A 56919-nucleotide genomic window follows, 5' to 3' on the forward strand; every position below is an offset into this window, starting at 1 on the left:
TTGATCGGAGAATCCGTAGGCATCAGATTCGCATTTGAGGGCTGGCAGCCGCCTTCCCTCATTTCCACTTTTTTAGATTTTCGTACCATATGATAAGGGCGATGGTGTCCACGTATTTTTTAAGTGGAGAACATCGCCCTTATTGCAGGGGTCGGGTAGGTGACTTCGCCGGACGGTTACGCCTGTTCTACCTAAATACCTTGAAAGGGCTGCATCTAACTCGCAGCCAAAAGCTAGGACAAATCAGCGACAGGGCTGACGCTACTGTCTCGTTCTGCGGTGCTCAACACCGCCGGTAGCTGCTGCTCGACAGGTAACTCGGCGGTCTTATCAAGAAGTTCAGCCAAGTCGAAAACGGCCATTTCGACATAGCGTTTTATGCACATCCGCTCATAGGAAACGCTGCGAATACCGTCCAGTACCAGCCAGTTCAAGAACAGTGCGCCCATACCCAGCACCACGATCACCGAGCCCTTGCCCCATGTGAACAAAGGCGTGGCTTTAATAATTTCCGTGCACAACGCGATCATCAGCGCGATCAGAGAGGCGAAACTCAGGTTCTGGGATAAAGCAGGCCTGGCGGGTTTTCCGGTCAGGCCAGCATAAGCTGACAACTCGCGTAGTTTCTCAACCGTGTAGCCCTCCTTGCGCAATCCCTCCAGAAAGAAGGCATAACAAAGGGTGTTTTCCCTTTCTAGGCTCGGCTGGTGGTCAATCGCGTGATCTGCAAACTGCTGCGGGTAAACCATGCGCAATGCTTTAAGGCGCGTGACATAGAGCAGAAGAGCCCAAGGAGCCAGTGCCATGTAGGTGTAAGGAATCAGCGTAAGGTTCTTGATGCCGAACATTGCGAACACAAAAAGCAATGCGGTTGACCCTATCGCTGACCACATTGGCCATAACTTGCGAGCATTGTTGAGTTTAAATATGTGTTTATTGGGTTGTTTACGACTGATTTTATAAAGGGCCTCGAGTTGAGCCCATTCCTTGAGTTTCATTATCCATCCTTATTTTCAAAGTCGTGATAACCGAGCGATACAACGTTGCCCGCAATTGCCACTGCTGACAACCCACAGCCAAAAAAGACGATCGAAAGGCGACAGATTTATTTTTCTATCACTATCCGATTTTGGCCGATATCCGCCCTTCGCGAACGGCCGCAATGGGTCGTAAGCGGCCTTCCAAAGGCCGCATACGACCAGAATCTCTAGCTGCCGCAACAGGCAGCAACGTATTGGTCAGCCTCAAGCACCGGCCACCCTGCACGCCTTAAGCCTTTGAATTCAAAAGCAAGCAAGATCGTCAAAGTGAATGCAATCAGCACTCAGACGGTAACCCTTCATCCTGCCCTCAGCCAGAAACTTGAATCCCCACCCCAACCCCGTTAACCTTGCGCAGTCGCTGTAAATCCAGTGACCGGGTTTAGCAGCCTGTCAAAAAATCAAGGTGCACAAAGCGCCCGTTCCTCGTTCAACTGGCGCTTTTTTATCGCCCGTTGTCTCGTGTTATGGCGGTTGTGCGTGGGGCGCACTCGTGCGCGCCGGGTTCCTTGATCCCTGGTCTGCTAACCCGCGTACAGCTGCCACCCTTTCGTTTAGCAGCGATGAGTGACAGCTCCACCGATCAAGGAGCAGGATGACTTCTACTGGCTGCCCACCAATCCGCCCTTCTCGGTCAAGCGGCCGCCCAATGAGCGCGTGTGCATGATCGAGCAAGCACTCGGTGACGACGACTGGGTGCTGACCGGTTCGTGCAATGGCTGGGGGGAAGCGTTGATTGCCAAGGCCGACCTGATCGTGTTTGTTGAAACGCCAACTACCGTGCGCCTTGAACGGCTGGCCGCCCGTGAGCAGGCACGCTTTGGCGATCGGATCGCCCCCGGTGGCGACATGCATGACATACATGTCGCTTTTCGCGCGTGGGCCTCGGAGTATGACAATCCGGCGTTTTCCGGGCGCAACAGAGCACGACACGAAGTGTGGATATCAGAACAGACCCTGCCGCTGAGAATAATTGACGGAACGCGCAGCATTGAAGAAATGGCCGCGGGTGTCATGCATGCCGTAGTGAAACAGCTAGATTGGTGACCACCTTGACCCCATGATGACGCCCTGCGGCTTGTGGGCCATTGCCGGGGAATCGCCGCTGAGGCTTCATGCCAATCCCTGGGTGCTGGCTTCGCTTGGTCGATCATCAGCAGTTCGCGCCATGCGCGGCCAGGTTGCAATACCGCCCTTTGAAATACAGCAATGGCTGCGCGGTGTCCGCTGCCTGCAGGCTTAACGCTTTCACTTCACCAATCACGATCAGGTGATCGCCTGCGGCGTGTTCTGCGTGAATTTCGCAATCGAGCCAGTGCAGGCTGCCGGCAATGAGCGGATTACCCAGCGGCGAACGCTGCCATTCGACGCCGTGCCACTTGTCTGTGCCTCGCCGGGCGAACTGGTTGGAAATCCCGACCTGCGCACCCGACAGGATGTTGACTGCGAATCGGCCTGCCTGGCGAATTCCGGGATAGCTGGCCGAGTTGCACATCACGCTGAAAGACACCAGCGGCGGGCTCATCGACACGCTATGGAATGACTGGCACGTGAAGCCAATCGGCTCGTCATCACTGAGTGATGTAATGACCGTAATACCGGAGGCGTAGTGCCCGAGCGCCTCGCGAAAGCGCAAAGGCTCGATGGCAGTACCTGGAAGTGACATGGCAAATCCTGACTAATGAGGGCGGCCCGAACGTGTTGGGAACTGTTCAATCTGCTGCGTCCATCGTTCCCATATGCCACTTGCGGGTGGGGCTCGGCACTACTGCTGAAGTTCTCTTCGAACGATGTCTGCGCCTGCACTCAGCGCCTGCAACTTGCCGCTTGCCACACGACGCGGCAAGGGCGCCATGCCACAGTTGGTGCAAGGGTAGAGCTTTTCGGCATCGACGAACTGAAGGGCTTTGCGCAAGGTATTGGCCACTTCCTCTGGCGTTTCGATGCTGTGGCTTGCCACGTCAATGGCCCCTACCATCACTTTCTTGCCGCGAATGAGTTCGAGGAGCTCCATGGGCACGTGAGAGTTGTGACACTCCAGCGAAATGATGTCGATACTGGATTTTTGCAGCGAGGGGAAAGCCTCTTCATACTGCCGCCACTGCGACCCCAGCGTCTTCTTCCAATCGGTATTGGCCTTGATGCCGTAGCCGTAGCAAATATGCACAGCCGTTTCACATTTAAGCCCTTCGACTGCTCTTTCCAGGGCGGCAACGCCCCACTCATTTACCTCATCGAAGAATACGTTGAAGGCCGGCTCATCGAACTGAATGATATCGACACCTGCAGCTTCTAGCTCCCTGGCTTCCTGATTGAGAATCCTGGCGAATTCCCACGCCAGTTTCTCGCGGCTTTTATAGTGTTTGTCAGACAGCGTATCGATCATCGTCATGGGGCCAGGCAGCGCCCATTTGATGGGTTGGCTGGTTTGCTGACGCAGGAACCTGGCGTCTTCAACAAACACCGGTTTCTGGCGCGCCACAGCCCCTACCACCGTCGGTACGCTCGCTTCATAGCGATCACGAATCCTGACGACTTCACGCTTCTCGAAATCAACCCCGCTGAGGTGTTCGATAAACGTGGTGACGAAGTGTTGGCGCGTTTGCTCACCGTCGCTGACAATGTCGATGCCTGCCTGCTGTTGTTCTTGCAACGACAAACGCAATGCATCGTGTTTGCCCTCGATCAACTCATCGCCTTCTAATTTCCATGGCGACCAGAGCGTCTCGGGTTGTGCAAGCCAGGCGGGTTTAGGCAAGCTGCCGGCCGTTGAGGTGGGTAGCAATTTTTTCATGAGGGTTGGCCTTGTGTCGTCGAGTGGTCAAAACGCGTGATTGGCGGACCACTGCTCAAGCATGGCGTGGTAGGGCTTGATGAAGTGCTCTTCGGCAAACTTCCCTTGGTCGATAGCCAGCCGACTACGTTCTTCTCGGTCATAAACAATTCGAGTCAATGAATAGTCCTGATGCTTCAGGCTTGGCTGATAGGACCTTCCTGCGGCAGAGTTCGCGTTGTAGATCTCCGGCCGGTAAATCTTCTGGAAGGTATCCATCGTGCTGATGGTGCTGATGAGTTCAAGGGGGGTGTAGTCACCCAGCAAGTCACCGGCAAAATAGAACGCCAACGGTGCCACACTGTTTGAAGGCATGAAATAACGAACCTTCAACCCCATTTTCCTGAAGTATTCATCGGTGAGCGAATACTCATCCTGCTGGTACTCGACGCCCAATACGGGATGCTGGTTTTCAGTCCGTGTGTACGTCCTGCTGCTCGACACGCTCAGGCAAATCACCGGCGGCTTGTTGAAGTGCTGCTTGTAGGCACTTGAGTTCACGAAGCATTTGAAGAGCTTGCCGTGCAGCTCCCCGAAACCATCGGGCGTGCTGAAGCAGGGCTGGTTCTTGTTGTGCCCGAGCAACAGCACGCTGAAGTCATAATCTCGGACATAAGAAGAGAAATTGTTCCCGACGATACCATCGATGCGCTCGTTGGTTTTGCGGTCAATCACCGTCGTTTTCAATACTTCAATCAAGGGCAGCGCAGTGTCATCGCTGTTGGCATCAATCGCCATCTCGACCGTAATGATTTCAAGCTGTACAGCGTAGCGATCGCCCTTGGGGTTGTCCCAATGCGCCAACGCGTTGAAGCGGTTGTCGATCATGCTCAACGTATTGCGCAAGTTCTCCTGGCGGCGGCTGCCTCTGGCCAGGTTGGCAAAGTTGGTGGTGATGCGCGTAGTGTCCGATGGGCGATAGTGTTCATCGAAACAGATGCGTTTAATCGCAAATGTAAATTCGTTGCTCATTGTGATCTTGCACCCTGATCCTTGAAGTGGACACGCTTCCTGATTTTCTGTTGTAGCGTTTGACTCGTCAGGTTCTTGCACGGTCAGTCAGCAAAGGAAGCGTCAATGAGGGTGATTGTCGGGGTCAGGCGATCATGCGGCAAACTCATTTTTCTTGCGCACAACTGTAATTTTTTTCATGTTGAATGCCGTGGTACGGGCAAAGGCTTCGCCACCATTGCACTGCAGGTCAGACGTGAACGGCTTCCCACTGCGCCTAGGCACTCATCAACTCACGCACCCGCGCCGCCAGCGTATCGACCGCAAAGGGCTTGATCAGCACATGCATACCGGGCTCCAGATGCCCGTCACCGAGTGCTGCGCTTTCGGCATACCCCGTGATGAAGAACGTCTTGAGCCCCGGCCGTAGCTGGCGCGCCGCATCCGCCATCTGCCGGCCATTCATGCCGCCCGGCAAGCCGACGTCGGTAATCAGCAGGTCTATGCGCACATCGGAGCGCAGCACGTTCAGCCCGGCCACGCTGTCGGCCGCCTCGATCACGGCATAGCCCAGGTCGGTCAGCACGTCGCTGAGCAACAGGCGAACCGTAGGCTCGTCATCCACCACCAGAATCGTCTCGCCACCTACGGTACAGGCAGCAGCAAGCTCGTTGCCCTGATCCTCACGCGCAACCGCCTCCCCGTGGTAACGCGGCAGATAGATGCACATCGTCGTGCCACTGCCCTCCTCTGACGCGATGCGCACCTGCCCGCCCGACTGCTTGGCAAACCCGTAGATCATCGACAGGCCCAAACCCGTGCCCTGGCCAATCGGCTTGGTGGTGAAGAACGGATCGAACGCCTTGGCCACCACATCGGCCGGCATGCCGGTGCCGGTGTCCGTCACGCACAGGGTCAGGTACTCGCCCTGCGGCAGGTCAAGGGCACGGGCATCCTGCGCGTTCATGCAGTGGTTGGCGGTCTCGATGGTGATTCGCCCGCCGTCCTGCATGGCATCGCGGGAGTTGATGCACAGGTTCAACAGCGCATTCTCGAGCTGGCTGGTGTCTACCCGCGCCGGCCACAGGTCGGCTGAGGTCACCGTCTGCACGTCGATGCTGGGGCCCACCGTGCGCTGGATCAGCTCGATCATGCCCTCCACCAGCGTGCTGATGTTGGTAGGACGGGGATCGAGTGTCTGGCGTCGGGAAAAGGCCAGCAGGCGGTGCGTCAGAGCCGCCGCACGCTTGGCCGCACCCTGCGCGGTCACCAGGTAGCGGTCGACATCGGCCAGACGGCCCTGGGCAATGCGCGTGGCCATCAACTCGAGCGCGCCCGAGATACCCGCCAGCAGGTTGTTGAAGTCGTGGGCCAGGCCACCGGTGAGTTGGCCGACCGCTTCCATTTTCTGGGATTGGCGCAACTTCTCCTCAGCCTGCATCAGCTCGGCGGTGCGCTCGGCCACGCGCTGCTCCAGGGTCTCGTTGAGCGAGCGCAAGGCGGCGGTGGCACGGTCACGCTGCGCCTCGACCGAGCGCCGTTCCTCCACGTCGATCAACACACCCGGGAAGCTCAACGGGGTGCCGTCTTCGGCGTGGTCGACGCGGCCATTGGCCTCGATCCAGTAGTACTTGCCGTCGGCACGCCGCACCCGGTACTGGTAGGCATAGGCGCCGCCCCGGGCGATCACCTCGTCGATGGCTTGCCTGAGCCCTGCGCGGTCCTCCGGGTGCACGGTGGCGATGATCTGTTCCAGGCTGATGCCTTCATGGCCCAGGGCCGGGTCCAGGCCGAAGGCGCGGGCAAACGCCTCATCGACGGTGAAACTGTCGTTGGGCAGGTCCCAGTGCCAGGTGCCAAAGATCGCGCCGGCAGCAAGCGCCAACTGAACGCGCTCGACGTTTTCGCGGGCAATGGTTTCGCTTTCGCGAAGACGCTCCTCGGCGTTGCGGCGCCCCGTCACGTCGCTGAACAGAATGGCGATCTGGCGCGCGGCAGGGTCGCCTACTCGCAACGCCCGTACGTCAAACCAGCGCTGAAAGCTTTTGGCATAGCTTTCAAAGTTGGCGGGGATGCCGGTCTTGGCCACGCCACCATAGGTCTCGAACCAGAACGGCTCCAGGTCTGGCGCGAACGAGGTGACCCACTTGCCGCGCAGGTCCACGCCGGCCTGGCGTTCGAAGGCGGCGTTGGCCTCGACGAAGCAATAGTCGATGGGCTTGTCATCGGCATCGAATTTCACCTGCACGATGGCGAAGGCCGCCTCCACAGTCTCCAGAATGGTCCTGAAGCGTTCCTCGCTCTGGCGCAATGCGGCTTCAGTGCTGCGCATGCGGGTGAGGTCGAGCATGGCACCGATCATGCGGGTGGCCAGGCCAGTGGCATCACGGATCACATGCCCGCGGTCGAGCACCTCGGCGTAGCTCCCGTCTGCGCGGCGAAACCGGTACTCCTCGGTCCAGGCACTGCCGCTGCCATCGATCACGGCGTGGATCGAGGCGTCGACGCGCGCGCGATCGTCGGGGTGGATCTGCGCCATCCACCAGTCGCCGGTCATTTCTATCGAGGCCAGTGGGTAGCCGTACGCCTCTTCCAGCGCATCGTTCCATTGCACCTGGTTGGCGATCAGGTCCCAGTCCCAGATGGCGTCATTGGTGGCTTTGACCGCCAGCCGGTAGCGCGCCTGGCTGCTGGCCAGTGCCGAGCGGTTGGCGTCCCGTTCCAGGGCTGCACGCAAGTGCATGACCTCGGCTTCAAGCTGTTCGCGGGTGAGATTTTTGAACGTTTCGGCCACTTGCGCACCATCGTGTCGCTTGAGGGAGTCTGCACTCGATCAGGTGAGCTTACGCGTCAAATCGGTGCGGTGAAATACGCCTGCGCAAGCGCCCTCACTCAACAATTCGGGCAATGCGCTCGCGTTTGAGGAGGCCTGCGCCTGCCAAGTTCCGAAGTGTTTGCTGCAACGCTGCGCGCTCGCCCCTGGGCGTCACGGGATCGACAATCCGATACTGGCGATCGCACCACTGCTCGACCTGGCCAAGCCAGAACGCCTGCATCACAGGCTCCGCATCCAGCCGCCCCAGCAGGTACGCCAACTGCTGCCAACCCGGTAGCAGATGCAGTATTGCCTGACGGCGCGCGAGCGACAGTGCATGCCAGTGCTGATCCAGCGTGGCGCGCAACCCAGCGTTGAGCGCTGCCCACGGCTGCGGGTGCAGCCGATCGATCACGGCCGCGAACACGCGCTCCGACGGGTCCTCCAGCGCCTCGAAGAGTGCGGGCAGCCGGTGATCCCCCAGCAGCCGTACGGCGCCATGGCGCACGCTGGGCCAGGACGAGTGCAGCGCTTCGGTCAGCCACTGCTCGGCGAGGCCGACGTTCAGCTCTGCGGCCAGGCCGAGCGTACCGAGCCAATCCTGACGTGTGCCGGGCAGGCCCTGATCCAGCCGCTCGGCCAGCACAGCACGCGCATCGACCTCGTGGCGCGGCGCTGCCCAGCGCGCCAGGCTACGGATCGAAGGCGACGCATCGAGCAAGGCGGTGCGCAACACCGGCCTGGCATCGTCGAGCAACGGCAGCAGCGCGCGCAGCACCGCCACACGCACGTTGGCACCGGGTCGGGACATGGCCTGCATCAGCAGTGGCACCGCCTGCGCAACCGGCAAGGCCTGGCAGGCCGACACGGCGGCCAGGCGAACGGTCAGCTCGCGATGGGCCAGGGCGTCACGCAACAGCGCAGGCTCGCCGACGTGGTTTTCCAGCAACAGCGCAAACAGATAGCGCGCCGCTTTACCCTGGCGTGCAAGAAAATGTGCGTAGACCTGGTCGTGTACTTCGCGAGCCTGCAGTACCCCACGTACGGCCAGCAGCGTAGGGCCATGATCGGCCCGCTGGCGCGCAGCCAGTGCGATGAGCCCGTCCAGCGCAAACAGCAACGCGGGGGCCTGAGCCGGTGTCAGATACTGATCAAGGCCCGCTGCGGCCAGCTCGCGCACCTGCGCCACCCAGTCATTCAAGCGTTCGATCAATGCCACCAGGGCTTCGCAAGATCGCTCGCTGCACAGGGCTCGCACTGCGACCTCTCGAACGAAGCCATTTTCGTGGCGGCTGAGTTCGGCCCAGGCTATGTCCTCCCCTGCCCCTGACAGCAGTGCCAGCGCCTTGTTACGCCGATACTCTGCCAATGTGGGCGCAGGCCCGTGGCTCCTGAGCCTGTCCAGCCAGTCTTGCATTGCGTTCACGCTTCAATCCTTCTGTGCGTGGAAGGGTTCACTGTCCAAACATGAGAACACGAAGTGCGCCCGTGCGCCTTTCTCCGACCGCGAAAAACCCGCACAATTGCCGGCTTTTTCCCGACAGGAAGTCCTCCATGCAGCGGATCGTGATTCTGGGCAACGCCGGCAGCGGCAAATCCACGCTCGCCCGCGCGCTGGGCAAGCGCCTGGGTTTGCCCGTGGTGCGCCTGGCCAAGGGGCCGCAGGTGCCGGTGCTGCATCTGCGCGGCAGACGGCAGGTCGATGCGTTTCTTTCGCAGCCCCAACTGCCCCCTGTAGACGTGGTGACCTGCGACGTTAGCCGGTAGCATGGCCACTCAAGAAACGCACAACGGTACCCTTATGCTAACCGTGCAGGACCTGATCGATATCGAGCTGCTCAAGCTGCAGGCAGTGGCAGGCCTGGCCGGTACCAGCCGGCAAATCACCTGGGCGCATACCGTCGATTTGCCCGACCCGTGGCGCTGGGTATCGCCCGGCGACCTGGTGATGACCACAGGGCTGGGCATCCCGCGTGCTGCAAAGGCGCAGACCACCTGGCTCGAACAACTGGTGCAGAGCAATGCCAGCGCCCTGGTGGTTGCCCCCAGGCCAGACGCGCCGCCCCTTTCGCGCAACTTCCTGGAGGCGGCTGATCGCCTGATGTTCCCGGTGCTGCAAGCCAGCTTCGAGCTGGAGTTCGTGAAGCTTTCCCACTACGTGATCGAAAGCGTTCTGCAGGCCCAGCGCGAACGCTTCAATGCCAGCGAGCGCCTGTTCCAGACCTACGCCGAAGCACTGCGCAAAGCCCCCGAAATGGCCGGGCGACTGTCGATCCTGGCGAGCACGCTGAAGCTGAACCTGGCCATCGAGGATGCGGTCAGTGGTGCCTGCATCGTCGACACTGCCCTGACCGATGACAAGGCGCACGAAGGCGTCGAACGCATACCGATTGGTGGCCGTACGCGGGCCAACCTGGTGATGGTGCGCACCGGCAAGCGCACGCAGGATGACGCGATTCTGGTGCGCTCGCTGGTTGGGCTGCTGGGGGTGGAACTGGAACGGCTGCTGATTCACCGCGATCAGCAGCGTGAAGAAGGCGCCGCACTGCTGCGCAGCCTGCTCGACAGTGAGACCGAGCTCACCCTCGCCCGCCCCCTGCTGGAGCGTCGGGGCCTGGTCGGCCCACTGGTGAGCCTGGCGATCCTGCCCGGTTGCAACGGGCCTTGGCCTGCCCAGGAGATACACCAGTCACCCGCCCTGCATCGCGCCAGCCCGCTGTTGCTCAACGACACGCCCCTGCTGTTGGCACTCAGCCAGGATGACAGCGAAACCTTCGCTGCCCTGCGGGGCAATCTGGGGGCTGGCACCGTGATCGGCATCAGCGGCCCCATTGCGGCGGCCACCGGGTTTCGTGAAAGCGTCAGGCAAGCGCGCCTGGCGCTGACCCAGGCCCGGGAAACCGGCGCGCCGCTACTGCGCTACGCAGAAGCCGAGACCGGGCTGATCATGGCCCCCAAATCCCTGGAGGAGGCCCGCGCACTGGTGGGGCGTTACCTGGGCCCGTTGATCGAGCACGACCGCAGCCAGGGCGCCGCCTTGCTGCAGACCCTGATGACGTTCCTCGACAATGACGGCAACTGGAAAGCCGCCGCCTCGGACCTGGGCATACACCGCCAGACGCTGGTCTACCGCCTCAAGCTGGTGGAGCAACTGACCGGGATCAAGCCCACCACCACCCAGGGCATCGCGCGCTTCTGGATTGCGCTGCAGGCCGGCAAGAACACCGAACTGCTGGAGGGCAAACGCTGAATGCACAACGGCCCCGCTGCGTGGGCGGGGCCGTTGTGCGTTCAACTGACCGACGGCGTCAGTTGCTGGTCGGCATGGCGAACTCCGCGCCCTTGGCAATCGACTGCGGCCAGCGCTGCATGATGCTCTTCTGCTTGGTGTAGAAGCGTACGCCCTCTTCGCCATAAGCGTGCATGTCGCCGAACAGGCTCTTCTTCCAGCCGCCAAAACCATGCCAGGCCATCGGCACCGGAATCGGCACGTTGATGCCCACCATGCCGACCTGGATACGACGGCCGAACTCGCGCGCGATGTGACCGTCGCGCGTATAGCAGCTCACGCCGTTGCCGAACTCGTGGTCATTGATCAGTTGCACGGCTTCGGCGAAATCCTTGACGCGGATGCAGGCCAGCACCGGGCCGAAGATTTCCTCCTTGTAGATGCGCATGTCGGGGGTGACGTCGTCGAACAGCGTGCCGCCCATCCAGAAGCCGTCGCCGCAGCCTTCACCGGCCGCCTCACCATTGAACCCACGGCCGTCGACCAACAGCGTCGCCCCTTCCTTGACGCCCTGCTCGATGTAGCCGGTGATGCGCTCATGGGCTGCACGGGTCACGATCGGCCCCATCTCGGCATCGAGGTTGGTGCCATTGAGCACCTTCAGTGCCCGCGTGCGCTCGATCAGTTTCGGCATGACCTTTTCGGCGGTTTCATCCCCCACGAAGACCGCCACGCTGATGGCCATGCAACGCTCGCCTGCCGAGCCGTAGGCTGCACCGATCAACGCATCGACGACCTGGTCGATATCGGCATCGGGCATCACCACCAGATGGTTCTTGGCGCCACCCAGGGCCTGGACGCGCTTGCCGTGGCGCGCGCCGGTTTCGTAGATGTGGTTGGCGATGGGCGTGGAGCCGACAAACGAAATCGCCTGCACATCGGGGTGTTCGAGCAGCGCGCTGACCGCCTCCTTGTCACCCTGCACGACGTTGAACACGCCGTCCGGCAGGCCCGCCTGCTTGAGCAGCTCGGCAATGTACAGGCTCGGGCTGGGGTCCAGGGGGCTGGGCTTGAGCACGAAGGTGTTACCGGTGGCCAATGCCACCGGGAACATCCACATCGGCACCATCACCGGGAAGTTGAACGGCGTCACGCCCGCCACCACGCCCAGCGGCTGACGCAAGGTCCAGTTGTCTATATTGGTGCTGACCTGATCGGTGAAATCGGTCTTGAGCAGTTGCGGCGCGCCACAGGCGAACTCGACCACCTCGATGCCACGCATCACCTCGCCCTGCGCATCGGTGAACACCTTGCCATGCTCGGCGGTGATCAGCCGGGCCAGGTCGTCACGGTGCTCGTTGAGCAGCGCCAGGAAACGGTTGAGCACGCGCGAACGGCGCAGCGGCGACAGGTTGCTCCAGGCCGGGAACGCGGCCTTGGCAGACGCCACGGCGGCGTCCACGTCTGCATGGCTGGCCAGTTGCACCTGGCCGGTGACCACACCGGTGGCCGGGTTGTACACCGGCAGTTGCTGGCCGCTGGTAGCCTGCGTCGCAGCGCCAGAGATCCAGTTTACGATGGTAGTTGTCATTGGAATCTTCTCGTTCATGGGTAGCTTGATGATGAGTCGTACGGTGGCTGCCAGGCGTGGCTCAGTAGATCGCGTAGACCTTCCTGACCTTCTCCAGCACATCCCAGCGCCCGGTCCAGCCGGGTGGCAGGATGATCAGGTCACCCCCTGTGACGTCCACCGCTTCACCGGTCGCGTCATCGGTCAGCACAGCGCGGCCACTGATGATGTAGGTGAACTCGGTGTCGGGCCGGTTGACCACCGGCCAGCCGCCGGGCTCGCACTCCCAGACCCCCAGGTTGCCCGTCGCACCCGGTGCCAGTGTCTGGATCGCGATCTGTGGATCGCCTTTGTCAGCGCCGGCACGTTGGCCGGCAGGGTTCAACGGCAGCGACGCGATGGCGGCGGCCTTGATAATCGTGAATGTTGTCACGGCATACTCCTGTTAATGCGCACCGGTCAGTTTCTCGAGCAGCATCGCGGTGCGAGAGGGACGATGGGTGATGCGCTCTTCGATATCACTCAGCGAAGCGGCTGCAAGGCCACTGTTCACGCCGAGCCAGCGCAGCGGCTCCGGCTCCCACGGCGGGGAGCGATGATTGACGAAGGGCAGCGCGTTGATGTCTTCGTCCTGTTCAAGGATCAGGTTGCGCAGCAGGCGGCCCGCCAGGTTGCTGGTGGCGACACCGTCACCGACATAGTTGCCGGCCCAGGCGATACGGTTCTTGCGATCGATGCTCACGGTCGGGCACCAGTCACGCGAAACCCCCAGTGCGCCACCCCAGCGGTGGGTGATACGTGCGTCGGCCAGGGCGGGGAAAAACTCCACCATCGCTGCGTGAATCTTGTGGTGCACGTTGTCCACCAGGTCGGCTTGCTCGGATATGCGCGAGCCCCACTGATAGGGTGCACCGCGGCCGCCGAACACCAGCCGGCCTTCTGCAGTGACCTGCCCGTACACGCGCAGGTGGCGCATGTCGTTGAACGCCAGGCGATGATCGAGTTTGAGCCGGGTGAGCAGCTCGCGCGGTAGCGGCTCGGTGGCCAGCACCAGCGAATACAGCGGGATGACGAAGCGCGAATAACCGGGCTGCTGCGAGGTGAAGGCCTCGGTGGCGCGCACCGTGAACTCGGCGCGCACCGAACCGTGCGCCGTTTGCACGTGCCCCGGTACATGCTCGGTCACTGCCGACTGCTCGTAGATTCTGGCGCCCATCTGCTCGACCAGCCGGGCCAGACCACGCACCAGCTTGCCGGGGTGAATCAGCGCGCAATGCTCGGTGTACAGCCCGCCCACTGCACCCTGTGCGCCCACCCTGGCGCTGGCCTGGGCTGCATCCAGGGCCTGCCACTGCTGCGGCAGCCCAAAACGCGCCGACGCCTCCACTGTGGCCCGAACCCGCGCCAGTTGCGGTGCGCTGCGGGCCAGCGAAAGAAAGCCCTGCTTGGCGTAGTCCGCCTCGACGCCCTCCAGCGCGAGCACCCGACCGATTTCATCGACCGTGTCGTTCATCGCAGCCTGCAGGTGCAAGGCGGCGTTGTGCGAGTACATCTGCGCCACCCTGGGCAGGGAAATCGGGAAGATGGCCGACGCCCAGCCACCATTGCGCCCCGAGGCGCCGAAGCCGACCTGATGCTTCTCGAGCAATACCACGCGCAGTGACGGGTCTTGCTTGAGCAGGTAGTACGCGGTCCACAGGCCCGTGTACCCCGCGCCGATGATCACCACATCGGCCTGCACGCTCGCCTGCAGGCGCTCGCGCGGTGGGCCGGGTTCGAACCACAGCGGCCTGTTGGGTAACTGAGTCAATTCACGTTTTGCTGACATGCTGATGGCTTCCCATTGACGACCCTGAACAGGGGTTGTGTCTGATACGGCGCGGCGGGCTAGGTGCTGCTCGCAGGCCCGGTCTTGACCTCGGTGCGGCGACCCGCGCGGGATACGCGCAGCAGCACGTAGGAGGCGGCGATCACGGCAATGGCGAGCAGGCATTGCACAAGGCTGACCTGCATGGTGGGGTCGAAGGCCATGCTGACGAGTACCGCCAGGATCGAGGCCGTGACCAGCAGCGGCAGCCACGGGTGGCCCCACATGGCGAACTTCAGCGACCCCTCCTGCACCCACTTGCGGCGCAATTTGATTTGCGACAGGCAGATCACCAGATAGACGAACAGGAACACCGTGCCGGATGAATTGATCAGGAACTGGAACACCGTATCGGGCCATACCGCGGCAATGACCACGCAGCCGTAGCCCACCAGCGTCGAGGCAATCACCCCACGCACCGGCACGCCCCTGCTGCTGACCGCGGCGATCCAGCGTGGCGCCTCATCGTTGGAGGCCAGCACGTAGAGCAGTCGCGACGAGGTGTACAGCCCTGCGTTCAATACCGACAGCACCGCCACCAGGATCACCAGGGTGAGCATGTCGCCCGCACCGGGGATGCCCATATGTTCCAGCGTGGTCACGAAAGGCGACTTGCCGGGGGTGATCTCGGTCCAGGGCTGGGCGATCACGATGAAAAAGGTCGCCAGCACGAAGAACACCAGGATGCGCACCATCACGGTGTTGACGGCCTTGCGGATGTTGCGCGAAGGGTCCTCGGACTCGGCCGCCGCCAGGGTGGCCACCTCCACGCCGGTCATGGAGAAGATCACCACCACCACACCGGTGAACAGCGACGACACGCCATGGGGCAGGAAGCCGCCATGCGCGGTCAGGTTGCTGAAGCTTGCGTTCGAGCCGGGCCAGAGGTTGAAGACATAGGCGCCGGTCACCAGCAGAAACACCACGATGGCGACGACCTTGATGCCGGCAAACCAGTACTCGGCCTCGCCGAAGGAGTGCACCGACATCAGGTTGAGCAAGGTCATGCCCACCATCAGCCCCAGGGCGATGACCCACACCGGCAGGTCCGGGAACCAGCCATTGATGATCTGGCCGCCCACCACCGCTTCGAAGCCGACCACGATGACCCAGAAGTACCAGTACAGCCAACCGGTCATGTAGCCTGCCGGGCGACCGAACGCCATGCGCGCGTAATCGACGAACGAGCCCTTGGCCGGGTGCGCGGCGGCCATCTCGCCGAGCATGCGCATCACCAGCGCGACGATCAGGCCGGTGATGGCGTAGGTAATGAAAGCGCCGGGGCCGGTAGAGGCGATCACGGCACTGGAGCCGACGAACAGCCCCGCACCGATGACACCGCCCAGGGCCAGCATACTGATGTGTCGCGTCTTGAGTGCACGCTTCAAGCGCGGATCGTGCTCCGTCTGAACAGGCATGGCTGTCTCCTCTTGTTTTAGTAATCAACACCGCCTTTCAGAAGGTTATGCACGTGAGGTGCGGGAGAACATCGTCAAAAAACACGCTGCGGGCGCATGGGTTGTACAAATGTATGAAGGCCGCGCATTAAAGTTTGCGCCGCGTGCGCCGTTAAGTGCCTCAATGGAATGCACGTGGCAGCGCAACGCGCACGCGCTGTTTTCGCCCGATCGAAACGGAGAAAATCATGGATGGTGTCAACGGCGCAGGTACGCCCTACAGAACAACCTTGCGAGCGCCACAAGGCGTCGCACAAACGGCGCAGAGCAACGCTGGCAACGGCCCGATTCCCGCTATCGAAGGCCAGGCCACGGTCGGCATCTCGTCACTGGCACACATGCTCAGCGACGCAGCCGCACGCGCGGCGCAGCGGGACGCCAGCACGAGCCGAAATGAGCGGGTAGCCATTGGCGACCGGGCCACCCAAGCGATTCAGAGCCCTGTGTATGAGCAATCCAAGGAAATGCGCGATGCGCAGGTGCCTGACTCGGACGACCCTCAACGGCTGAAGCAGGCTAGCCAGGCAACCGCCTCGCTCAACGGCAAAGGCGAAAATCCGTTCAAGGGCCTGTCCCTGGAGCAACTGGCGTTGATCGAATACGACGAAAGCGGTGCCTTCACCCTCAACGAACGACGCGCCGCCCGAGTGGCCTCACACCAGGCGCAGTCTGACTGGTCCAGGGACGTGTCCAACCAGCTGATGCAGGAATACAACCGCGACGGGCACTTCTCGCCCAAGACCCTGCAGGGCATTCTGGACTACTACAAGAACCTGCCACCGATTCTCGAAGCCCGCCTGGGCGACGACTACGAAGCCAACCTGAACATGCACATCAAGAGCGCGCAATTCGAGGCGTATCAGCACCGCGACCCGTCGCAGTCGGCCGAGGGCAAGGGGCAATTGCCGACGCTGCTCGATCTGTTGTTCGCGCAACTGCGGCGCGACATGCAAGCAGCGGCTCAGACCGAGGCCAAGGCTACGGTGCAACAGTGACCTCAGCCTGACCACTCTGGGCCAGCGCCGCATGAATGAAGCCCTCGGCTTTCTTGCGTTCGACAAACGCGCGTACGTACTGCGCCCCCGCGTCACGCCCGCGTGGCACCGCCATCGCCTGGCGGATCGAGGTGAAGGCATCCTCCAGCACCCGATACCGCAGGTCGGCAGCGGCCACCTGCTGCAACGGTTGGCGTACGCCGGCCGCGGCATCCAGATGGCGCAGCAGAAACAGCTCGACGGCCCCAGCCGAGGTCTCGGCGCGTTCCAGCTGAGCGTGGCGCAAGGTCCGGGACAGGAACAGGTCGTACGCGGCACCCTTGCCCACCGCCAGTTTCAAGCCGGGCTGATCGAGGTCGGCCACCACCCGATAAGGGGCATCACGCTCCACCATGTAGGTGCCCTCGATGATCACATAGGGTTCACTGAAGGCGATCTGTGCTTCGCGCACCGGCTCGATGGCCAGGAACGCGATGTTCCAGGCGCCTTCGTCCAGCGCAGCAAAGACCTTGCCGGCCGCATCGTAAGCACGCATCTGCAACGGTACTCCCAGCTCCTGAGCCAAGGCGTTGGCCAGGGCAACCGATACGCCCTGCAAGCGGCCATCGGCCCCCTGCTGCGCAAGCACCGGGTTGCCAAGATTGATTGCAGCATGCAATACGCCCGCTGGCGCAAGGTCGGCGAGTACCGCCGGCAAGAGACTCGTCATCAGTAACTCCACTTCACGGTTGGGCCTGCTTGATCGGCAGGGTACAGGAAACGCTCGACAACCTTCGTCACTGTCACAGCGTCAGCATCAGCTCCTTGCCGAAATACTCCACCGAAACACGATGCCCTGTGCCCACCAGGTCGAAGGGCTCGCACATGGCACCGGTGGTCACGATATCCCCTGCATGCAGTACCTCGCCGCGCTCGGCGGCGTGGGCGTACAACGCGGCCAGTGACGCCAGCGGGTCCGTTGCGCCATCGCCACTCAGGCCACGGGCGCGCGGCACACCGTCCACGCCTACCACCGCGGTGGCGGCCAGCCTTTCCAGCAACGGCGCATCGATGCCGGCGCACACGTGCTCGCCGATCACCAGCGCTTCAAAGCCGACGTTGTCGGCCACAAAGCTCGGCCAGCCGACACTTTTGCGATCGACAAAGCGCGAGCGCACCACCTCGAAGGTTACGCAGGTAGCGCGAATGTCCTCAGGCCTTGGGCTGCGCCCCGGTTCAGGCTGCACGTCATGCGCGAGCACGAAGGCAACTTCACACTCCAGGGTCACCGGCGTCGGCGCCGGCAGCTGTATGTGCACCCCGCTGCCATGGCAACGTGCGGCGTCCAACTGCCCCACCAGCGCTCGCGACAGCCTGCCGGCGCGCAAGGCAGCCGGGCTGCCGACGCCGAGCTTCCAGCCAACGCGCCGGCCACCGGCCGCCGCGAACAACTGGTCCTGGGCGTCATAGCCCTGGCTCAGGGTTTCGGGTTTGAGGGCCGCAGGCAACGCCTGCAGACGCTCGCCGCTGTGCCAGTGTTGCAGCAGCAAGGCGGCAGTGGATTGAGCGGTGAACAGTGGAAGGGTCATCTGAACCTCAGGTCAAAGGGTGGCTGCAAGCGGGTCCGTCGGCAGCAGGCGTGCTGCGAAACTGTACACCCAGCAGCGCTTCGAACACCTTGATCATGGCGCCCTTGTCCTGGCTGCCATGGCCCTGCAAGAGCGCCGTCTGGTAGGTGGCAGTGGCGGCGGCCAGCACGGGCAGCGGCACGCCCAGCTCGGCACTCAGGTGTGCCGCGTGGCGCATGTCCTTGTAGGCAGCGTGCAAGGGATAGCTGCTGTCGAAGCGGCCGGCCAGGATCTGGGGCAAGAAGTACGTCGAGGCATGGCTGCACCCGGTGCCACTGTTGACCACCGTGGCGATGGCTTGCGCCTCCAGGCCGAGCTTGCACGCCAGGGGCATGATCTCGGCGAGCGCGGCGATGTTGATGTTGTAGAGCATCTGGTTGATCAGCTTGGCCAACTGGCCGGTGCCGACGGGGCCCATGTGAACGATGTTCGACGCCATGGCCTGCAGGTAAGGTCGCATGTCGTCGATCACCTGCTGCGCCCCGCCGCACATGACCGTCAGCGTACCGTCGACGGCGCGCTGCACCATGCCCGAGACAGGTGCATCCATGAAGCGCACGCCCAGCGCAGCCAGCCGGCGCTCGATCGCCAGCGTCTGGGTGTAACCGAGCGTGCTGGTGTCGACCACCGTGCTGCCGGGGCGCATCCACTGGGCCAGGCCTTGCGCGCAAAACAGCACCTGCTCGACCACCTGGTCGTCGGGCAGGCACAGGAACACCGTGTCGCACGCGGCCAACGCCTTGCGGTCGTCGGTGGGGCGAGCCCCCAGGCCCTCGAGCGCCGCATAGGCCCGACCGCTGGCAGAACTCACCTGCAATCCCGGGTACGCAGTGAGCAAGCGGGTGGCCATGGGCAAGCCCATCCGGCCCAGGCCGATAAAGGCAATCGTCATGTGGCGTTCCTTGGCAAATAGGTGTGCGACCTATCCTAGGCACGCCGAGTGATCATTAAAAATACTTTGTTATGATGCGCCGCATCACAAATTGTTATGGAGCGACCCGGCAATGAACCTCAAAGCGCTGCGCTGCTGCGTCGAAATCATTCGCCAGGGCAGCTTTACCAAGGCGGCGCAAAGCCTGCATATCGCCCAGCCGGCGTTGAGCATGGCGGTCACGCGCCTGGAGGAAGAGCTGGGCGTGATGCTGTTCAACCGCATCGGCCGGCGCGTGACCACAACCGCCGAAGGTGAGCGCTACCTGGCACGCGTCGAGTCGGCGCTGCGCGAGCTGGACACTGCCCGCCAGGAGCTGCGCGACATGGTGGACCTGCAGAGCGGTGAGGTTCGGCTGGGCATCCCCCCGATGTTCGGCCTGTACTACCTGCCTACGTTGTTGAGCGCGTTCCGCCAGGCTTACCCCGGCGTTATCATGAGCGTGGCCGAGGGCAGTGCCGACGACATCAGCCAGCGCCTGGAGCGGCGCGAGATCGACCTGGCACTGCTGGAGTCGCGCCGTGTCACCTCCACCTGGGATTCGGTGCTGCTGGGGGAGGACGAAATGGTGCTGTGCATGCACCCGGATCACCCCCTGGCCACCCGCCCTCACCTTGAGGCTGCCGACCTGCACGAGGTCGACATGGCAGTCTTCGACCAGACCTTCCTGCAACGTCACCTGCTGGACGATTTCGTCGCGGCGCGCGGCATCGCCTACCGAACGGCGCTGCAGAGCAACTTCGTCTCGCTGGTGATCCAGGCGGCGCGGGACAAGGTCGGCATCGCCACCTTGCTGCGCTCGGTGCAGCAGTGCACACCGGGCCTGGTGGCCGTGCCTTTTCAGCCCGCGCAGCCGATGAGCTTTCGGCTTTGCTGGCGGCAAGCCGAATACCTGCCACTGGCGACCCGACGCTTCATCGATTTCGTGCAGGCGCGCGGGGCCCTGGGAATGGATACATCGCTGGCCTAGAGCTGCATTTCGGCAAGGGCCCTGCGCAGCGGCTGATCGGAGATCTGTATGGGGCCGTGGAACGGCACATTCATGTCCAGCACCAGATAGACCGAAGCTGCGATCAGCAAGGACGACACGCTGAACATGCCGATGACCATCGGGTTGCGGGGCGCACGGTAGCCGAAGCTTGCGAAGATCAGCGTCATCCAGGCGACCAAATGGAGCCTTCCGACTGCTCGACCGGGGAGTGATACTGCTGGCGGATATCCTGTGTGGCTTCGCCGTAGGCCCGCAGCGACCGATCGAAAATGATGAGGCTGGTGGCGTAGGCGTGCACGCTGGCATCGATGGATTCGAAGGTGTTCTTGGCGGAGTTGATCATCAGGCCGAAGACCAGCGAGGTCATGACGACGAAGATATTGGCCACCAGCCGCACCACGGTATTGGTGTCTTCATCTCGATGGCGTGCGGCGAGTTTGGGGTACCAGTGCATCATCACAAGCGAGGCCGACAGCAGGCATCCGAAAATGGCCAGCACGATCCAGATTGAACCCATTGGCTTGACTCCTGGTGCAGATGCCTGGGGCGAACGTCGCCTGGTTTGTCATGCAGAATAGACGACGCTGCGCGTGCGCCGCGCCTTGCCGGCTACCACCTGTACTACCCCAACCGCCGTGAACACTCCTCGGCGTTCGGGGTCGTGGTGGATGCGTTGCGTTACAGCCGCTGAAACGTTGGCTGGCAACTTTCCAGCAGCCCCGCGACCCTTTATCCTGCGCCCCCTTGCCCGCTGCACTCTTTGAGGTCGAGACGCCCATGATTCACGAACTCTGGCTGGCACCCGACGATTGCCAGACGTTCTGCCTGGCTGGCCCTCGCGGTGATAGCGCCCGGGCGCTGCTGCACGCTGATGCGAAACGCGTCTGGCAGGTCCAAGCCTCGAGCTATTTTGATGCAATGACCCAGTACTACGCGTACATGGGGTGGGGCGTCTACCGGTCGGCTTTTGCGGAGCAAGACCGGCAGCCCTATACAGATACAGACGTGAGGTGACCGGTGAAAAACAACTATTCCTTCAAGCTGCTTGCCAACCGGGAACACTGTTCGCAACCCCACAAGAGCGCGCTGTTTCTTGCAATGCTCAACGTCACTGACCAGGCACAATCCACTCACCCAATCGCAACGCTCGACGAACTGGAACACCAGCTACCTGCCGGCCAATACTGTATCGCCCACAACGTTGTTTCGCGCAAAGGGAAGACGGTTTACCTTGACGGCGAAATGGTTATCGCGCCGAAAGATGACCTGATCATGTTCTTGAAAAAATCATCTGACATCAATGATCTCAGGGACTTTTTGATCGCCCCGACATTTTGTGACGCGCCAACATTCGTCGTGTCGCTCTACGAGGAATCACTCCATCTCTATCGGTAGTTGGCGTATCGTCCATGGCGCACCTGCCCGTCGAAATGGCGCAGAAGATTGCCCCCCTTCCCGACCTGGGCAGCGACGATGCGTTCAACCGCTTTCCTGCAACTTGACCAGACTTTATCCTGTGCCGCTTCACATGCTGGCCTAGGAAGTTCCAATGTACATAGACGTACCCCGCCGCCTGGTGTTCCTTGACAAGAAAGACACCGCTCGCCCACCCTGCCTGGTCCAGTACCACCCGGACACAGGTGTTCTGAGCCGACCCGCCTTCGCCCAACCCGATGATCGAATCTGGGACATCGCCCACGACGGCCACCGCATGGCCCTGAGCGCGGTAGAGTGGCTGGTGGTCCGTGGCGCCAGCCGCTCGCGGCTGAGTTTCCTCCAGGGTGACAACGCGCTGCATGCAACCCATAAGTACCTGTCGTTCTGGTCGCGCTTCGATCGCAGTGGTCGCTATGCGCTGGTCAGTGTGTTCAATGGAAAAAAACGCCCCGTCATCATCGACCTGCAAACCGGCGAGCACAGCGAGCCGATCGCACGTGACCTGGATGCGCGCTTCGGCTGCATCGATCCGTTGGATGGCAAGCTATGGGTCCCCGACGAACGTGCCCGCAACCGAGTGCTTACGGTTGATTGCGCCAGCGGGGAAATCAACAGGCTGACGGTGCCAATCGACGCCAAAGTCCAACGCCTGCGGTTTTCCCGTGACGGCCAGCATGTGTTTGTCGCAGGGAAAAACAACCGGCTGATATGCTGCGATCGCGACGGCGCAACGGTGTGGTCCAAGGACATAAGCGAACATGGTCACGTGGGTGCAGGCACGATGCTGTTCAATGAATCGGGCAGTCACTTGTGCCTGCCGATATCGCAGACGCAGCGCTGCAACTGGGGTGAGGACATGATCATTGCGGCGGACACCGGGCGAACCGAGAACATGATTCTGCGCCACAAAGGCCCGCCTGGTCGCCTGGCCGCCGACTGGTTTGGCGATCATCTGTTGACCTATAGCGCCGAGATAGTGGATTTTTTCACCGGCGCCGTGGTGGACCGGTTGGACCTGCGCAGTGTAATGCCTGCCGAAGAGCACAAGACCGTCAGCTAAGCTGGAAAGAAACCTCGTCTGCCCCACTCCCTTGAAACACCAGGAACTCAAGCGTTGTCGGCACGCCATGCTACCGGCTTTCAGAGTAACGGTCCGGCCAGTACGGCCACACATTCTGATCCTGGTGAACATGGCGCAGCGACAGACGCTGGCCAGTGTGGAAGTGATCGTCCGGGTACTGGCCTGACAGGATGACCGTCTGCGTTTTTGCCTTCAACGCATGGCAGTAGTCCCGCGTGGCGCTCTTGTTGTCCAGCGCTTTGCTCTCGGCAATGAAAAAGCCAAACGCCATCATCGGGTGCCCGTCGTTTTTCAGCTTGGTATAGATATTGGTCGGTCTCGGATACTCGTCAATGGGCACAATCTCGCCGCTGAGCTGGCAGGCAAACTTAGCCGCGAACAGGGGGGGTGAGAACAACAGCAAGCAGAGCAACGGTAGCTTCAGGGTCATTTCATGGGGCATCCAGCAGTAGGTCTATGCGCCAGCAGGCGCAGCGGCAGTTCTTTGCCTGGTGTCGTGGCCATGGTAATCGCCCGCCGCACGGTTACGAAAGGCGGTTGTTCATATGATAAATTGATGAAGCCCCCCGCCTGACCAGCCGAGTATTCACTCCATGGATGAACTGCGCAGAATCGACCTCAACATGCTGGTGACGCTGCATGCGTTGCTGGCCGAGAAACATGTCACGCGGGCCGCCATACGGCTGCACAAGAGCCAGCCCGCCGTCAGCCATGCGCTTGCCTTGCTCAGAGCCCATTTCGATGACCCGCTGCTGATACGACGCAACGGCGCCATGGTGTTGACGGCCAGGGCACACGCGCTGGCTCAGCCGCTGCAGGACGCCTTGGGCAACCTGAACGCGTTGCTGGGCGCGGCGTCATTTGAACCGTCAACGGCCAAGGGCCGTTTCAGATTGTCGCTATCGGACTATGCGGCGCGCATTTTTCTGCCTGCGCTTACACGCAAAGTGCGTCACGAAGCGCCCGGTATTGATCTGGCGATCAGCCAGGCAAGCCGAGAAATGATGATCTCCCAGCTTCTGGACGGTGAGCTGGACCTTGCACTGGGCATCTTTCCCGAGGTTCCGGCCGCCATCGCGATTCAAGACCTTTTTTCAGAAGGCTTCGTCAGCGTCGCGAACAAAGAAGTATTGCCTGCCAAGGGCGGTCTTTCGCTCAGCGACTGGCTCTCTCGCCCGCATGTAATGCTCGCGCTTCGTCCGGATGCGAACGATGAGATCGAACAGGCGCTGGCCGCCCGAGGCTTGAAACGCCGCATTGCGCTGGCGCTGCCCCACTGGAGCGCCGCGGTCGAAGTGCTTGCCGGTACCGACCTGATCCTGACGGTCGCCAGCCGTGCGGTCGGCCCCCTGCGCCACCACAGATCCCTGCGACAGTTCGAGCCGCCCCTTGAGATACCCCGGTTCGCCTATCAGCAGGCCTGGCACATCAGGAAGGAAGGCGATGCGGCCCATCGCTGGCTGCGCGAAGCCGTGTTCAGTTGCGCCCAGCCAAACTGACGTCAGAACCGCGCCGACAGCTTGCGCTCCATCACCACCAGTTCGATATCCTCGCAGGCGTCCACCTCACCGGTTGGCAGGAACTGGTTCTTGAGCCAGAACGCTCTGGCGCCCGGGTCAGTGCTGGCGTGACTCAACAGGGCAACGTTGAAGCCGCATCCGGCATAGTCGGCAAGCACCAAGTTGATGATTGCAGACCCCAGCCCGCCGCGCTGCATTGTCTTGTCGAGGATGAAAAACCCTATAAGGACATGATCACTTTCCGGAAAAGACTCGATCAATTCCAAATAGCCAATCAGCCTGCCTTGCTGGCGAAAACCGATGTTTTTCTTGTGGTTCGGGTCGGCACCTGGCGGGAGTGCCGTGAGTAGCCTTGCCAGCTTTCCCCTGCTCAGGGTTTCACGCATGTGCGCGAAATAGTCCGAGTTATCAGAGCAGATACGGTAAATTTCTTCGATGTTCTGTTCATTGAGCTCAGAACGTTCAGTGTAGAACGGTTCGACTGTCATCATTTCTATTCCTGCCCATTTGCCCACCGACCTGATGGGACCCATCAGGCTTGCAGTGCAGGGCCTTTCAACTCGACCTGATTATCATCAGGGTCATTGAGGTAGATCGACAGGCCTGTGCCTTCTGCGCCATAGCGCATCATCGCCTTTTCAGCCGATACACCCGCCGCCGCCAGGTGGGCAAGAATGGTCTGTTCATCAAACGGCTCGACGCGAAGGCAGAAGTGATCGACGTTGTGCCGTTGCTTGCCGGCCGCCGCCCCGCCCTCGCGGCCGAGGGGCCCGTTGACATCCACCAGATCAATCATAGATGTGCCCGCGGCCAGGTGAATCATGCCCAGGTCGTCGCGGCGCTTTTTGACATCACATCCCAGTACGCAGGTGTAGAACGCCAGGCTGCGCTCGAGGTCCTGCACCCGCAACACGACATGGTCTATTCGCTGAACTGAAAAACTGCGCATGACGATCACTCCTCTGGTTCGGTTCGCGGGCCTAGCCGACCTTGGAAAACAGTTGAGGCACCTCTCCCGAAAAGTCGACCCAAGGGTTGCTGTTGAGCAGCTCGGCATGCGCCACGCTGGGCTCGTCGAAGCGAATGGTGAAGCTTTGCGGTCCATGAGCGTAGGCCACAATAACCCCCTGGTGCGGGTCCATGTAACCGGCGTGCATGCCAAACCCCGGATAGCTGAGGCGCACGGCAGGCCCGTCGGGCTGGATCTCATGCACGGTCAGACGTGCCAGGACACCATCAGGCAGCACGAACATCCAGGTAAAAGCACCTCCGGATACCACAGTCATCACTTCATCGATGCCCGCGCCGTCGTCTGAAGTATTGACATGCAGACGACCATAACGATTCAGTGCCCATGTGCGCATTTGCGGGGTCATGGCCTTCATGTCATAGACCTTGGGATAGGGGGCGGTATCACCCTCGCGGGTCCCCAGGTAGCCACCACGGTGTACTTCTGGCGTGCGACCGGCAAGGTGGATTTGCTCCAGCAGCTCGGCCCGGTCGAGGCTGAAGATCGCAAGCAGTGTGCTGTGATCGTCTTCGCTCAGGGCGTTGATCAGCGAGGCGCCGAGAATCGGCTTTGCCGCTTCGGGGATGGCGACGGTGCTGGCGCGCACGCCGACACTGCGCAATACCGCATTGACGCTTTCGATGCCTTCGACGTCGGAACGCCCATCGCTGAACTGAAGTTTTACGAAGTTCATGTTTTTTTCCTGTCGTGAGTCGCAACGTTGTGTTGCGCATGTGCAGCAAACGGGTAGCGAGGGTTACTGACTGACCTGGGCAGTGCTGGGCTCAACCGTTGAAGTAGCAACGCCCTGCACCAGCAACACACCCGCGAAAATGAGCACGACCCCTGCCAGCCGAGCGAAGGTGATCGGCTTGCTGGCAAGCCCCATCAAGCCGAAATGGTCAACCAGCACCGATGCCACAATCTGGCCGGCCACGACCAGCAGCAGAAAGCCGCTTGCCCCCAGCTGAGGCGTGATGGCCGCGGCGCTGCCCACATACAAAGCCCCCAGTACGCCGCCGATCCATAGCCACCAGGACCCTTGCAGCGCCCTGCCGATTTCAGGTGCAGAAACACGCAGGACCAACAGCGCAATCACCACCACCACGGCGCTGACCATCAGCGATGTCAACGCACCCCAGAGCGGGTGCCCCAGTAACCTGCCGAGGGCGGCATTGCTGGCAGCCTGGAAAGGCAGGACGGCCCCAGCCAGCAAGGCGGTCCCTGCCGGGATGAGTGCAAGCGCGGCGGCTTTGCTGAACATGGGATTCTCCTTTTGAGCGGGCAGGTTTCGATGGGCAGATACTCACCGATCCATGCCAGCGATGGAAATCACATATTTGCACTCGCATTATTCATCTGATGGATGATTGCGCACGAACGGAATGACGGGGCCATCAGCCCCGCGATGACTCACTTACGACTGGACAGGCAACGATGCCGTCATGCGGGCGTGGCAGACCTCAAGAATTTCATCCGCAAGCGCGGCGTCATCCGGGCACGCACGCGATAACACAATCGCACCCACGGCCTGCGCAAGCAGCTCGATCACCTTTTCCCTGGCCTGCCCCGGCGGTGCATCAGGCCCCAGCGGGTACTTCTCCCCCAGGGTCTGCAGCGTGCGCTCTATGCCTTGGGCGAACGCGTCCTTCAGGGTGTCGGACTGGCGCGCGGCATCGCCGCTCAAGGCAGCCATGGTGCAACCAGTTCCCCGCCCGTCCCGGTGATCCCTGGACACGTACACATCGATGAAGCCCTGTACATCAATCGCCTCGGCACGGGCCAGCGAGCGGGCAAGGCTGTTGGCTGAGGCCTCGGCCATCAGGTCGGCCTTCGAACCGAAATGCTTGTAGAACCCGCCGTGGGTAAACCCGGCGGCCGCCATCAGATCGGCCACGCCCACACCGTCATAACCGCGCTCGCGAAACACCGCTGAGGCCGTTTCGACGATGTGCTCCCGATTTGCCTGGGCCTGAGCCTTGGTCACTCTCACGTGCAACACCTCATGTGCGCTCAAAACAATGCGCCAATGATACATAGATGTTGAGCGTAATCAAATTTGTTGACAGTTTAGATTTCGATCATCATCCTAATCACACGCAACACGACGCCCCCTCAACAGACACGGAATATCCACCCATGAGCGATCTATTTACCCCCTACACGCTTGGCACCTTGACGCTGTCCAACCGCCTGGTGCTCGCGCCACTGACCCGCAACCGCGCAGCGCCAGGCGGCGTGCCGAGTGAGTTGGCGCCGGTGTATTACAGCCAGCGCGCCAGCGCAGGCCTGCTGATCAGCGAAGCCTCGCAAATTTCGCAGCAGGGCCAGGGCTATCAGGACACACCGGGCATCTACACCCGGGCGCAGATCGAGGGATGGCGCAAAGTGACCGACGCCGTCCATGCAAAGGGCGGGAAAATCTTCCTGCAGCTTTGGCATGTGGGCCGCGTGTCCCATGTAGACCTGCAAAAGGATGGCGCCGCACCGGTCGCCCCTTCTGCGCTGCGCCCGGCGACCAAAGTGTTCGTCAACAACAGTTTTGAAGACGTCTCCGAGCCGCGAGCGCTTGAGGTCAGCGAGCTGCCAGGCATCGTCGACGATTTCCGCCAGGCGGCGGCAAATGCCATTGCAGCAGGCTTCGATGGCGTGGAAGTGCATGCGGCCAACGGCTACCTGCTGGATCAGTTCATCAAGGACGGTGCCAACGTGCGTACCGATGCCTACGGCGGCTCGATCGAGAATCGCGCGCGCCTGCTGCTGGAAGTGACCGCTGCGGTGATCAACGAGATCGGCGCAGATCGCACCGGTGTGCGCATTTCGCCCGTGTCACCGGCCAACGGTGTTTCGAGCAGCGATCCGCAGACGCAGTTCGATTACATCGTCGATCAACTCAACGCGCTGGACATCGTCTATCTGCACGTGGTCGAGGGCGCAACCGGCGGGCCACGCGATGTGGCGCCGTTCAACTTCGACGGCCTGCGCCAGCGTTTCCAGAACACCTACATCGCCAACAACGGCTATGACCGTGACCTGGCCACCTCGCGACTCGCGGCAGACAAGGCCGACCTCATCGCTTTCGGCAAGCCCTTTATCGGCAATCCGGACCTGGTGGAGCGCTTCAAGGCCGGCGCGCCCTTGTCCCCGTTCAACCCGGCCACCCTCTACGGCGGCGGTGCGGCGGGCTACACCGACTACCCGACCATGGCTCAGGCCAGCGCTGCGGCCAACTAGGCACAGCGTGATCGAACCCTGCGTTTTCACACACACCTCAGTGCACCTGATCAAGAGATGACACCATGACCACTCGCCCCACCGTTCTCATCACTGGCGCTTCCACCGGTATCGGCGCCGTCTACGCCGAACGTTTCGCCCAACGCGGGCATGACCTGGTGCTGGTCGCCCGGGACCAGGCGCGCCTGCAGGCGCTCGCCACCCGGTTGCACAGCGAACACGGCGTTGCCGTGGATGTACTGCCAGCAGACCTGACCCAACTGGGCGATCTGGCAGCCGTCGAAACGCGCCTGCGCGATGACGCCAGCATTGGCATCCTCATCAACAACGCCGGCGCCGCGCAGTCCGGCAGTTTCATCGAACAGAGCACCGACAGCGTGGCGCAGCTGGTGGCCCTGAACACCACCGCACTGGTGCGCCTGGCCAGTGCCATCGCGCCTCGCCTGGCCAAGGCGGGCAACGGTGCGATCGTCAACATAGGCTCGGTGGTCGGCCTGGCGCCGGAGTACGGCATGTCCGTGTACGGGGCCACCAAGGCCTTTGTGCTGTTCCTATCCCAGGGCCTGGGCCTGGAGCTCACACCTCTGGGTGTGTATGTGCAGGCCGTACTGCCGGCGGCCACCCGCACCGAGATCTGGGACCGCGCCGGTTACGATATCAATGCCATAAACGAGATCATGGAGGTGGGTGATCTGGTCGATGCCGCGCTGCTCGGTTTCGACCGTCGCGAGCCGGTCACCATCCCGCCGCTGCAGGAAGGCGAGCGCTGGGATGAACTGCAGGCAGCGCGTCAGGGCCTGTTGTCGCAGATCAAGCAGTCCGCTGTTGCACCACGCTACCTCGCTCAAGCCTGACCCTTCAGGTACACCGGCCTGGCCCGACAATCAACGTTGTCGGGCCTGCGCCCCAATTCTCATTCCAACTGACGAGGGCTGCAGCCGCATGAAAGCATTTTTCATCGACCGCTACGGCAAGCAGAACGGCGCGATAGGCGACCTGCCCGACCCTGCCGTAGGCCTCCACGACGTACTGATTCAAGTGCATGCCAGCAGCGTGAACCCGCTGGACGCGAAGATCAGAACGGGCGAATTCAAACTGATCCTGCCCTATGGCTTGCCCTTGGTACTGGGCAACGACCTGGCCGGGGTGGTGGTCAGCGTTGGCTCGGCGGTCACGCACTTCAAGCCTGGCGACGAAGTCTATGCACGCCCTCCCGAGGACCGTATCGGCACCTTTGCCGAACGGATTGCCGTGAACGAAAACGCGCTTGCGCTCAAACCCGCCAACCTCGGCATGGCCGAAGCCGCCTGCGTACCCCTGGTCGCATTGACGGCCTGGCAGGCGCTGGTTGAAATCGCCCACGTGAAAGAAGGTCAGAAGGTATTGATTCACGCAGGGTCGGGCGGTGTCGGCACGCTTGCCATCCAGCTCGCCAGACACCTGGGTGCGGTGGTTGCGACCACCACCAGCACGGCGAACGTGGAGTGGGTGAAAGCACTCGGGGCGGACGTGGTCATCGACTACACCCAGCAGGATTTTGCAGACGTACTGCACGGCTACGACGTGGTGCTGAACAGCCTGGGCACCGATGTGCTGGAAAAATCGCTCAAGGTGCTCAAGCCAGGCGGCCAGCTCATTTCCATTTCGGGGCCGCCAACACCGCAGTTCGCGCAAGCGCGCGGTCTGGCCTGGCCGCTGAGGCAGGTCATGCGCCTGTTGAGCAGCCGAATACGCAGAAAGGCGCGCAAGCACGGGGTCAGCTACGCATTCCTGTTCATGCAAGCAAGTGGCGCCCAACTCAAGGAAATCACCGCCCTCATCGAAGCGGGCGTGATCAGACCGGTCGTGGACCGCTCCTTCCCTTTTGAATCGACGGCAGAGGCATTGAGATATGTCGAGCAAGGCAGAGCGAAGGGCAAAGTCTCCATCGTCATCCAGTGAGTGCACTGCACCATGCGCTGTCGAAACTCAGGCTGGCGAACCTGAGCCCGACACGCAGCACTCGCAGACACAAGCGCAACGGCAACTGGAAGCCGAACTGGCAAAACAGCCGATCATCTTTGGGCGTGGCCTGATGCTTGAGCAGTAGCAACCGGAACACTCGGTAGCGCCTCAATTGCAGTGGCGAGGAAGTCGACGAACACCCGCACTTTCTGCGACACATGCCTGTGGCTCGCGTAAAGCGCATAGATCGAGCGTCGAGGCATCGACTGCTCCGGGAGCACCTGCAACAACTGGCCGCTGTCGAGCAAAGGCTGGGCAATGAACGAGGGCAATGCGCCGATGCCCAGGCCGGCCTGCAGCATGTCGCTGAGCATCAGGCTGTTGTCCACCGCAAAGCGTACAGGCAGCTCCAGGCGGCTACTGCCTTGCGGGCCTTGCAAGTGCCAGCTGCCAGGATGTTCGGCCAGGCGATAGGCCAGGCAGTTGTGCTGACGCAGGTCCTCTACGCTTTGCGGCGTGCCGTTGGCCTGCAGATACGCCGCAGAGGCGCAGATCACCTGTTCGACCTGGCCCAGGCGTCGGGCGACCAGCGAGGAATCGGGCAGGTGGCTGCGGATCCTGAGCGAAACGTCAAAGCCCTCGCTGACTACGTCCAGCAGGCGGTCATCGAGGGTGAGCTCGACCTTGAGCTGCGGATAACGCTGCATGAACGCCACCAGGATCGGTGACAGTACCTTCAGGCCAAACGACAGCGGCGCGTTGACGCGCAAACGGCCAGTGGGTTCGCGGGCGCCGACCTGGGTTGCACGCTCCAGGGCATCCAGCTCGTCGAGCAGGTGGCAGCACTCGCTGTAGTACGCCTGACCGGCCTGCGACAGGCTCATGCGGCGGGTGGTGCGCACCAGCAGCAGGCTGCCCAGGCGCTGCTCCAACTGCCGTACCTGCTTGCTCACCGCGGCCGTGGATTGCCCGAGGTCGACGGCGGCCAGGCTGAAGCTGTCGCGTTCAACCACACGACGAAAGGTGCGCATGGCCACCAACACGTCCATATTTTTTCTCCAGGGTTGAATATCAATCAACTAGATGGCTGATTATCCATGATCCATCAGCCAATAACATGGCCACCTACCCTTACAGGAGTCATGTCATGTTGCAGTGTTCGTGGATCAGAAACCTTGCTGGACTGGTCACCTTGTCGGTGTTCAGTTCATTGTGCAGTGCAGGCGCGGTGGCCAAGCCTGAAGTGGGTATCAGCCCGTGGGGGCCGAAGGACGAAATCGGGCGCCTGAACCTGATGACCCCTCAGTCGCAGGCTGCAATCATGGGGCGGGTCAGTGGAGGCCAGGCCTACGACCTCGCGGTGGAGTACTTTGTCGGCATGCCCAGTTGGCAAGCGGCGGGAGATCCGCCCTACCAGATGTGGATGACCCATACCCCGCACGGCAATGTGATCGCCGACCCGATGCAGGTTGGCGAGCCGATGAACGAGCACGTCAGCTACAGCGGCTCGGCGGTGTCCATGTATGCCCACATGGGCACTCATATCGACGCCCTCAACCACTTTGGCCTCGACGGCAAGATCTGGAACGGCTTCAGTGCCGAGCAGCACCTGGGCGACCGTGGCTGGAATGTCACGGGCGCAGAAAAGCTGCCACCGATCATTGCCCGAGGGGTGATGATCGATGTGGCTGCGGCCAAGGGTGTGGATCAACTGGCCGACAGCTACCGCATTACCCGCAGCGATCTGCAGCAGGCCCTGGCCAAGCAGCACGTGGCACTGGAGCAAGGCGATGTGGTACTGATCCGTACCGGGCGCATGCGTGACTACGAGAACGCCCAGGCCTACATGGCCAACCCGCCGGGCCTGAGCCTGGATGCAGCGAAATTTCTGGTAGAGGTCAGCGGCGCCATGGTGGTCGGTGCCGACAACCTGAGCTTTGAAACCTTCCCTTCCGAGGTCGAGGGCAACTACTTGCCGCTGCACACCTATCTGTTGGCCATGCAGGGTGCGCCGATCATTGAACTGGTGAATCTGGAAGGCTTGTCCCGCGACCGCGTTTACCAATTCGCCTTCGTGGGTGCTTCGTTGAAGTTGCGCGGCGCGGATGCGGCGCCGATTCGTCCGATAGCGTTGCCTTTGCGATGAGGGCGCGGTACCTCGGGTGCCCGCTGGGCAACGGACCGTTTCGAGACCAACAACTACACCTTCGGCATCGAGCAGCAACTGGCCGATGAACCTGCGGTACGACTTCTAGCCAGCAGCGTCCTGCGCGAACGGGCACTGCCATCGGCACGCACTCTTCTGCGTGCCGTCGGCAGCCCTGGTCAGAAGCCCAGGCTGAAGCTCGCTGTGACCGCATGGTCGCGGCTGTCGCTGGACAACTGGCCCGAGTAGCCCAGGCCCAGCTTGCCGGCCTTGCCGACGCTCACATCGAACCCTGCTTCCACCACCGCAGCATCCTTGGCGATCGGTACACCCTGGGTGCTGAAACCGGCGCCACCGTCGATGAAGCGCAGGTCGGCATCCGGCGTGGTGTCGCCGAAGGCATGGCGCCAGCCGAGGCTGCCGCGCGGGGTCACGGTGGTGCCGTTGTCCAGGGCGATGGCCTTGCCCATGCGCAGGCCGACAGTGCTGAAGGTCACGTCCTGCTTGGCACTCGCCTCCAGACGCCCTGCCCCGCCTTTTTCACGACCGTTGTCGCTGTCGTAGTTGACGTAGGCCAGCCCGGCGAACGGTTCCAGCGCCACGCCGGCCGCCTGGAAGGTGTAGCCCACTTCACCGAACACCTGTGCGGTCCCGGCCTTGTACTTGGCTTTGAGCTCGTCGCTGTAGCCACCCGCCGCCACATGGCGCTTGGTGTCGATGCTGTGCCAGCTGTAGCCGGCGCCCAGGCGTGCAGCCAGCGCGTCGGCCTGGTAGTTCAGGTACGTGGCCAGGTGGTAGCTGTCGACGGAGGCGTCCGAGTTGCGCTGCTTGGCGTCGATGCTGGTGTTGGTGTAGCCGGCGGCAATACCGGCGCGCCAGTCTTCGTTGAGGGCATTGTCGAAGCCGAGCATGAAGCCCGACAGGTCGCGGTCGACGCTGGCCGCGGCGTGCGTGGCGTCGTGGTTGCTCCAGCCTCCCACTGCAGTCATCCAGCCCACGCCCTGGCCCTGGCAGCCCGAACTGCTCTGCTGCGCGCTGCTTGGCGCCAGAACGCTGCGCGGGTCGCCATTGCCGCAGTCGGACTGGCGCATGCGGTCGTTGACGGTGTTGCGCAGGTAACGCGAATCCTCCAGCAACACGCTGGTGGTGCTGGCGTGAATCTCGCCCGACAGGCTGTCGAACGCGGCCACGGCTGCGGCACGGTCCAGGCTGGTGATTTCGCTGCGCAGGCTGGCCGGCGCGCTGGCCGAATCCAGTGCCGCCGCCACGCCGCGCTGGTTGCCGGTGAGGGCGACATCGCTGAAGGCCACGCCGTTGCGCGCCACCGACAGCGTCACGTCGTTGCTACCGTAGGTCAGTGAAGTGTCGAGGAACGCCAGCGGGCTGGCGGCGCTCACGTTGTCCTGGGCGAAGGTGCCGGTGATGCCGCCCGCTGCGCTGAGCAGGGTGTAAGTGGTGTCGCCGGTGTAAGGCGCCAGCGCCAGCACCTTGAGCCGCCCGGCCAGGCTGGCGCTGCCGCCCACGCTCAGTTGGCTGGAGGGCAGCGGCGTGAGCGCGATACTCAGGGTACCGTCGCTGGCGTTGGTGAAGTTGCCGGTCACGCTCAGGTTGCCGTTGGCGCCAGGCAGCACGCTGCCGTGGTTGACCAGGCTGGCGACACTGCCGGTACCGGTCAGGCCGGCGCCCTGGGCGACGACGACGTTGGCGTTGAGCACGTCGCCGACCGGAGCCAGTGACATGAGGCTGAAGGCCCGCGCAAACGAGGGTGGCGCAACCGGAGCCGTGACCGCGTTTTCGCCGATCTGCAGCACGCCTTCTTCGACGGTGAAGTCGCCGCTGAAGCCGTGGCTGCCGGTCAGCAGCAGCGTGCCAGCACCGCGTTTGAAGGCCGCGCCGGTGCCGCTGAGCGTACCGTTGAACTGCCCGTTGGCGGCTTGCTGGAAGACCAGGCTGGCGTTGTCGAGGATGTCGCCCTGCAGGCTGGCGGTGTCGCCCACCAGGGTGCCGCCGGTAATGGTGGTGCCACCGGTGTAGGTGTTCTGGCCGCTGAGTACCAGGGTGCCGGTGTCGAGCTTCTGGATACCGCCGCTGCCGACCAGCGGCGCGTCGATGAAGGCTGTCATGCCGGCGTCCACGCGCACGGCCGCCAGGCTGCCGTCGGCGGCGTTGATGGCGCTCAGGTTGTCGCCGCCTGCGCCGACGACCCGATAGCCATCGCTGAGGAACTGCATGCCCGAGAACGCACGCGCACCCTGCAGGGTGACCGTACCGCTCTGCCCGCCGAACACCGCGAACTGGTCAGCCCAGGCGTTGGTGTCGCTGCCGGTGGAGTTGGTCCAGTTGGTGGTCGCGCCCCACACGCCGCTGCCGCCGGCGATGCTGCCGTCGGCATTGGTCTTGCTGCCGTTCCAGAACGCCAGGTCGCCGCCTTTCTCACCCACCACCAGGTTGACCTGGTTGGCGATGCTGGTTTGTACCTGCAACTGCGACGAGACAGTGCCCGAGGGCAACGCGCCAATGTTCAGGCCGTTGTCGGTCAGCGCGCCGCCGTAGTTGAACAGGCGGTACACGCCCAGGCCGAAGCCCCCGGCATTGTTGATGTTGAGCTTGCCGTCCAGGGTCAGGTCGCCCAGCACGTTCACCATGCCTGGCGCACCGGTCACGGCGGCACCGAGCCAGGCATCCACGTTGGAGTCCTGGCTAAGGGTGAGCGAGCCGAGGGTCAGCACATTGCCGCTGCGCAGCTGCAGATGGCCGCCGTCGGCGATCGTGACCGAACCGCCCAGCGAGCCGCTGCCGGTGAGGGTAGCGCCATTGGCGACCGCAACGTTGGCGCTGGCCAAGCTACCGTCAACCTGCAGGGTACCGGCGTTCAGCGCAAGGTTGCCCAGGAAGGTGTTGACGCCACCCAACGTGAGGGTAGCGCCGCCATTCTTGATCAGCCCGCCAGCGCCGGTGATCTGCCCATCGAGGGTCAGGTCGTTGCTACCGGCAACCGTGACGTCACCCGCCAGGGTGATGTCGTTGATCACCGAGCGCGCTGCATCGCTGTCCAGCATGGTGCCTGCTGCGGCCGCCAGTACACCGCTGCCCAGGGCGCTGTCGTTGCCGATGATCAGCCGGCCGGCCTGCAGGTCAACGCCGCCGCTGAAGGCGTTGATGCCGCTCAGGGTCAGGTCGGAGCTACCGTGCTTCACCAGGGCGCCCGAGCCAATGATGCTACCGGACAGCGTGGTCGATTGGGTGCCAGGCAAGGTCAGGGTGTGAGTCGACAGGGCAATGTTGTTGTTCAGATCGACGCGGCTGGTTGCGTCCAATTGGGCGTCTCCGACGAGGCTCAGGGTGCCCATGCCCAGCGCAGAGTTGTTGCCGACGGCGAGGGTGCCACCGCCCAAGGTGATACCGCCAATGAAGGCATTGGCGCTATTGAGGGTCAGCGTGCGGTTGCCCGTGGTGACCAGGCGGCCACTGCCGAACAGCACGCCGTTCAGCGTGAGGTCGTTGTTGCCACTGAGGGTGAGGGCACCATTGAGGTTCAGGTTGTTGCTCAGGGTTTCGCTGGAGGACGTCTCGAGCGTGGTACCGCCCTCGGCAGTGATCGTGCCAAAGCCGAGTGCGTTGGCATTACCCAGGGTCACCTTGCCGGCGTTGAGGTTGAAGCCGCCAGTGAAGGAATTGGCACCGTTCAGCGTCAGGTCGCCCGAACCGTTCTTGCTCAGACTGCCGGTACCCGTTACCCCACCGCTCAGGGTCAGCGCGCTGCTGCCGTCCAGGGTCAACCCGGCATCGAGCTGAATCGCGTTGGCGAGCGTCATCGCCCCGACGTTTTCCAGTGTGGCGTCGGCGCCGACGGTCAGCGCGCCGCTGCCCAACGCAGCAGCGTTGCTCAATTGCAGGCGCCCGCCCGAGAGCACGGTGCTGGCGTGAGTGTTCGCCGTATCGAGTCGCAGGGTGCCGTTGCCGGTCTTGGTCAGCACGCCGGGCCCCGTCACCCCGCCGGTCAAGGCCAGGCTATTGTCGCCCAATACCGTCAGCCCCCCCACACCGATGGAGATGCTGTTGGCCAGGTTCAGGCCGGAAACCGCCGCCTGCAGGTTACCGCCGTTGCCGGTGATCACACCGCTGCCAAAGGCTCCGCTGTTGTTGAACCGCAGGACGCCGCCGTTGAGCGAGGTGGTGCTGGCGGCGCCCAGCATGGGACCGAGCAAGGTCCAGGTACCGCTGTGCACTATGAGGTTGCTGAAGTTGATGAACGTGTCGCTGGACACCGTGCCGCTGCCGGCCGTTCCGGTGCCATTGCCTGTCGCTGAATTCTTCAGCACCAGGTTGTTGCTGCCGCCAACGCCGCCGTCGACGATGCCCGTTGCAGCGAAGGTCAGCAAAGGCTGGCCGGTGACCGACTGCTGCCCGGCCTGACCGTCACCTTTGAGCACTGATGATCCGGTGACCGCATTGAACGTGTTGGCCCCGCCGCCGCTGCCCATGGACACACTGCCCGTCAAGGCACCGGCGTTGGTGAAGGTGTTACCTCGTGCCGAGCCTTGCAGCGCGACGCGACCGATGATGGTACCGGAGATGCCGTTGGTCAGTTTGACCTCGCCGCCGCCGGTGACCGCAATCACCGGGATATCGGACGCTGCAATTGGATAACCGAGTATCGCTTCCCCGTCGAGGGTCCCGTTGTTGTTGATAGTGGTGGTACCGCCGGCGCCGTTATGCACGTTCAGTGCAACGCCGGTCACGCTAGCCAGCGGCTCGTTGAAGTCTGAAAGCGCGGACGCCCCCCTGAGGATGCCGTTGTTGGTGACATTCACAATGCTGGTGTTGGTGTTGCCAATGCGCACGCCCGAGGTCTGAAACGCCAGCCCGATCAGCAACGTAGGGTCGACCCTGCCGTTGTTGATGAACGTCGTGTGGTTGCCGGTGAGTGTGACCACGCTGCCCGTGTTGACGACCGCTGGCTCAATCATCGCCCCGCTGGCGATGGTGACCTGCAGGTTGTTGATCGCCGAAGTGATCCCGAGCATTGACCCGGAACACGTCACGGAGGCACCTGCCGAAAATGCTGGGGAGCAGGCCGCTTGTACTACGGGGCTGACCAGACTCGCCGTGGCCAGGCTGATCGCCAGGGGTAAGGGGGCGAAGCAGACAACCAGAGTATTGGCGAGTTTCTTGTTGCGCATGGTCATTCCTTTTCACATGTTCGGGGCAGCGGGGCTAGGCAGATCAGACAGGTCAAGCGCGTAGTCGAAGCGTCGGGCACGTCAATACACACACAAACAAGGTGGCGTTTTACATCAAAATGACATCACGGAGTAGGTGTTGTCCTACGAAAAAATGCGACAACGGCCAGGGGTGACGTCACGCGCCGCATTAGCAAAATGCCACCACAGCTATTATGAAGAAACGGACTGGAACGCCGCGCTGTCATAACGTGCCAGATCGCTGTCTTCGACAGAAAGAGGAGACTTGCGGGGTACAGGTGCGCGCCGCAAGCGAGGCTGCGGCGCGTGTGGAGGGTTACAGGTCGTAGCGCAGTGCCACGCCGAAGGTGCGCGGGGCACCAGCGTCGATGATGTCGTCGGCGCGGTTGTTGGTGAGGTACTGCTTGTCGAAAGCGTTTTTCACGAACCCGGAAACGGCAATACTGCGGGTAAGCTTGTACTCGGCATTGAAGTTGGCCAGCCAGTAATTGTCGCTGCGGCGCTCCCCTGTCACCTGGCCGGCGGCGTCGAACAGGTACTCGGACGGCGTGGTGCTCTGGTAGACCAGGTCGGTGTTAAGGGTCAGGCGCTCGTCCCAGCGGTAGGTGGCGCCTAGCGAAAACTTGTAGCGTGGCGCGTAGAGGAAGTCCTGGCCCCCCATGTCGCGGCCGTCACCGGTGACGAAGTCCTTGTACTTGCCCACCGTGATCGCACCGCCAGCGTTCAAGGTCAGTTGCTCGCCGAGGTCTTTTTCGACGAACACTTCCAGGCCCTTGATATCGCTACTGCCGGCATTGAACACGTGGGCAAAGTCGGTCGTGCGGTCCAGCACACTGACCTGCTGGTCTTTCCAGTCGGTGTAGTACAGGTTGGCGCGGGTGCGCAGGGTCTGGTCGAAGAACGAACCACGGTACGACAACTCGTAGTTAGTGGTGTACTCGGGGTCATAGGCTTCGTGCCCGCCACCGGCGCGCATGTTCACGCCCCCGCCGCGGTAGCCCTTTTGCACCATGAAGCCAAGGTACTGTCCTTCGGCCAGCTGATAATCGATGCCGAGCTTGGGCAGCACAGCGTCGAACGACTTGCTGATATCCGCGGGGCTGGAGAAATCGTCGATGTCGATGTCGGTGTCGTTGCTCTCGTGGTCGTAGCGCAGGCCGGTGATCAGCGTCCATTGCGGGGCGAAGGTCCAGTTGACCTCGCCGAACACCGCCTTGTTCTCGATGCGGGTATCGCCCTTGGCAGTGCCGGCCAGCACGTTGTCGAACAACAGCCGGTCGTGAAATTCATTGGTGTTGTGGCCGTAATACACGCCCATGAAGCTCTTCACGGTGTCGGAGGCGTAGTTCAGGCGCAACTCCTGGCTGAACAGGTTGCCTTCCTGCGTGCGCAGCACCACCCGGTTGCGGTCGGCCGACTGGTCGAAGTCCAGGCGGGCGTCGTAATCGGAGCCGGTGTTGGCCGTGAGGCTGGTGATCGACCAGGCGTCGTCAAGGCGGTAATCGACCTTGGCGCTGACGGTGTCCTGGTCGAGCTTGTCGAACGCCCGGGTGTTGGAGGTCATCTTGTAGTAACGCGGCCGACCGTTGTCGCGCATGATCGTGTTGTCGCCCTTGCGGCTTTCGCCGTGGGCATAGGTCAACAGCACATCGAGGTCTTCGTTGGGCAGTACCAGCAGCTTGGCGCGGGCATTGCTGGTGCGGCCGGGGTTGGCGTCGTCATGCAGGAAGGTGTTGTCGATGTAACCGTCGCCTTCCTGATAGTCCACGGCGATACGGCCGGCGACCTTGTTGTCGATGATCGCGCCGCCGCCGGCCACGGCCGCGCCGCGCTCGCCGTAACTGCCTGCGTTGGTCTGGGCGGAGAACGTGGGGTCAAAGGTCGGATTGCGGGTCTGTATCACCACCGCGCCGGCCAGCGAGTTGCGCCCCTGGGTGGTGGACTGTGGCCCCATGAACACTTCGACCTGCTCGGCATCCCACAGCGGCATGGGGCTCAGGGTCAGGGAGCGATTGGGCTGCACGGCACCGTCGACGAACACCGACACGGCACCGTTGAGGGTGGCTGGGCCCTGGTCGTCGAAGCCGGAGACCGGCACGCCGCGAATGCCCCAGTTCTCGTTGCCTGCCTGGCTGTAGACACCTGGCGTGCGAGCGAACACATCGACCAGGTTGCTGTCGGCTTTTTCGCGCAATTGCCGTTCGGTCATGACCACCACGCTGGACTGGGTCTGCTCCAGCGTGCGGTTGATCTTCTCGCCAGTCACCGTGATGGGCGAAAGCTCCATCGTGGCGGCTGGCTCGGTGGCCCCTGCACCATTGGCCAGGCAGAAGGCCGACCCCACAGCCAGCGCAATCGCATTTTTCCTGAAGTCCACGCCCCGCTCCCCTACGACAGATTATTGGTTTTTTTGTAACGCCTGGAACACTGCGCATCGCGCAGTTGCGGGAGTCTAATTGAAGCGAAATGCTTTTGTTAACAATTATCATTTGTGACTATTGTGCCAATACCAGGGACAGGGCAAGTCGCCCATAGCCCTGTGGCTCCCTGCTCGTGGTCCGAATGAAATCCCCAGGGCCCGCACCTCCCCCACGTTTGGATCTGCTACAGAGCGGGCCACTGTAGGGTTTCGCGGGCCCGCCTCAGTCAGAACTTCGCCCGCAACGCCACATTGAAATTGCGCGGCTCACCGTAGAAATTCCAGTAATTGGTATTTCCCAAGGTCTGGTAATACTGCTTGTCGAACACGTTATCCAGGTTGTACTGCAACTCCAGGTTGCGGCTGATCTCGTAGATGACGTGCAGATTGGTCAGGTGGTAGGCATCCTGCCGGATCTTGTAATCCTTGCCGACCTCGGTCTGGGTCATCTTGCTCTGGGCGTAGAAGCTGCCACCTACACGCAGTTGGTTGAGCGTACCTGGCAGGCGGTAGTCGGTTGCCACCTTGAACAAATGGCGTGGCGAGGCGCCATTGAAGTCTTCGCCTTTCTGCTCGCCACCGATGTACCTGGACTGGGTGTAGGTGTACCCCGCCGATACGTTCCAGTTCGCCAGTACCTCACCGGTCAGCTCCAGCTCGATACCTTTGTTGCGCACTTTGTCGGACGCCCGGTAGCAAGCCCAGGTCTGCGCACAGGTCACTCGCTCGGCACGGCCGGTCTGGTCCGCCTGGAACAGCGCGATAGCGGTTTGCAGGCGCTTATCGAGGAACTCTCCCTTCAAGCCGATCTCGTAGTTGCTGCCTGTCATCGGCAAAAGCGTTGTGCCATCCACACCCTGCGCGCTCTGCGGCTTGAAGATTTCGGTGTAGCTGGCGTAGGCCGACCAGTTTTCGTTCAGGTCCTGCACCAGGCCCGCATAAGGTGTGACTTCGCCACTCTTGGAGAAGTGCTTATGGTCTGTGGGTTCACGCACGCCATTGGTGTCATCCAGCGAATCGTGGCTGTACCAGCTCAGGCGGCTGCCGAGAATGAACGTGGTGCTGTCGGTGAGACTGAACCGGCTGGCCACATACACGCCCTTTTGCTCCTGGGTGCGGTTGTATTGCCATTGGTTGACATTGAGGGCGGTCGGTGTGGGTGGGTCAAACGCTGCCAGGTTGTTCATGTCGACGATGTAGCGGTAGCTAGCATCGCGCCCGCCATGGTAGTCGAAGTCGTCCTTGTTCCAGTTGCCACCCACAATCAGCTCATGCTGGCGGCCCAGCAGCTGGAACGGGCCCGTGAAGTAGCCATCGATGCTGGTCTGGGTGTCATCGAAGCGAAAGTGGCGCGGATTGAGGGTGAACAGGTCGGTGCCACCGCCCGGGTAGGTGTAGTTACCCAGGAAATCCGACTTTGCCCACATCTGGTTGACTGCCACCACGCCCTTCCAGCCGTTGGCAAACGTGTGCTGGAGGTCGGCGAACAGGGTGGTATTGCGCTTGTCCAGGTGGTTCCAGTCACCGGTCAGCGAGGTAGAGCGCGACATCGGGTAGAACGCGCCGCTCTCCTTGCTGGGCAGGCCCGACCAGTCATAACCGGAGTTGCGTTCCTTCTGGTAGGTAAAACCGACAGTGGCCACGGTCGACTCATCCAGGTCGGCCTCGATGATGCCGTAGAACAGCTGGTTTTCTTTCTGGGCCGTGTCCAGGTAGCTGTTGGCATTGTTGTAGGTAATGACCGAGCGGCCGCGCAGGGTGCCGGCTTCGTTCAGCGGCGCCGACAGGTCGAGCATGGTCTTGTAGTCGTCCCAGGAGCCGACCGAGGTTTCGATCAATGCCTGAGGCTCGGCCGTAGGCCGCTTTCGGACCAGGTTGATCGAGGCCGACGGGTTACCCGCACCTTCCATCAGGCCGGTGGCGCCCCGCACCACTTCTACGCGGTCGTAGATGTCGGTGTTGGGCTTGGAAATGGTGTCCATCGAGTACGGGTTGCCGATGTTGGTCGGCACGCCATCGATCTGCAGGTTTTCGACCGTCTGCCCGCGGGCCTGGTACAGCGAGCGCTCGCTGCCGTTCTTGATGATGGTGACGCCGGTGGCATTACGCATGACATCGTCGAGGTTTTGCATGTTCTGGTCATCCATGCGCTGGCGGGTGACCACGGTGACCGACTGCGGCGTTTCGCGCAGGCTCATCGGCAGTTTGGTGGCGGTGGACGAACGCCCCGTCGCATAGGCACCGGTGCCCTCGGTCAAGTCGCCCAATCCCTGACTGAAGATGGTGGTGCTGCCCAGGGTCACGGCACTGGCAGCGTTTTCAACTTGACGCACCAGCTGGAATTCCCGCTCGCCGGTACCCACCGCCTCCACGCCGCTGCCCGCCAGCATCTGCGCCAGCGCCTGCTCGACACCGGTGGCGTGCACCACCTGGCTCTGCTTATTGGCGGTGAGCATGGCATCACCGCCAATCAACAACCCGGCCTGGTTGGCCAGCAGGTTCAGTTGCCGTGCCAGCGGCCCGGCCGGAATGTCGAACATCGCGCGTTGCACTGCTGCGCCGTTGCTTTCGGCCTGGGTGGTGGCAGCGTGACTGCCAAGGGCAAGGAGGATGGCCAAAGCCAGCGGATGACGGCGCGAAAAAGCAGGATCGCGAAGCAGCATGAAAGGGTCCTTCCGGAAGTAGGATGAAGTAGCGTCATCCCACCAAGCGCATGAGCCTCGCAAAACCAGAAAAAGAATGTTGAAAATTTTTCAGCGCGCCTCGATGGAGACCCACCAAGGCAAGGTGCGCACGACCCGAATGGGTAACGCACGCTCGAGCATGGCCAAGGCGCGGTCGGTGTCCAGCAGCGGGAAGGTACCCACCACACGCACGTTGCTCAGCACAGGGTCGATGCCCAGGTGGCCGTGACGGTAGTCGCGCAGAACGTCGACTACCTGGCCCAACGGCATGTCCTCCGCCACCAGCACGCCACGGCTCCAATCCTTGCGCAGAGCCTGCGCATCTGTTGATGCGCCTGCCTGTTTCGCATCGAACACCAGCATCTGCCCGGCGCCCAGCGTAGTGTGCACACCACTGCCGGAGCAGGTTGCCTGCACCGAGCCTGCAAACACACTCAAGGTCGTTGCCGGCCCCTGATCCCGTACGCTGAACCGCGTGCCGAGTGGCCGCATCCGCCCTGCCCGCGTCTCGACGAACAGTGGTCGTGAGTCCTTGCCGGTCTCGATCAGGATTTCGCCGCGGTACAGACGCAGTTGCCGCACGCCTTCATCGAACTGCACATCCAGTGCCGTCCCGCCGTTCAGCCACAACTGGCTGCCATCGGCCAGTGTAAGCGGCCGCACGTCCCCCAGGCCGGTGCGATAAGTGGCGAACCAGGCGCGTGGCGAGTCCACCCAACCGCGTTGCCAGCCGCCCCACCCCAACACGCCAGCCGCGCCCGCCACGCAAAGGCTGCCGAGCACGGCACGACGCGATTGCCGGTGACTGCGAGCGGTGTCGAACACCTGCCGGGCCTGTTCTGCCTGGCCATCGAGGTTACCGAAGCGCTGGTTGATGTTCTCCACATAGGACCACGCCAGGCGATGCCGCGCATCCTCGGTCAGCCAGGCCTGCCATTGCGCCTGTGTTGCGGCGTCATGCCCTGCCGCGTGCAGCCGCGCGAACCACCCTGCCGCCGCTTGCAGCACGCCATGGTCGAGTTGCCTCCGGCTCATGCCAGCGAATCATCCAGTTCGGCTTCCAGCAACAGGCACTGGTACATCGCCTGAGCCAGGTAGCTGTTCACACTGCGCTCGCTCACGCCCAACTGCTCAGCGATCTCGCGTTGCTTCATGCCCTGCAGTTGCGCCATGGAAAACGCGTCGGCCACGCGCTTGGGCATGCGTTCGAACATCGCCTGCAGTTGTTCCAGTGTTTCGAGGATGACCGCCTGCTGCTCCAGCGAGGGTGCACGTTGCTCGGGCTGGGCGGCCAACACGTCCAGATAAGCCTGCTCCACCCGCCGCCGCCGCCAGAAGTCGACACACGCATTGCGCGACATGCGCCCCAGATACGCGCGGGCATGCTCGTGGTCATTGAACGCCCGGGGTTTGGTCAGCAACCGCACGAACACATCCTGCGCCAACTCCGCAGCATCGTGGGCATTGCCGAGCTTGCGCTGCAGCCACTGGCGGATCCAGCCGTGGTGGGCGCGGTAGAGGTTCTCCAGGTCGGAGCCAGCAGTGCCGGGAGAAGCGGTCATGGGAACAGCGCCTAGGTTGCTAATGCGAATAATTAGCAATTCTAGCGTTGATGCGGATTTCGGGCAATTGGCCAAGTCGCAGGCCACGTGCATGGCCGTTTTCGGCCAATAGCTGCCTGTCATGAGCGTCCACAATCAACAGAAGACCGCAAACGTCGTTGGCTAATTGGCTTCTTCGGCAAATACGCCATGGCGCTCAAGAACGTTAAAAATAATTCTCAGTTGGTAACTGTTCCTATTTGATTGCGAATTCTTTATCCTGCCGCAGCCACCAATTTCGTGTGGCGTGCACGGATGTTGCGGTGGCAATGAACTGGAATCGAATCGACCTGCGCTGGGCCTATACAGACTTGCTGTTGAGTCTGGGCCGCCGTACAGGTTGCATTCAGCTGGCTCAGGATGTGCTGCACGACGCTTTTATCCGCTATCTGCTGGCTGACCGGCAGACGCGCATCGAGCAGCCCAATGCGTACTTGAGGCGGGTTGCCCAGTCCGTCTTGATTGACCACTTTCGCCAAACCGGTCGTTTCTGCTCGCTGGACGAGCCGGAAGGTCTGGCTATTGCCAATGATTCGCTGGGCGAACACTTCACACCTTCGCCTGAACATCTGCTGGATATGCGTCAGCGCCTGGAAGCGCTGCAACGCATCATCGATTTTCTGCCGCCGCGTTGCCGCGAGGTGTTCTGGCTGGCGCGCATCGAGGGGCATAAGCAGTTGGACATCGCACGTATCCTGGGGATCAGCCTGAGTGCGGTGGAGCGTCATCTGATCCGTGCATTGCTGGATCTGCGTAGCGCCAAGGAGATGCTCACGCCATGAGTTCAGTGCGCGAGCAAGCGGCCAGTTGGTTTACCCGGCTGATGCATGTCCCCCCAGACCATCCCGATCACGAGCAGTTGCGTCTATGGCTTTCGGCCAACCCGCTACATGCGCGCGAGTACCAGGCGTTTTGTGAGTTGTGGGGCGACTTTTCATCTACAGCCAACACGCAGGCGTTGGCGCAAGCGCTGGAACGACGCCATGGCCGTCGTACGTTCATGCGCGGTGGCGTGCTTGGGTTGGCGGGGTTGTTGGCCGTTGGGCTGATATGGCGGTATCGCCAACCACTGGAGTTTGAAGCGCAATATGCCACTGCTATCGGCGAGCGTCACCACGTCAGCCTTCCTGATGGCAGCGAGCTTTACCTGGCAGCTGATACCCGCCTGCACGTACGTTTTGATCAGGGCCAGCGTCAGGTCTACCTGTTGCAGGGGCAGGCCATTTTCGATGTTGCCCATGAGGCAAGCCGTGCGTTCCAGGTGGAGGGTGGCTTGGCTCAGGTAACCGTACTGGGCACGCGGTTTGTGGTGGAGCGCGACAAGCTCGAACTGCGCGTCAGTGTGGCGCGTGGCGCGGTGCGGGTGGAAAACGATAAAGGCAGTCTGGTACTGGCGGCCGGCGACGTCAGCAGCAGTAACAGCCACACAGCGCCACAGCGGCTTGGTGTTGCCGCCGACAATGCTTTTGCGTTCGAACAAGGGCGCTTGGTACTGGAGCAGGCCGGGCTGGAGGAAGTTGCCAAAAGCCTGTCGCGCTACCGGCGCCAACCCGTGCGCGTCTTACCGGGAAAAGGCAAACCAACGATCAATGCCGTGGTGCAGTTGGACAACGTTGAAGGCTTCATCCAGGCCTTGCCATCCATTGCGCCGATCGAGGTCAGCAACAGCAGCGGTGTCACCTATTTGCGTGGTCTTTGAGCCGTTGATAATTATTTTCCTTGGCGCACGTCAGGGTTTTGTTGCGGTGGCCCGTCAGTAGGTAACTCCACCTCAGATGAGACCTTCCATGTCGTCCCTGAACGTTCTCAAACCTCTTGCTCTGGCCGTTGCGCTGAGCGTTTCCAGCCCAGCCTGGGCTGCGCCGATTGATCTCGACCTGCCAAGCCAACCTTTGGCCACATCGTTGCGTCAGTTGGCTGAAGCGGCGCACCTGACATTGGCGGTAGACCACAGCATTGTCCCTGAGCGCCTGGCGCCAGCTGTGCGCGGCCAACTGGAATCTACCGCTGCGCTTGCCCAATTGCTCCAAGGAAGTGGCCTTACCTACAGCCAACAAGGCAATACGCTGGTGATTTCGCGCCTGCAAAGTGGCGCGCTGGAATTGGGTGCCACCGACATCAATGCTGCGGCATTGTCTGCCACTACCGAGGGTAGCGGCTCATACACAACCGGCGGTGTCACCATCGGTAAGGGGCAGCATTCGCTGCGTGAAACCCCGCAGTCGGTGACTGTTCTGACGCGCCAGCTCCTGGATGACCTGAACCTCAACACTATAGAAGAGGTGATGAAAAAGACGCCCGGCATCACCGTGTATGACTCGCCGATGGGCGGCAAGTATTTCTACTCCCGTGGCTTCCAGATGATGGGCCAGTACCAGTACGACGGCGTGCCGCTGGATATGGGCAACAATTACGTGCAGGCCGACAGCTTTAGTAGCGACATGGCCTTCTACGACCGCGTTGAAGTACAGCGTGGCGCCGCCGGTATGATGAAAGGCTCGGGAGGCACCGTGGGTGCGGTGAACTTTGTGCGTAAGCGCGGCACCACCACGCCGCACACCGAAATTACCTTGTCAGCCGGTAGCTGGGATAACTACCGGGGCCAGGTCGATACCGGCGGCCCGTTGAATGACAGCGGCACGTTGCGTGGTCGGGCCGTGGCAGCCCAGCAAGATCGCCAATATTTTTACGACCAGGCTGAGCGCCAGGATCAGGTGTTTTACGGGGCTCTGGATTACGACCTGACACCAACCACCACCCTGGGTCTGGGCGTAGCCTATGAAGATATTGACGCCAACCCCTGCTGGCATGGTCTGCCACGCTATAACGATGGCAGCGATCCGAAGCTCAGCCGTTCCACCTGCCTGGGCGCAGCCTGGAACGATTGGCAAAGCCACCGAACCACGGTGTTCACCGACCTGAAACATCAGTTCAATGATGACTGGGCATTGAAGGTCGCAGGTGTGTACAGCAAGAACACGCAAGACATGAAGTATGCGTTCTCTGAAGGCACCATCACCCCCGGAACGACACCCGCTATGCGCATGTACTCGGGCTTGTTCGACTATGACCAGGTGGATTACGGCTTCGATGCTTATGTCGACGGTCACTTCGATGCGTTCGGCCAACAACATGAACTTACTGTGGGTGCCAATGCCAGCCGTTCGCGCAAGGACGACAGCTACCTACTGACCATGCTGCCGCAGAGGCAGAACCCCTTTGCGCCCAACGCCCATATTCCTGAGCCAGCGGACAGCGACTACGCGTCGAACTCATACAGTGGTGGGCCGGTGGATTCCACCACCAAGCAATACGGTGCCTATTCCACCCTTCGTTTGAAATTAGCCGACCCGTTGACACTGGTGCTGGGCAGCCGGGTGAGTTGGTACAAGTCCGAAAGTGACTCCTACACCGTTGCCTGGGATTACCCCGAGCACAGCAAAAGCACTGAAACCGGCGAAGTTACTCCGTTCGCTGGCCTACTCTACGATCTCAGCGACAACCTCACCGCATATGCCAGCTACTCCGGTATCTTCACCCCACAAGGGCAGTTCCGGGCCGAAGGCGGCAGCTCGCTGAAACCCATGGTTGGCGACTCGTACGAGCTCGGCATCAAAGGGGAATGGCTGCAGGGCCGGCTCAACACATCCTTCAACCTGTTCCGCACCATTCAGAAAGATCAGGCGCAGACAGACTACAGCTCCAGTTGTGCATCGCCAGATGGCTACTGCTACGTCAACGCTGGCAAGGTGCGCGCACAAGGCTTCGAAACAGAGATCAGCGGTGAGGTCATCGACCGTCTGCAAATTCTGGCCGGCTACACCTATACCCAGACCAAAACCTTGGACAACATCAATGCAGCTAGCGAAGGCGCAGTGTTCAACAGTTATGTGCCGCGCCATCTGATGCGGGTGTGGGGAGATTATGAGCTGAGTGGGCTGCTTGAGCGCTTCAGCGCAGGTGCAGGGGTTGAAGCGCAAAGCGATAACTACCGCCTGAACAACACCGGAACCATCAAAAGTACGCAGTCGGGCTACGCCATATGGAATGGCCGTATCGGGTACCGAATCGACGACACTTGGTCACTGGCACTCAATGGCAATAACCTTTTCGACCGTCGTTACTACCAAAGCATCGGTAGGGAGAGCTTCGGTAACTATTACGGCGAGCCGCGTAATTTCATGCTGACGGTAAAGGCAGATTTGTAGCGCAGGACTTAAGGCAGCAATCGACCCAAAGCGGCCGCATGACCGTTCCTGATTGAAATGCGAATCCAGGCGTCCATGGCTGTGGCAGTTCAGAAAATCCCGCCCATGCTACCGGTGCTGCAGCATGGGTTAAGCCGTTTGGAAGCGGATCGGCGCCGCTTGGAGAGCCAGATCATAAGTGGAGTGCCGACCCGTTCAGCACAGCGCCATCTACCGAAGGAACTCGCACACGCAGTGCAATCAGCAACGCGGCCAGCAGCATCAGCACGGCCGCCGCCACGAATACGCCTGCGCTGCCACCGAGGCTGAACATTGCCCCACCCGCGGCTGCGCCTGTGGCGATGGCCGACTGTACAGACGCTACCACCATGCCCCCGGCGCTTTCCGCCTGGTCAGGGACCGCGTTGGCGACCCAGTTCGACCACGCCACCGGCACACCCCCAAAGGCCAGGCCCCAGACCGCCAGCAGTACGGCCTGCCCTGGCACCGACGCCGGCAACAGGACCAGCGCCAGTGCCGCAACGCCCACCAGCGCGGGCATCAATACCAGGGTGGCCAACGGGTGACGAGTAAGCATCCACCCGGCCACCAATGTGCCGACAAAGTTCGCCACACCAAAACCCAGCAACATCAGCGACAGCCCCTGCGGGCCAATGCCGGTCGTACCTTCGAGGAATGGCCGAATATACGTGAACATCGCGAAGTGGCCGCTGTGCACCAGCACACAACCGAACATCCCCATAGCAATGCCTGGGCGCTGCAGCACTTCAAGCACCGTGCGCAGGCGTGCCGGCCGACGCGGCGCAAGGCTCGGCAGCGTAAGTGACTGGAACGCCAGGGTCACCACCCCCACCGCCGCCGCTGCAAAGAACGCGCTGCGCCACCCATATAGCCCGCCCAGATAACTACCCAGCGGGACCGCAACCACCGTCCCGATGGCGATGCCGCTGAAAATGATCGAGAGCGCGCGCGGCAACAAAGCCCCCGGCACCAAGCGCATCGCCACCGCCGCCGCCATGCTCCAAAACCCGCCAAGCGCGATGCCCAGCAAGATACGCATCAACAACAGCACCGCGAAACTGGAGGAAACGGCGACCAACAGATTGGAAGCGATCATCAACGTGGAAAAACCCAGCAACACCCAGCGCCGATCGATACTGCGAGTCAGGCCTGGCACCAACAGGCCGGCGAACAGCGCCACCACGGCTGTCACCGTTACCGCTTGGCCAGCCAGCGCTTCGGATACCCCCAGTTCGGTCGCCATCGGCGTCAACAGGCTGGCCGGAAGGTACTCAGCGGTCAGCAAGCCAAACACGCCCATGGCCAACGAGAATACGGCCATCCACGCGGGGGTTGCAGGTTCTGCATCCGGCCCGGCGCCGGGGTGGCTGTCGGGTACGGCATTGCAAACAAGGTCAGTCATTGCACGGATCTCCAATCTTCAAATGCGACCCGTAGTCTAGGCGCGAGAATTCGGATGATCTATGATCAAAAAACTCAAACTTTTGACCAAAACGCCTGAATAATGCCGACAGACGAATTTGCCCTCTCTTCCGATCTCATCAATGAGCTGTTGCGCGGCATGCGCCTGCGCGGTGTCGACTACCGGCGTATCCAGGCGGGCCCGGCCTTCGGCTTGGGCTTCGCTGCCAAACCCGGGCATGCCTGGTTCCACTTCCTGGCGGTCGGCAACGCGGTGCTGCGTATGGAAGACGGGACAACCTATGCGCTGTCCGCCGGTAACGCCGTCTTCATCTCCCATGGCGCGGCCCATCAATTGCTCTCGCATACGCACGTGCCTGTGCAGGACATCGACCTTCTGGGCGGCGAGCCTCTGGGCGACACCGTCAGCGCGGTGACCACCGGAACCGATGCCGGCCCCCTGCCGACTACGCTTTTGTTCAGTGGGTGCATGGAATTCGAATTGGGCAGCCTCCATGGCCTTGGCAAGCTGATGCCGGGCCTGATGCTGATTGATGCCGGCGGCCAGCGTTACCCCGGGCTGGTGCCTATTCTCACCACCATGGAGCGCGAGGTCAGCGCCGCACGCGTCGGTTTCGCCGGCATCCTGGCGCGATTGGCCGACGTGGTCGCTGCCATGGTCGTTCGAGGTTGGGTCGAGTGCGCCTGTGGCAACGCCTCCGGCCTGGTTGCCGCCCTGCGCGATCCGCGGCTGGCAGGTGCACTTCTGGCACTGCATCAACAACCGGGCCGCGCCTGGACCGTCGAGCAGTTGGCGGAGCAATGCAATACGTCCCGCTCGGTCTTTGCGCAGCGTTTTCAATTGACGATTGGCATGACCCCGCTGCGCTACGTCACCGAAGTGCGAATGCGGCTTGCCAGCCAGTGGCTGACGCTGGAAAGGGTGCCGATTGAAGAGGTCGCGCAGCGTTTGGGCTATACGTCCCAGGCCGCGTTCAGCCGGGCGTTCAAGCGTGTTACGGGCAAGACGCCTGGGTTGAGTCGCAGGTTGAGACAGCCGGCTGCCACCTGACGCTGAGTGGCATTAGGGGATGGGCCATACTGACGATGGAGTGTTATACGACATTCATCCACAGATTATGCGACAGTACAGGTCGCTTACTTAATACTTGGGAGTAAGGATTGAAACGCCACATTCTCGCACTGCTAGTGTCTGTTTCGTCACTCACCGCTGCAGCCAATGACACGGTGACAATGCCAGGCCCAGCCATTTACTCGTGCACACAATGGAGCGACTCAGCCGGAACTTCATTAAGGCTACCACTCGCCATGTGGCTATTGGGTTTTGCCAGTGGTAGCAACATACGCACAGCGCCAAATAACCTTCAGGCAGAAATCTATGATAACGATCAGGCACTTGCATTTGCCGACAGCTACTGCAAAAGCAATCCTGATCACCACATGAGCCAGTTAGCACTGGCATTAGTAGAGAAATTTGGCGGCCCTGAAGCCAAGCATGAGTGGTCGGAGTAATTCCTGATAGTTACGTCAAATCGTTCACTGCACCAGTTACGCTTTCGCCCCAAAGCTGCCGGTCATTTTGGAAGCGACGGTGAGCCTGCGCGGGCTTTCAGACCAGGCTGAAAATGCTCGCTTCTCCAGACGTTACATCGTACGCAACTAATGCCTCTTGAAAGGCGTTGGCGCTGCAAACGAGTTCACCGTGACTGTTCCAGATGGCAGAACAACCTGCTGCTACAAAGTCGTCGGCGCTGCCTATACAGTTCGCCATCATCACCGTCATGGAATGCTTTTCAGCAATCATCGGATAATGACTGTTTGCCGATGCAATACCCCTCTCAGACTTGGCCACGCTTGCCAGATACACCTGAGCGCCTGACTCTGCCGCTTGTGCGGCGTGGCTTGGTTGCAGTGACTCGTAGCAAATGGCGGGGGCAAGGACAAAATTTGCCTGACTCAGCACAAGCTTCTCGGTGCCCGGCGTGAAAAAAGGTAATTCGTCGAAATGTAGATGCTGTTTTGAATAGCTGGTGCGCTCCAGGCCGGGCTGGAAGATGATCATGCTGATCTCGGTGCCTTTGGCTCCCTTTGTTGGCGCGCCAACAGCGATGGTCATCCCATATAGCTCGCTTAATCTCTGGAACTCATCAAAACGGCCGTCACTCGGATGCACCGCCAGGACCTCAGCCCGGCTCGGTTCGTAACCGGTGAGGGAAAGCTCGGGAAAAAGCACGAGATCGGCGCCATGGCTGGCAGCCAGGTGGATGACATCAATGTGTCTGGTGATGTTTTTCTCATATTCCCCGGGTACAGGGAGGATCTGCGCAGCGATTAGCTTCATTTCCCGTCTCGCTTCCATGTGTAGGGTTAGCTTGGAGAGTGACTGAACGGGTGTTCAGCCTCTGATTAAAAGTCAATGCATGCTGCACGGACGTTGCCAGTTTGGAAAGTGCGTACGGAGGCGTTTGCACGAACGCTAATGGCCGCTCCTGACCGAAAGAGGTCACTCGCGGTCGGCAGCTATCGACCCATCGCTGCCCGTCGTAAAGCGCAGAGACCGGCCAACAGCGGACGTTCGCGAATGCCTGTCACGCCATAGCGCAGGCACAAGAATCAGGCGTCACTACGCTCTATCCCCTCAGAACAAGAGACATGTCTGAAAATTTTTCACACACGAAGTCGACGAATGCGCGAACCTTTGGCGCCGCGAGCCGCCTGGAGGTGTGCAACACCCAAAGCGCTGGCTCCCCACCTGACACCGTGCCCCACTCTACCAATTCACCGCGCGCGAGCTGACCCCAGGCGATGGACTGGGGGACAAGGGCTGCGCCGCCACCTGCGATCGCTGCATCGCGGACCATCAACAGCGAAGAAAACTGCATTTTCGGGGTCGGTTCCAAGACCAGCTGCCCGTCATCAAGACTCCAGTGCGTGGGCTGGAAAGTCGACGTCACGATAGCGGGAACGGATCTGATCGCACCGGGCAACGGCCTGGGTACTTCAGGCGCCGCCACCACGATCAGCCGGTCCTTGGCGAAACACCGTCCGACCAGGCTGCTGTCCGGGCGTGGGTTGATTCGAATGGCAACGTCAAATTGCTCATCCACCAGATCCACCATGCGATCTTCCGACACGACCTCGATGAAAACCTGCGGATAGGCCGCACAGAACTCGGCGCCGATACGCCCCATCGCGAGCTGCGAGAACAGAACGGGGGCAGCGACTCGAAGACGTCCACGCGGCGTTGAAACGCCTTCACGTGCGGCGGTCATGGCTTCTGTCACTTCGCTCAGTGGCCCTTCTGCTCGAGACATCAGTAGCTCACCTGCCTCGGTGAGCTTCAAGCCCCGCGCGCTGCGCTCGACCAGCCTGACGCCCAGTTGTTCTTCAAGGTCGCAGATTCGTCGCGACAAGGTGGCTTTGGAAACACCGCTCGCACGGCTTGCCTTTCCCAACCCGGAATGGGTGGCGACGAGAATGAAATCGATCAGCGCGTTGATATTCATGGTGTTCCATATTTGAAACGAGGTGTATGGATTTTGTGGTCTTCGTTTTGCAAGTGCAACGGAATACTTTCATGTCATCGGGACATGACATGAGGAACGCCAATGAACACCCCCCAACGCGCTGTGCTGATCCGTGCCTATGGCGGTGCAGACGCCGCACAGGTTGCCGAGATCGAGAAGCCTGCCCCCGGGCAAGGCCAGGTTCTGGTTCGGGTTAGAGCAGTTGGCGTGAACGGCATCGACTGGAAGGTTCGTGAAGGTCATGTGCGCAATGTCTTCGCCCTTCCATTGCCCATCGTGCTCGGCGCCGAGATGGCCGGAGTGATCGATGCGGTGGGCCCCGGAGCCTCTCGCTTCAGTGTGGGCGAGCGTGTCATGGGGGCCATGGGCGGGCTGGGCGCATACGCAGAATGTGTGACCGTCAGCGAAGCCAGTCTTTCCCCCACGCCTGAGGCCCTGGACGACGTGCAGGCAGCTGCCATGCCTGTAGCAGCCGTTGCAGCCTGGAACAGTCTTCATCACGCAGGGCCGATTGTTGCAGGCCAACGCGTCCTGATTCATGGCGCAGCAGGTGCGTTAGGTGCCTATGCCGTGCAGTTTGCCAGGCAGGCGGGCGCCGAGGTCTTCGCAACGGCGGGTACTGCCGACCTGGATTACGTGCGCAGCCTCGGCGCCGACGAGGTCTTTGACTACCAATCTCAACGCTTCGAAAACCTCGTCTGCAACATTGACCTGGTGCTCGACTACGTCGGCGGCGAGGTACTGGACCGCTCATGGGAAGTGTTGGCGAAGGACGGCGTGGTGGTCGGCACCTCATCACCCGACATCATCGCCCGAACCCCCGCGAATCGCCGAAGCCTGTGGTTCATGAACAAACCTGATCCCCAATTGCTGGAGAGGCTGGCCAGGTCAGTCGCCAATGGCACGCTCCAGTCTAGGGTCGGCGGCGTCGTTGGCTTCTCGGATATCCCTAGCGCAATCGAACGCAACCGCACCGTTGCCGGTACAGGCAAAGTCGTTGCGGACTTCACTCGTTGATCCCCCCAAAAAATCCCCTGCAGGAGTTTCAAACATGAGCATTCTGGTTATTGGCGCCACGGGCACCATCGGTTCACTGATCACGCAAGGCCTTGCTGGCGCGGGTGCCGACGTCAAAGCGCTGGTGCGCCAAGCGGGCAAGCGGGAATTCCCGGCGGGCGTCACTGAAGTTGTCGCAGACCTCACTGACGTAGCGTCGATGCGCACAGCGCTTTCGTCGGTGCGCACGCTATTTCTGCTCAATGCCGTGACGCCTGATGAGGTCACCCAGGCCCTCATCACCCTGAACCTGGCGCGCGAGGCGGGTATCGAGCGCATCGTCTACCTGTCGGTGATTCATGCCGACAAATTCACCAATGTCCCGCACTTCACGGGCAAGCACACGGTTGAACGCATGATCGAGAGCCTCGACATGCCTGCCACTGTCCTGCGCCCGGCCTATTTCATGCAAAACGACCGCATGGTCCAACAGACTATTGAAAACCACTCGGTATACCCGATGCCGATCGGCGCGGCAGGCGTATCGATGATTGACGCGCGTGATATCGCTGATGTCGCGGTTGCAGAGCTGCTGCGACGCGACAAAGCACCCTCTGCGCAGGGCCGGCTAACGCTGGAACTGGTTGGGCCGCACGCGCTCACCGGTGCGGGCGTGGCGAAAATCTGGAGTGCTGCTCTGGGGCGTGAGATTGCCTACGGGGGGGATGACGTAGCTGCTTTTGAAGGGCAGCTGGCTTCGTATGGCCCCAGCTGGCTGGCTTATGACATGCGCCTGATGATGGCGGGTATCCAGACCTTCGGCATGCACTCAACTCAAGGCACGGTAGAAAAGCTTCAGACCCTCATCGGACACCCGCTGCGCACCTACGAAGACTTCGTGCGCGAGGCTGTTGCAGAGGTTTAAGCCGCCAACACGAGCAGGCAGCGGCACCCTGAACGATGGGTTGGCTGGCTGCTCGGTGCTCAGTACACGACCCTGCACGGGGTCGTCTCGCGGGGCCGCCTGCGGGAGCTACATGTTGGCGACGTGATCGTCAGCATCCAGGCGCAGGTCCATGGTGGGATTGGCCCGCAGCGCCCTTTCGAATCCCTGATCATCAAAACCTGAGTGGAGCTGCACATGCCCGAAATTACCCAAACGGTCATCGTGGTGGCGCTGGCTTTTCTGCTTGATCGGTTTCTCAGGTCATACCTGCTGCGCAAATGGCTAGGAGTGACACTGGTGGTAGCCGGCGCAATCGGCTGCGTTGCAGTGAGCCACGTCCAGTTGCTGGGCGTGGACATGGGGTTGATGTCTGTACTTGCGGTGCCCGTGGGCGCGGGATTGTTCGTGACCAGGCGCAGGTTTGTGGCGGTTGGTTGAAGGTTTTGTAGACAACATCATGTGGTGAACCGAGCGCTTTTGCGCAGCAACGTCCGAAAGAGCTTGGCCAAGCTCACGGTTACGCGCTCGGCGGCCTCCCTTTCCAACGTCAAGGCCGCCCCAACCTTCGCGCGGCAGGCGCGCATCGACACAGCTGTAGCCCCTAGGCTACTCTTAACGCATGACCGAAAACAATAAACCCATGTACGCAATCGATACCACGCCAGAATTCACTGGTTGGCTGGCCGGGATCAAGGACGTCCAGGGAAAAGCAGCCGTAACCGTCAGGATGTTGCGGGCACAAAACGGTAACTTTGGTGATACAGAGCCCGTCGGCGACGGTCTGAGTGAAATGCGCGTTTTCGTGGGTCCTGGCTACCGGGTGTACTACGTCCGATCAGGCCAGACCAGCTACCTGATGCTTTACGGTAGCGATAAGACGGATCAAAAACGGGGTATCAAACGCGCCAAAGAAATTCTAGACGCACTGCGAGGTGCATGATTATGAGTAACCAAAACAAACCCGAAGACATGCCCATTCTCAACCTGAATCTGGGCAATACAAGCCGCTTCGAGGCCTCCCGCTTCCTGGACACGCCCGAAACTATCAGTGCGTTCCTCGCCGAAGCGATGAAAGAGCACGACCCCGAAGTCATGATGCAGGCGATCGCCGAAGTGGCCAAAGCCCAAGGCGTGAACAGGCTGGCGCAGAACGCCGGGGTGAACCGTGAGAGCCTTTACAAAGCACTGAAGGGCGGAACCCACGTTCGCTACGACACAGTGATGCGCCTCATGC

Annotated in this window: 51 protein-coding genes and 3 pseudogenes (1 of these 54 only partly in view); 24 read left to right on the forward strand and 30 right to left on the reverse strand. The window is 61.5% G+C overall.

The genetic code is table 11. The features are described 5' to 3' along the window. Positions 1-233: 233 nt before the first annotated feature. Positions 234-998 (reverse strand): hypothetical protein, encoded by a 765-nt coding sequence (locus KUO17_RS18045; protein ID WP_217976890.1) that lies wholly within the window; start codon positions 996-998, stop codon positions 234-236. A 609-nt stretch (positions 999-1607) separates the two neighbouring features. Here KUO17_RS18045 and KUO17_RS18050 point away from each other — a divergent pair. Then, positions 1608-2087, forward strand: a complete 480-nt coding sequence (locus tag KUO17_RS18050) for a P-loop NTPase family protein (protein WP_341869631.1) — start codon at positions 1608-1610, stop codon at positions 2085-2087. Between the two features lie 106 nt (positions 2088-2193). On the opposite strand, the gene KUO17_RS18055 is transcribed toward KUO17_RS18050, so the two are convergent. The 5 genes from KUO17_RS18055 to KUO17_RS18075 all read right to left on the reverse strand — a co-directional run bounded on the left by KUO17_RS18055 (position 2194) and on the right by KUO17_RS18075 (position 8897). Beyond that, complete coding sequence (locus KUO17_RS18055) at positions 2194-2706, reverse strand: flavin reductase family protein (RefSeq protein ID WP_217976891.1); 513 nt, start codon at positions 2704-2706, stop codon at positions 2194-2196. Between the two features lie 99 nt (positions 2707-2805). Then, positions 2806-3834 carry a methionine synthase gene (locus tag KUO17_RS18060; RefSeq protein WP_217976892.1) on the reverse strand — a complete coding sequence of 343 codons (1029 nt, stop codon included), beginning with the start codon at positions 3832-3834 and terminating at the stop codon, positions 2806-2808. Between the two features lie 27 nt (positions 3835-3861). Beyond that, complete coding sequence (locus KUO17_RS18065; protein WP_217976893.1) at positions 3862-4845, reverse strand: DUF1852 domain-containing protein; 984 nt, start codon at positions 4843-4845, stop codon at positions 3862-3864. A 256-nt stretch (positions 4846-5101) separates the two neighbouring features. Beyond that, positions 5102-7567, reverse strand: a complete 2466-nt coding sequence (locus KUO17_RS18070; protein WP_217976937.1) for a PAS domain-containing protein — start codon at positions 7565-7567, stop codon at positions 5102-5104. A 145-nt stretch (positions 7568-7712) separates the two neighbouring features. Further along, complete coding sequence (locus tag KUO17_RS18075) at positions 7713-8897, reverse strand: PBS lyase (RefSeq protein WP_341869632.1); 1185 nt, start codon at positions 8895-8897, stop codon at positions 7713-7715. A gap of 296 nt (positions 8898-9193) precedes the next feature. On the opposite strand from KUO17_RS18075, the pseudogene KUO17_RS18080 reads away from it, so the two are divergent. Further along, a pseudogene (locus tag KUO17_RS18080) lies at positions 9194-9289 on the forward strand (AAA family ATPase); the annotation flags it as partial. A gap of 151 nt (positions 9290-9440) precedes the next feature. Beyond that, complete coding sequence (locus KUO17_RS18085; RefSeq protein ID WP_217976895.1) at positions 9441-10889, forward strand: PucR family transcriptional regulator; 1449 nt, start codon at positions 9441-9443, stop codon at positions 10887-10889. Between the two features lie 58 nt (positions 10890-10947). Here the strand turns inward: KUO17_RS18085 and KUO17_RS18090 are convergent, their stop codons facing one another. The 4 genes from KUO17_RS18090 to KUO17_RS18105 form a co-directional block, all read right to left on the reverse strand. Continuing rightward, a complete protein-coding gene (locus tag KUO17_RS18090) occupies positions 10948-12459 on the reverse strand; it encodes a CoA-acylating methylmalonate-semialdehyde dehydrogenase (RefSeq protein ID WP_217976896.1) in 1512 nt (503 codons plus the stop codon). A gap of 61 nt (positions 12460-12520) precedes the next feature. Beyond that, on the reverse strand, positions 12521-12871 hold the full coding sequence (locus tag KUO17_RS18095; RefSeq protein ID WP_217976897.1) for a cupin domain-containing protein: 351 nt from the start codon (positions 12869-12871) through the stop codon (positions 12521-12523). Positions 12872-12883: 12 nt separating this feature from the next. Beyond that, positions 12884-14266 (reverse strand): NAD(P)/FAD-dependent oxidoreductase, encoded by a 1383-nt coding sequence (locus KUO17_RS18100; protein ID WP_255263657.1) that lies wholly within the window; start codon positions 14264-14266, stop codon positions 12884-12886. A 59-nt stretch (positions 14267-14325) separates the two neighbouring features. After that, complete coding sequence (locus KUO17_RS18105; protein ID WP_217976898.1) at positions 14326-15723, reverse strand: amino acid permease; 1398 nt, start codon at positions 15721-15723, stop codon at positions 14326-14328. Between the two features lie 227 nt (positions 15724-15950). Here KUO17_RS18105 and KUO17_RS18110 point away from each other — a divergent pair, with 227 nt between their 5' ends. Next, complete coding sequence (locus KUO17_RS18110; RefSeq protein ID WP_217976899.1) at positions 15951-16757, forward strand: hypothetical protein; 807 nt, start codon at positions 15951-15953, stop codon at positions 16755-16757. Here KUO17_RS18110 and KUO17_RS18115 read toward each other — a convergent pair. The 3 genes from KUO17_RS18115 to KUO17_RS18125 all read right to left on the reverse strand — a co-directional run bounded on the left by KUO17_RS18115 (position 16741) and on the right by KUO17_RS18125 (position 19256). Continuing rightward, the gene (locus KUO17_RS18115; RefSeq protein WP_217976900.1) at positions 16741-17466 is read right to left on the reverse strand and encodes a transporter substrate-binding domain-containing protein; all 726 of its coding nucleotides are present in this window, start codon (positions 17464-17466) and stop codon (positions 16741-16743) included. The genes KUO17_RS18110 and KUO17_RS18115 overlap by 17 nt on opposite strands. A gap of 73 nt (positions 17467-17539) precedes the next feature. Beyond that, positions 17540-18325 carry a 2-keto-4-pentenoate hydratase gene (locus tag KUO17_RS18120; protein ID WP_217976901.1) on the reverse strand — a complete coding sequence of 262 codons (786 nt, stop codon included), beginning with the start codon at positions 18323-18325 and terminating at the stop codon, positions 17540-17542. 7 nt (positions 18326-18332) lie between these two features. After that, on the reverse strand, positions 18333-19256 hold the full coding sequence (locus tag KUO17_RS18125; RefSeq protein ID WP_217976902.1) for an NAD(P)-dependent oxidoreductase: 924 nt from the start codon (positions 19254-19256) through the stop codon (positions 18333-18335). Positions 19257-19368: 112 nt separating this feature from the next. On the opposite strand from KUO17_RS18125, the gene KUO17_RS18130 reads away from it, so the two are divergent. Beyond that, positions 19369-20265 (forward strand): LysR family transcriptional regulator, encoded by an 897-nt coding sequence (locus tag KUO17_RS18130; protein ID WP_217976903.1) that lies wholly within the window; start codon positions 19369-19371, stop codon positions 20263-20265. Here KUO17_RS18130 and KUO17_RS26745 read toward each other — a convergent pair. Next, positions 20262-20453, reverse strand: coding sequence for a bestrophin-like domain (locus tag KUO17_RS26745; RefSeq protein WP_255263658.1), 192 nt, complete (start codon positions 20451-20453; stop codon positions 20262-20264). The genes KUO17_RS18130 and KUO17_RS26745 overlap by 4 nt on opposite strands. Further along, positions 20450-20803 carry a bestrophin-like domain gene (locus KUO17_RS18135; protein WP_255263659.1) on the reverse strand — a complete coding sequence of 118 codons (354 nt, stop codon included), beginning with the start codon at positions 20801-20803 and terminating at the stop codon, positions 20450-20452. Before KUO17_RS18135 ends, KUO17_RS26745 begins: the two co-directional genes overlap by 4 nt. Positions 20804-20890: 87 nt before the next feature. On the opposite strand from KUO17_RS18135, the pseudogene KUO17_RS26750 reads away from it, so the two are divergent. The 4 genes and pseudogenes from KUO17_RS26750 to KUO17_RS18150 all read left to right on the forward strand — a co-directional run. After that, positions 20891-20977: pseudogene (locus tag KUO17_RS26750) on the forward strand (hypothetical protein); the annotation flags it as partial. Between the two features lie 86 nt (positions 20978-21063). Beyond that, entirely contained in the window at positions 21064-21300 is a 237-nt protein-coding gene (locus KUO17_RS18140; protein ID WP_217976904.1) for a hypothetical protein, read from the forward strand. 3 nt (positions 21301-21303) lie between these two features. Then, positions 21304-21681 carry a hypothetical protein gene (locus KUO17_RS18145; protein ID WP_217976905.1) on the forward strand — a complete coding sequence of 126 codons (378 nt, stop codon included), beginning with the start codon at positions 21304-21306 and terminating at the stop codon, positions 21679-21681. Positions 21682-21997: 316 nt separating this feature from the next. Further along, positions 21998-22783, forward strand: coding sequence for a YncE family protein (locus KUO17_RS18150; protein WP_255263660.1), 786 nt, complete (start codon positions 21998-22000; stop codon positions 22781-22783). A 70-nt stretch (positions 22784-22853) separates the two neighbouring features. Here KUO17_RS18150 and KUO17_RS18155 read toward each other — a convergent pair whose 3' ends face one another. Continuing rightward, entirely contained in the window at positions 22854-23234 is a 381-nt protein-coding gene (locus tag KUO17_RS18155) for a hypothetical protein (protein ID WP_217976907.1), read from the reverse strand. 163 nt (positions 23235-23397) lie between these two features. On the opposite strand from KUO17_RS18155, the gene KUO17_RS18160 reads away from it, so the two are divergent. Continuing rightward, positions 23398-24303: a LysR family transcriptional regulator gene (locus KUO17_RS18160; RefSeq protein WP_217976908.1), complete on the forward strand. Its 906-nt coding sequence runs from the start codon at positions 23398-23400 to the stop codon at positions 24301-24303. 2 nt (positions 24304-24305) lie between these two features. Here KUO17_RS18160 and KUO17_RS18165 read toward each other — a convergent pair whose 3' ends face one another. The 5 genes from KUO17_RS18165 to KUO17_RS18185 all read right to left on the reverse strand — a co-directional run bounded on the left by KUO17_RS18165 (position 24306) and on the right by KUO17_RS18185 (position 27326). Further along, entirely contained in the window at positions 24306-24815 is a 510-nt protein-coding gene (locus KUO17_RS18165; protein WP_217976909.1) for a GNAT family N-acetyltransferase, read from the reverse strand. Positions 24816-24856: 41 nt separating this feature from the next. Then, positions 24857-25273, reverse strand: coding sequence for a VOC family protein (locus KUO17_RS18170; protein ID WP_217976910.1), 417 nt, complete (start codon positions 25271-25273; stop codon positions 24857-24859). A gap of 31 nt (positions 25274-25304) precedes the next feature. Next, a complete protein-coding gene (locus KUO17_RS18175; RefSeq protein ID WP_217976911.1) occupies positions 25305-26027 on the reverse strand; it encodes a hypothetical protein in 723 nt (240 codons plus the stop codon). Between the two features lie 63 nt (positions 26028-26090). Continuing rightward, positions 26091-26597 (reverse strand): DMT family transporter, encoded by a 507-nt coding sequence (locus tag KUO17_RS18180; RefSeq protein ID WP_217976912.1) that lies wholly within the window; start codon positions 26595-26597, stop codon positions 26091-26093. A gap of 153 nt (positions 26598-26750) precedes the next feature. Then, the gene (locus tag KUO17_RS18185; RefSeq protein ID WP_217976913.1) at positions 26751-27326 is read right to left on the reverse strand and encodes a TetR/AcrR family transcriptional regulator; all 576 of its coding nucleotides are present in this window, start codon (positions 27324-27326) and stop codon (positions 26751-26753) included. A 146-nt stretch (positions 27327-27472) separates the two neighbouring features. Here KUO17_RS18185 and KUO17_RS18190 point away from each other — a divergent pair, with 146 nt between their 5' ends. From KUO17_RS18190 to KUO17_RS18200, 3 genes are all read left to right on the forward strand, one after another. Further along, a complete protein-coding gene (locus KUO17_RS18190; RefSeq protein WP_217976914.1) occupies positions 27473-28567 on the forward strand; it encodes an alkene reductase in 1095 nt (364 codons plus the stop codon). A gap of 65 nt (positions 28568-28632) precedes the next feature. After that, a complete protein-coding gene (locus KUO17_RS18195) occupies positions 28633-29421 on the forward strand; it encodes an SDR family NAD(P)-dependent oxidoreductase (RefSeq protein WP_217976915.1) in 789 nt (262 codons plus the stop codon). 88 nt (positions 29422-29509) lie between these two features. Next, complete coding sequence (locus KUO17_RS18200; RefSeq protein WP_217976916.1) at positions 29510-30508, forward strand: NADP-dependent oxidoreductase; 999 nt, start codon at positions 29510-29512, stop codon at positions 30506-30508. A gap of 113 nt (positions 30509-30621) precedes the next feature. Here KUO17_RS18200 and KUO17_RS18205 read toward each other — a convergent pair whose 3' ends face one another. Beyond that, complete coding sequence (locus KUO17_RS18205; RefSeq protein WP_217976917.1) at positions 30622-31560, reverse strand: LysR family transcriptional regulator; 939 nt, start codon at positions 31558-31560, stop codon at positions 30622-30624. A gap of 98 nt (positions 31561-31658) precedes the next feature. Here KUO17_RS18205 and KUO17_RS18210 point away from each other — a divergent pair, with 98 nt between their 5' ends. Beyond that, positions 31659-32657, forward strand: coding sequence for a cyclase family protein (locus KUO17_RS18210; RefSeq protein ID WP_217976918.1), 999 nt, complete (start codon positions 31659-31661; stop codon positions 32655-32657). A 179-nt stretch (positions 32658-32836) separates the two neighbouring features. Here the strand turns inward: KUO17_RS18210 and KUO17_RS18215 are convergent, their stop codons facing one another. The 5 genes from KUO17_RS18215 to KUO17_RS18235 all read right to left on the reverse strand — a co-directional run bounded on the left by KUO17_RS18215 (position 32837) and on the right by KUO17_RS18235 (position 44526). Continuing rightward, entirely contained in the window at positions 32837-37684 is a 4848-nt protein-coding gene (locus tag KUO17_RS18215) for an autotransporter domain-containing protein (protein WP_217976919.1), read from the reverse strand. Positions 37685-38177: 493 nt separating this feature from the next. Further along, the gene (locus tag KUO17_RS18220) at positions 38178-40238 is read right to left on the reverse strand and encodes a TonB-dependent receptor (protein WP_217976920.1); all 2061 of its coding nucleotides are present in this window, start codon (positions 40236-40238) and stop codon (positions 38178-38180) included. A gap of 269 nt (positions 40239-40507) precedes the next feature. Next, positions 40508-42943 (reverse strand): TonB-dependent siderophore receptor, encoded by a 2436-nt coding sequence (locus KUO17_RS18225; protein WP_217976921.1) that lies wholly within the window; start codon positions 42941-42943, stop codon positions 40508-40510. 90 nt (positions 42944-43033) lie between these two features. Further along, positions 43034-43999 (reverse strand): FecR domain-containing protein, encoded by a 966-nt coding sequence (locus KUO17_RS18230; RefSeq protein ID WP_217976922.1) that lies wholly within the window; start codon positions 43997-43999, stop codon positions 43034-43036. Further along, positions 43996-44526, reverse strand: coding sequence for a sigma-70 family RNA polymerase sigma factor (locus tag KUO17_RS18235; RefSeq protein WP_217976923.1), 531 nt, complete (start codon positions 44524-44526; stop codon positions 43996-43998). Before KUO17_RS18235 ends, KUO17_RS18230 begins: the two co-directional genes overlap by 4 nt. A 308-nt stretch (positions 44527-44834) precedes the next feature. Here KUO17_RS18235 and KUO17_RS18240 point away from each other — a divergent pair, with 308 nt between their 5' ends. From KUO17_RS18240 to KUO17_RS18250, 3 genes are all read left to right on the forward strand, one after another. After that, positions 44835-45347 carry a sigma-70 family RNA polymerase sigma factor gene (locus KUO17_RS18240; RefSeq protein ID WP_255263667.1) on the forward strand — a complete coding sequence of 171 codons (513 nt, stop codon included), beginning with the start codon at positions 44835-44837 and terminating at the stop codon, positions 45345-45347. After that, entirely contained in the window at positions 45344-46264 is a 921-nt protein-coding gene (locus tag KUO17_RS18245; protein ID WP_217976925.1) for a FecR family protein, read from the forward strand. The genes KUO17_RS18240 and KUO17_RS18245 overlap by 4 nt, the downstream gene beginning before the upstream one ends. Before the next feature lie 88 nt (positions 46265-46352). Beyond that, on the forward strand, positions 46353-48773 hold the full coding sequence (locus KUO17_RS18250) for a TonB-dependent siderophore receptor (protein WP_217976926.1): 2421 nt from the start codon (positions 46353-46355) through the stop codon (positions 48771-48773). Positions 48774-48945: 172 nt separating this feature from the next. Here the strand turns inward: KUO17_RS18250 and KUO17_RS18255 are convergent, their stop codons facing one another. Beyond that, positions 48946-50196 (reverse strand): MFS transporter, encoded by a 1251-nt coding sequence (locus tag KUO17_RS18255; protein ID WP_217976927.1) that lies wholly within the window; start codon positions 50194-50196, stop codon positions 48946-48948. A 102-nt stretch (positions 50197-50298) separates the two neighbouring features. Between KUO17_RS18255 and KUO17_RS18260 the strand changes: the two genes are divergently transcribed. Together KUO17_RS18260 and KUO17_RS18265 are read left to right on the forward strand one after the other, a co-directional pair. Beyond that, positions 50299-51267, forward strand: a complete 969-nt coding sequence (locus KUO17_RS18260) for an AraC family transcriptional regulator (protein ID WP_217976928.1) — start codon at positions 50299-50301, stop codon at positions 51265-51267. A 110-nt stretch (positions 51268-51377) separates the two neighbouring features. Then, positions 51378-51728 (forward strand): hypothetical protein, encoded by a 351-nt coding sequence (locus tag KUO17_RS18265; RefSeq protein ID WP_217976929.1) that lies wholly within the window; start codon positions 51378-51380, stop codon positions 51726-51728. 97 nt (positions 51729-51825) lie between these two features. On the opposite strand, the gene KUO17_RS18270 is transcribed toward KUO17_RS18265, so the two are convergent. Together KUO17_RS18270 and KUO17_RS18275 are read right to left on the reverse strand one after the other, a co-directional pair. Beyond that, positions 51826-52557 (reverse strand): carbon-nitrogen hydrolase family protein, encoded by a 732-nt coding sequence (locus tag KUO17_RS18270; RefSeq protein WP_217976930.1) that lies wholly within the window; start codon positions 52555-52557, stop codon positions 51826-51828. A gap of 289 nt (positions 52558-52846) precedes the next feature. After that, positions 52847-53722 (reverse strand): LysR family transcriptional regulator, encoded by an 876-nt coding sequence (locus KUO17_RS18275; RefSeq protein WP_217976931.1) that lies wholly within the window; start codon positions 53720-53722, stop codon positions 52847-52849. Positions 53723-53824: 102 nt separating this feature from the next. On the opposite strand from KUO17_RS18275, the gene KUO17_RS18280 reads away from it, so the two are divergent. The 5 genes and pseudogenes from KUO17_RS18280 to KUO17_RS26755 all read left to right on the forward strand — a co-directional run. Next, positions 53825-54760 carry an NADP-dependent oxidoreductase gene (locus tag KUO17_RS18280; protein WP_217976932.1) on the forward strand — a complete coding sequence of 312 codons (936 nt, stop codon included), beginning with the start codon at positions 53825-53827 and terminating at the stop codon, positions 54758-54760. 34 nt (positions 54761-54794) lie between these two features. Then, on the forward strand, positions 54795-55664 hold the full coding sequence (locus KUO17_RS18285; RefSeq protein ID WP_217976933.1) for an NmrA/HSCARG family protein: 870 nt from the start codon (positions 54795-54797) through the stop codon (positions 55662-55664). A gap of 216 nt (positions 55665-55880) precedes the next feature. Continuing rightward, positions 55881-56123, forward strand: coding sequence for a hypothetical protein (locus KUO17_RS18290; RefSeq protein WP_217976934.1), 243 nt, complete (start codon positions 55881-55883; stop codon positions 56121-56123). Positions 56124-56304: 181 nt separating this feature from the next. Continuing rightward, positions 56305-56625: a type II toxin-antitoxin system RelE/ParE family toxin gene (locus tag KUO17_RS18295; RefSeq protein WP_255263662.1), complete on the forward strand. Its 321-nt coding sequence runs from the start codon at positions 56305-56307 to the stop codon at positions 56623-56625. Between the two features lie 2 nt (positions 56626-56627). Beyond that, positions 56628-56919: pseudogene (locus KUO17_RS26755) on the forward strand (addiction module antidote protein) (its annotated part continues 32 nt past the right edge of the window); the annotation flags it as partial.

Origin of the sequence: Pseudomonas aegrilactucae (genome assembly GCF_019168305.1) — a bacterium.
Taxonomy (GTDB): domain Bacteria; phylum Pseudomonadota; class Gammaproteobacteria; order Pseudomonadales; family Pseudomonadaceae; genus Aquipseudomonas; species Aquipseudomonas aegrilactucae.

Bases quoted from the DNA above. Each gene is read 5' to 3' on its own strand.
- KUO17_RS18260 (WP_217976928.1), top strand. From the start codon at position 50,299: ATGCCGACAGACGAATTTGCCCTCTCTTCCGATCTCATCAATGAGCTG.
- KUO17_RS18285 (WP_217976933.1), top strand. From the start codon at position 54,795: ATGAGCATTCTGGTTATTGGCGCCACGGGCACCATCGGTTCACTGATC.
- KUO17_RS18140 (WP_217976904.1), top strand. From the start codon at position 21,064: ATGATTCACGAACTCTGGCTGGCACCCGACGATTGCCAGACGTTCTGC.
- KUO17_RS18210 (WP_217976918.1), top strand. From the start codon at position 31,659: ATGTTGCAGTGTTCGTGGATCAGAAACCTTGCTGGACTGGTCACCTTG.
- KUO17_RS18090 (WP_217976896.1), bottom strand. From the start codon at position 12,459: ATGACAACTACCATCGTAAACTGGATCTCTGGCGCTGCGACGCAGGCT.
- KUO17_RS18275 (WP_217976931.1), bottom strand. From the start codon at position 53,722: ATGAATATCAACGCGCTGATCGATTTCATTCTCGTCGCCACCCATTCC.
- KUO17_RS18235 (WP_217976923.1), bottom strand. From the start codon at position 44,526: ATGACCGCTTCTCCCGGCACTGCTGGCTCCGACCTGGAGAACCTCTAC.
- KUO17_RS18120 (WP_217976901.1), bottom strand. From the start codon at position 18,325: ATGACCCTTCCACTGTTCACCGCTCAATCCACTGCCGCCTTGCTGCTG.
- KUO17_RS18155 (WP_217976907.1), bottom strand. From the start codon at position 23,234: ATGACCCTGAAGCTACCGTTGCTCTGCTTGCTGTTGTTCTCACCCCCC.
- KUO17_RS18055 (WP_217976891.1), bottom strand. From the start codon at position 2,706: ATGTCACTTCCAGGTACTGCCATCGAGCCTTTGCGCTTTCGCGAGGCG.
- KUO17_RS18245 (WP_217976925.1), top strand. From the start codon at position 45,344: ATGAGTTCAGTGCGCGAGCAAGCGGCCAGTTGGTTTACCCGGCTGATG.
- KUO17_RS18135 (WP_255263659.1), bottom strand. From the start codon at position 20,803: ATGGGTTCAATCTGGATCGTGCTGGCCATTTTCGGATGCCTGCTGTCG.
- KUO17_RS18225 (WP_217976921.1), bottom strand. From the start codon at position 42,943: ATGCTGCTTCGCGATCCTGCTTTTTCGCGCCGTCATCCGCTGGCTTTG.
- KUO17_RS18190 (WP_217976914.1), top strand. From the start codon at position 27,473: ATGAGCGATCTATTTACCCCCTACACGCTTGGCACCTTGACGCTGTCC.
- KUO17_RS18255 (WP_217976927.1), bottom strand. From the start codon at position 50,196: ATGACTGACCTTGTTTGCAATGCCGTACCCGACAGCCACCCCGGCGCC.
- KUO17_RS18130 (WP_217976903.1), top strand. From the start codon at position 19,369: ATGAACCTCAAAGCGCTGCGCTGCTGCGTCGAAATCATTCGCCAGGGC.
- KUO17_RS18070 (WP_217976937.1), bottom strand. From the start codon at position 7,567: ATGCACTTGCGTGCAGCCCTGGAACGGGACGCCAACCGCTCGGCACTG.
- KUO17_RS18230 (WP_217976922.1), bottom strand. From the start codon at position 43,999: ATGAGCCGGAGGCAACTCGACCATGGCGTGCTGCAAGCGGCGGCAGGG.
- KUO17_RS18200 (WP_217976916.1), top strand. From the start codon at position 29,510: ATGAAAGCATTTTTCATCGACCGCTACGGCAAGCAGAACGGCGCGATA.
- KUO17_RS18170 (WP_217976910.1), bottom strand. From the start codon at position 25,273: ATGCGCAGTTTTTCAGTTCAGCGAATAGACCATGTCGTGTTGCGGGTG.
- KUO17_RS26745 (WP_255263658.1), bottom strand. From the start codon at position 20,453: ATGACGCTGATCTTCGCAAGCTTCGGCTACCGTGCGCCCCGCAACCCG.
- KUO17_RS18085 (WP_217976895.1), top strand. From the start codon at position 9,441: ATGCTAACCGTGCAGGACCTGATCGATATCGAGCTGCTCAAGCTGCAG.
- KUO17_RS18060 (WP_217976892.1), bottom strand. From the start codon at position 3,834: ATGAAAAAATTGCTACCCACCTCAACGGCCGGCAGCTTGCCTAAACCC.
- KUO17_RS18115 (WP_217976900.1), bottom strand. From the start codon at position 17,466: ATGACGAGTCTCTTGCCGGCGGTACTCGCCGACCTTGCGCCAGCGGGC.
- KUO17_RS18100 (WP_255263657.1), bottom strand. From the start codon at position 14,266: ATGTCAGCAAAACGTGAATTGACTCAGTTACCCAACAGGCCGCTGTGG.
- KUO17_RS18110 (WP_217976899.1), top strand. From the start codon at position 15,951: ATGGATGGTGTCAACGGCGCAGGTACGCCCTACAGAACAACCTTGCGA.
- KUO17_RS18065 (WP_217976893.1), bottom strand. From the start codon at position 4,845: ATGAGCAACGAATTTACATTTGCGATTAAACGCATCTGTTTCGATGAA.
- KUO17_RS18290 (WP_217976934.1), top strand. From the start codon at position 55,881: ATGCCCGAAATTACCCAAACGGTCATCGTGGTGGCGCTGGCTTTTCTG.
- KUO17_RS18205 (WP_217976917.1), bottom strand. From the start codon at position 31,560: ATGGACGTGTTGGTGGCCATGCGCACCTTTCGTCGTGTGGTTGAACGC.
- KUO17_RS18165 (WP_217976909.1), bottom strand. From the start codon at position 24,815: ATGATGACAGTCGAACCGTTCTACACTGAACGTTCTGAGCTCAATGAA.
- KUO17_RS18240 (WP_255263667.1), top strand. From the start codon at position 44,835: ATGAACTGGAATCGAATCGACCTGCGCTGGGCCTATACAGACTTGCTG.
- KUO17_RS18150 (WP_255263660.1), top strand. From the start codon at position 21,998: ATGGCCCTGAGCGCGGTAGAGTGGCTGGTGGTCCGTGGCGCCAGCCGC.
- KUO17_RS18215 (WP_217976919.1), bottom strand. From the start codon at position 37,684: ATGCTCGGGATCACTTCGGCGATCAACAACCTGCAGGTCACCATCGCC.
- KUO17_RS18125 (WP_217976902.1), bottom strand. From the start codon at position 19,256: ATGACGATTGCCTTTATCGGCCTGGGCCGGATGGGCTTGCCCATGGCC.
- KUO17_RS18180 (WP_217976912.1), bottom strand. From the start codon at position 26,597: ATGTTCAGCAAAGCCGCCGCGCTTGCACTCATCCCGGCAGGGACCGCC.
- KUO17_RS18250 (WP_217976926.1), top strand. From the start codon at position 46,353: ATGTCGTCCCTGAACGTTCTCAAACCTCTTGCTCTGGCCGTTGCGCTG.
- KUO17_RS18270 (WP_217976930.1), bottom strand. From the start codon at position 52,557: ATGAAGCTAATCGCTGCGCAGATCCTCCCTGTACCCGGGGAATATGAG.
- KUO17_RS18160 (WP_217976908.1), top strand. From the start codon at position 23,398: ATGGATGAACTGCGCAGAATCGACCTCAACATGCTGGTGACGCTGCAT.
- KUO17_RS18295 (WP_255263662.1), top strand. From the start codon at position 56,305: ATGACCGAAAACAATAAACCCATGTACGCAATCGATACCACGCCAGAA.
- KUO17_RS18175 (WP_217976911.1), bottom strand. From the start codon at position 26,027: ATGAACTTCGTAAAACTTCAGTTCAGCGATGGGCGTTCCGACGTCGAA.
- KUO17_RS18105 (WP_217976898.1), bottom strand. From the start codon at position 15,723: ATGCCTGTTCAGACGGAGCACGATCCGCGCTTGAAGCGTGCACTCAAG.
- KUO17_RS18195 (WP_217976915.1), top strand. From the start codon at position 28,633: ATGACCACTCGCCCCACCGTTCTCATCACTGGCGCTTCCACCGGTATC.
- KUO17_RS18045 (WP_217976890.1), bottom strand. From the start codon at position 998: ATGAAACTCAAGGAATGGGCTCAACTCGAGGCCCTTTATAAAATCAGT.
- KUO17_RS18280 (WP_217976932.1), top strand. From the start codon at position 53,825: ATGAACACCCCCCAACGCGCTGTGCTGATCCGTGCCTATGGCGGTGCA.